At 34.3% G+C, this 57,671-nt stretch carries 54 protein-coding genes, 2 pseudogenes and 1 other annotated feature (1 of these 57 running past the window's edge); of the genes and pseudogenes, 28 read left to right on the top strand and 28 right to left on the bottom strand.

Annotated elements, in window-relative coordinates; translation table 11 throughout:
• The 11 genes from murQ to phnD form a co-directional block, all read right to left on the bottom strand.
• Positions 1-409, bottom strand: the beginning of a protein-coding gene (murQ, locus tag AB5359_RS08630; RefSeq protein WP_048685361.1) for an N-acetylmuramic acid 6-phosphate etherase. The gene continues 485 nt to the left of window position 1, outside the view; only the first 409 of its 894 coding nucleotides appear in the window; its start codon is at positions 407-409; its stop codon lies beyond the left edge, outside the window.
• A gap of 15 nt (positions 410-424) precedes the next feature.
• Positions 425-1,156, bottom strand: coding sequence for a serine hydrolase (locus AB5359_RS08625; protein ID WP_048685362.1), 732 nt, complete (start codon positions 1,154-1,156; stop codon positions 425-427).
• A 4-nt stretch (positions 1,157-1,160) separates the two neighbouring features.
• A complete protein-coding gene (locus tag AB5359_RS08620; protein ID WP_048685364.1) occupies positions 1,161-2,216 on the bottom strand; it encodes a dipeptide epimerase in 1,056 nt (351 codons plus the stop codon).
• A complete protein-coding gene (locus AB5359_RS08615; RefSeq protein WP_003656949.1) occupies positions 2,213-3,244 on the bottom strand; it encodes a serine hydrolase in 1,032 nt (343 codons plus the stop codon). Before AB5359_RS08615 ends, AB5359_RS08620 begins: the two co-directional genes overlap by 4 nt.
• Positions 3,245-3,255: 11 nt before the next feature.
• Entirely contained in the window at positions 3,256-3,735 is a 480-nt protein-coding gene (locus AB5359_RS08610; RefSeq protein ID WP_003649786.1) for a PTS sugar transporter subunit IIB, read from the bottom strand.
• Positions 3,736-3,747: 12 nt separating this feature from the next.
• A complete protein-coding gene (locus AB5359_RS08605; RefSeq protein WP_003649787.1) occupies positions 3,748-4,596 on the bottom strand; it encodes a PTS system mannose/fructose/sorbose family transporter subunit IID in 849 nt (282 codons plus the stop codon).
• Entirely contained in the window at positions 4,589-5,461 is an 873-nt protein-coding gene (locus AB5359_RS08600) for a PTS mannose/fructose/sorbose/N-acetylgalactosamine transporter subunit IIC (protein ID WP_368279793.1), read from the bottom strand. The genes AB5359_RS08605 and AB5359_RS08600 overlap by 8 nt, the downstream gene beginning before the upstream one ends.
• Before the next feature lie 274 nt (positions 5,462-5,735).
• Positions 5,736-7,664: a glycoside hydrolase family 3 N-terminal domain-containing protein gene (locus tag AB5359_RS08595; protein ID WP_077410057.1), complete on the bottom strand. Its 1,929-nt coding sequence runs from the start codon at positions 7,662-7,664 to the stop codon at positions 5,736-5,738.
• 278 nt (positions 7,665-7,942) lie between these two features.
• Complete coding sequence (locus AB5359_RS08590) at positions 7,943-8,827, bottom strand: proline iminopeptidase-family hydrolase (RefSeq protein WP_048685374.1); 885 nt, start codon at positions 8,825-8,827, stop codon at positions 7,943-7,945.
• 161 nt (positions 8,828-8,988) lie between these two features.
• A complete protein-coding gene (locus AB5359_RS08585; RefSeq protein ID WP_048685377.1) occupies positions 8,989-10,062 on the bottom strand; it encodes a BMP family ABC transporter substrate-binding protein in 1,074 nt (357 codons plus the stop codon).
• A gap of 92 nt (positions 10,063-10,154) precedes the next feature.
• The gene (gene phnD / locus AB5359_RS08580) at positions 10,155-11,087 is read right to left on the bottom strand and encodes a phosphate/phosphite/phosphonate ABC transporter substrate-binding protein (RefSeq protein ID WP_003648175.1); all 933 of its coding nucleotides are present in this window, start codon (positions 11,085-11,087) and stop codon (positions 10,155-10,157) included.
• A 288-nt stretch (positions 11,088-11,375) separates the two neighbouring features.
• On the opposite strand from phnD, the gene AB5359_RS08575 reads away from it, so the two are divergent.
• On the top strand, positions 11,376-12,671 hold the full coding sequence (locus tag AB5359_RS08575) for an extracellular solute-binding protein (protein WP_048685381.1): 1,296 nt from the start codon (positions 11,376-11,378) through the stop codon (positions 12,669-12,671).
• A 491-nt stretch (positions 12,672-13,162) separates the two neighbouring features.
• Here the strand turns inward: AB5359_RS08575 and AB5359_RS08570 are convergent, their stop codons facing one another.
• The 7 genes and pseudogenes from AB5359_RS08570 to AB5359_RS08540 form a co-directional block, all read right to left on the bottom strand.
• A complete protein-coding gene (locus AB5359_RS08570; RefSeq protein ID WP_048685387.1) occupies positions 13,163-14,089 on the bottom strand; it encodes a prenyltransferase in 927 nt (308 codons plus the stop codon).
• 20 nt (positions 14,090-14,109) lie between these two features.
• Complete coding sequence (cydC, locus tag AB5359_RS08565) at positions 14,110-15,855, bottom strand: thiol reductant ABC exporter subunit CydC (protein WP_048685390.1); 1,746 nt, start codon at positions 15,853-15,855, stop codon at positions 14,110-14,112.
• Positions 15,852-17,669: a thiol reductant ABC exporter subunit CydD gene (gene cydD, locus AB5359_RS08560; protein WP_368279792.1), complete on the bottom strand. Its 1,818-nt coding sequence runs from the start codon at positions 17,667-17,669 to the stop codon at positions 15,852-15,854. Before cydD ends, cydC begins: the two co-directional genes overlap by 4 nt.
• 18 nt (positions 17,670-17,687) lie before the next feature.
• Positions 17,688-18,710: a cytochrome d ubiquinol oxidase subunit II gene (cydB, locus tag AB5359_RS08555; protein WP_048685395.1), complete on the bottom strand. Its 1,023-nt coding sequence runs from the start codon at positions 18,708-18,710 to the stop codon at positions 17,688-17,690.
• Positions 18,710-20,101, bottom strand: a complete 1,392-nt coding sequence (locus AB5359_RS08550) for a cytochrome ubiquinol oxidase subunit I (RefSeq protein ID WP_048685400.1) — start codon at positions 20,099-20,101, stop codon at positions 18,710-18,712. The genes cydB and AB5359_RS08550 overlap by 1 nt, the downstream gene beginning before the upstream one ends.
• 162 nt (positions 20,102-20,263) lie before the next feature.
• Positions 20,264-22,610 (bottom strand): annotated as a pseudogene (locus tag AB5359_RS08545) (ATP-binding cassette domain-containing protein).
• Between the two features lie 12 nt (positions 22,611-22,622).
• Positions 22,623-23,744, bottom strand: a complete 1,122-nt coding sequence (locus AB5359_RS08540; protein ID WP_003649801.1) for a YdcF family protein — start codon at positions 23,742-23,744, stop codon at positions 22,623-22,625.
• A gap of 80 nt (positions 23,745-23,824) precedes the next feature.
• Here AB5359_RS08540 and AB5359_RS08535 point away from each other — a divergent pair, with 80 nt between their 5' ends.
• Entirely contained in the window at positions 23,825-24,472 is a 648-nt protein-coding gene (locus AB5359_RS08535) for a CPBP family intramembrane glutamic endopeptidase (protein ID WP_003649802.1), read from the top strand.
• Positions 24,473-24,488: 16 nt separating this feature from the next.
• On the opposite strand, the gene AB5359_RS08530 is transcribed toward AB5359_RS08535, so the two are convergent.
• The 3 genes from AB5359_RS08530 to AB5359_RS08520 all read right to left on the bottom strand — a co-directional run bounded on the left by AB5359_RS08530 (position 24,489) and on the right by AB5359_RS08520 (position 28,066).
• Complete coding sequence (locus AB5359_RS08530) at positions 24,489-24,998, bottom strand: DUF1440 domain-containing protein (protein ID WP_048685403.1); 510 nt, start codon at positions 24,996-24,998, stop codon at positions 24,489-24,491.
• A 46-nt stretch (positions 24,999-25,044) separates the two neighbouring features.
• Positions 25,045-26,499, bottom strand: coding sequence for a PTS galactitol transporter subunit IIC (locus tag AB5359_RS08525; RefSeq protein ID WP_048685404.1), 1,455 nt, complete (start codon positions 26,497-26,499; stop codon positions 25,045-25,047).
• A gap of 115 nt (positions 26,500-26,614) precedes the next feature.
• Positions 26,615-28,066 (bottom strand): PTS transporter subunit IIC, encoded by a 1,452-nt coding sequence (locus AB5359_RS08520; protein WP_048685407.1) that lies wholly within the window; start codon positions 28,064-28,066, stop codon positions 26,615-26,617.
• Positions 28,067-28,229: 163 nt separating this feature from the next.
• Here AB5359_RS08520 and AB5359_RS08515 point away from each other — a divergent pair, with 163 nt between their 5' ends.
• The 8 genes and pseudogenes from AB5359_RS08515 (at position 28,230) to AB5359_RS08480 (ending at position 32,776) form a co-directional block, all read left to right on the top strand.
• Positions 28,230-28,904, top strand: coding sequence for a DUF969 domain-containing protein (locus tag AB5359_RS08515; RefSeq protein WP_003649806.1), 675 nt, complete (start codon positions 28,230-28,232; stop codon positions 28,902-28,904).
• A gap of 1 nt (position 28,905) precedes the next feature.
• Entirely contained in the window at positions 28,906-29,829 is a 924-nt protein-coding gene (locus tag AB5359_RS08510; protein WP_003649807.1) for a DUF979 domain-containing protein, read from the top strand.
• Positions 29,830-29,847: 18 nt separating this feature from the next.
• Positions 29,848-30,495 (top strand): pyroglutamyl-peptidase I, encoded by a 648-nt coding sequence (pcp, locus tag AB5359_RS08505; protein WP_077410051.1) that lies wholly within the window; start codon positions 29,848-29,850, stop codon positions 30,493-30,495.
• A gap of 19 nt (positions 30,496-30,514) precedes the next feature.
• The gene (locus AB5359_RS08500; RefSeq protein WP_003649809.1) at positions 30,515-30,757 is read left to right on the top strand and encodes a hypothetical protein; all 243 of its coding nucleotides are present in this window, start codon (positions 30,515-30,517) and stop codon (positions 30,755-30,757) included.
• A 64-nt stretch (positions 30,758-30,821) separates the two neighbouring features.
• A pseudogene (locus AB5359_RS08495) lies at positions 30,822-31,021 on the top strand (MFS transporter); the annotation flags it as partial.
• A gap of 72 nt (positions 31,022-31,093) precedes the next feature.
• Positions 31,094-31,942, top strand: a complete 849-nt coding sequence (locus AB5359_RS08490; protein WP_048685414.1) for a helix-turn-helix domain-containing protein — start codon at positions 31,094-31,096, stop codon at positions 31,940-31,942.
• A 95-nt stretch (positions 31,943-32,037) separates the two neighbouring features.
• Complete coding sequence (locus AB5359_RS08485; RefSeq protein ID WP_048685417.1) at positions 32,038-32,277, top strand: hypothetical protein; 240 nt, start codon at positions 32,038-32,040, stop codon at positions 32,275-32,277.
• Between the two features lie 238 nt (positions 32,278-32,515).
• Complete coding sequence (locus AB5359_RS08480; protein WP_048685421.1) at positions 32,516-32,776, top strand: hypothetical protein; 261 nt, start codon at positions 32,516-32,518, stop codon at positions 32,774-32,776.
• A 101-nt stretch (positions 32,777-32,877) separates the two neighbouring features.
• Here the strand turns inward: AB5359_RS08480 and AB5359_RS08475 are convergent, their stop codons facing one another.
• On the bottom strand, positions 32,878-33,738 hold the full coding sequence (locus tag AB5359_RS08475; RefSeq protein ID WP_077410049.1) for a helix-turn-helix transcriptional regulator: 861 nt from the start codon (positions 33,736-33,738) through the stop codon (positions 32,878-32,880).
• A gap of 101 nt (positions 33,739-33,839) precedes the next feature.
• On the opposite strand from AB5359_RS08475, the gene AB5359_RS08470 reads away from it, so the two are divergent.
• Both AB5359_RS08470 and AB5359_RS08465 read left to right on the top strand, forming a co-directional pair.
• Complete coding sequence (locus AB5359_RS08470; protein ID WP_048685428.1) at positions 33,840-35,417, top strand: ABC transporter ATP-binding protein; 1,578 nt, start codon at positions 33,840-33,842, stop codon at positions 35,415-35,417.
• Entirely contained in the window at positions 35,418-36,071 is a 654-nt protein-coding gene (locus AB5359_RS08465) for a DUF4097 family beta strand repeat-containing protein (RefSeq protein WP_048685431.1), read from the top strand.
• 59 nt (positions 36,072-36,130) lie between these two features.
• Here the strand turns inward: AB5359_RS08465 and AB5359_RS08460 are convergent, their stop codons facing one another.
• From AB5359_RS08460 to AB5359_RS08445, 4 genes are all read right to left on the bottom strand, one after another.
• Positions 36,131-37,291, bottom strand: coding sequence for a cation:proton antiporter (locus tag AB5359_RS08460; protein WP_039158111.1), 1,161 nt, complete (start codon positions 37,289-37,291; stop codon positions 36,131-36,133).
• Between the two features lie 48 nt (positions 37,292-37,339).
• Positions 37,340-37,390: a sequence feature (sodium ion sensor (DUF1646 type); this cis-regulatory element may regulate processes involved in with the transportation of sodium ions), on the bottom strand.
• Between the two features lie 67 nt (positions 37,391-37,457).
• On the bottom strand, positions 37,458-39,335 hold the full coding sequence (locus AB5359_RS08455) for a heavy metal translocating P-type ATPase (protein WP_368279788.1): 1,878 nt from the start codon (positions 39,333-39,335) through the stop codon (positions 37,458-37,460).
• A gap of 78 nt (positions 39,336-39,413) precedes the next feature.
• Positions 39,414-39,902, bottom strand: coding sequence for a cyclic-di-AMP-binding protein CbpB (gene cbpB / locus AB5359_RS08450; protein WP_003649819.1), 489 nt, complete (start codon positions 39,900-39,902; stop codon positions 39,414-39,416).
• A gap of 336 nt (positions 39,903-40,238) precedes the next feature.
• Positions 40,239-40,523 carry a hypothetical protein gene (locus AB5359_RS08445; protein ID WP_048685356.1) on the bottom strand — a complete coding sequence of 95 codons (285 nt, stop codon included), beginning with the start codon at positions 40,521-40,523 and terminating at the stop codon, positions 40,239-40,241.
• Positions 40,524-40,821: 298 nt separating this feature from the next.
• On the opposite strand from AB5359_RS08445, the gene AB5359_RS08440 reads away from it, so the two are divergent.
• From AB5359_RS08440 to AB5359_RS08385, 12 genes are all read left to right on the top strand, one after another.
• On the top strand, positions 40,822-41,082 hold the full coding sequence (locus tag AB5359_RS08440) for a hypothetical protein (protein ID WP_048685354.1): 261 nt from the start codon (positions 40,822-40,824) through the stop codon (positions 41,080-41,082).
• 1 nt (position 41,083) lies between these two features.
• Positions 41,084-41,407: a hypothetical protein gene (locus AB5359_RS08435; RefSeq protein WP_003650897.1), complete on the top strand. Its 324-nt coding sequence runs from the start codon at positions 41,084-41,086 to the stop codon at positions 41,405-41,407.
• 14 nt (positions 41,408-41,421) lie between these two features.
• A complete protein-coding gene (locus AB5359_RS08430; RefSeq protein WP_003650899.1) occupies positions 41,422-41,766 on the top strand; it encodes a hypothetical protein in 345 nt (114 codons plus the stop codon).
• Between the two features lie 3 nt (positions 41,767-41,769).
• Positions 41,770-42,081 carry a hypothetical protein gene (locus tag AB5359_RS08425; protein ID WP_048685350.1) on the top strand — a complete coding sequence of 104 codons (312 nt, stop codon included), beginning with the start codon at positions 41,770-41,772 and terminating at the stop codon, positions 42,079-42,081.
• 355 nt (positions 42,082-42,436) lie between these two features.
• Positions 42,437-43,588, top strand: coding sequence for a YncE family protein (locus AB5359_RS08420; RefSeq protein WP_368279785.1), 1,152 nt, complete (start codon positions 42,437-42,439; stop codon positions 43,586-43,588).
• Position 43,589: 1 nt separating this feature from the next.
• Entirely contained in the window at positions 43,590-43,877 is a 288-nt protein-coding gene (locus tag AB5359_RS08415) for a hypothetical protein (RefSeq protein WP_048685496.1), read from the top strand.
• 137 nt (positions 43,878-44,014) lie between these two features.
• Positions 44,015-44,173: a teichoic acid D-Ala incorporation-associated protein DltX gene (locus AB5359_RS08410; protein ID WP_003649824.1), complete on the top strand. Its 159-nt coding sequence runs from the start codon at positions 44,015-44,017 to the stop codon at positions 44,171-44,173.
• Positions 44,174-44,193: 20 nt separating this feature from the next.
• The gene (gene dltA / locus AB5359_RS08405; protein WP_003650904.1) at positions 44,194-45,702 is read left to right on the top strand and encodes a D-alanine--poly(phosphoribitol) ligase subunit DltA; all 1,509 of its coding nucleotides are present in this window, start codon (positions 44,194-44,196) and stop codon (positions 45,700-45,702) included.
• Positions 45,699-46,922 carry a D-alanyl-lipoteichoic acid biosynthesis protein DltB gene (gene dltB, locus AB5359_RS08400; protein ID WP_003649826.1) on the top strand — a complete coding sequence of 408 codons (1,224 nt, stop codon included), beginning with the start codon at positions 45,699-45,701 and terminating at the stop codon, positions 46,920-46,922. The genes dltA and dltB overlap by 4 nt, the downstream gene beginning before the upstream one ends.
• A gap of 30 nt (positions 46,923-46,952) precedes the next feature.
• Positions 46,953-47,192: a D-alanine--poly(phosphoribitol) ligase subunit DltC gene (gene dltC / locus AB5359_RS08395; protein WP_003648200.1), complete on the top strand. Its 240-nt coding sequence runs from the start codon at positions 46,953-46,955 to the stop codon at positions 47,190-47,192.
• Complete coding sequence (gene dltD, locus AB5359_RS08390) at positions 47,185-48,486, top strand: D-alanyl-lipoteichoic acid biosynthesis protein DltD (protein WP_003650905.1); 1,302 nt, start codon at positions 47,185-47,187, stop codon at positions 48,484-48,486. Before dltC ends, dltD begins: the two co-directional genes overlap by 8 nt.
• Positions 48,487-48,512: 26 nt before the next feature.
• Positions 48,513-49,439: a serine hydrolase gene (locus tag AB5359_RS08385; protein WP_048685503.1), complete on the top strand. Its 927-nt coding sequence runs from the start codon at positions 48,513-48,515 to the stop codon at positions 49,437-49,439.
• 238 nt (positions 49,440-49,677) lie between these two features.
• Here the strand turns inward: AB5359_RS08385 and AB5359_RS08380 are convergent, their stop codons facing one another.
• Both AB5359_RS08380 and AB5359_RS08375 read right to left on the bottom strand, forming a co-directional pair.
• A complete protein-coding gene (locus AB5359_RS08380; protein ID WP_048685504.1) occupies positions 49,678-50,877 on the bottom strand; it encodes an MFS transporter in 1,200 nt (399 codons plus the stop codon).
• A gap of 117 nt (positions 50,878-50,994) precedes the next feature.
• Positions 50,995-51,231 (bottom strand): hypothetical protein, encoded by a 237-nt coding sequence (locus AB5359_RS08375; RefSeq protein ID WP_003649831.1) that lies wholly within the window; start codon positions 51,229-51,231, stop codon positions 50,995-50,997.
• A 167-nt stretch (positions 51,232-51,398) separates the two neighbouring features.
• On the opposite strand from AB5359_RS08375, the gene AB5359_RS08370 reads away from it, so the two are divergent.
• From AB5359_RS08370 to AB5359_RS08355, 4 genes are all read left to right on the top strand, one after another.
• Positions 51,399-52,718, top strand: coding sequence for a PTS transporter subunit EIIC (locus AB5359_RS08370; protein WP_048685506.1), 1,320 nt, complete (start codon positions 51,399-51,401; stop codon positions 52,716-52,718).
• The gene (locus AB5359_RS08365; protein ID WP_048685509.1) at positions 52,708-53,622 is read left to right on the top strand and encodes an alpha/beta hydrolase; all 915 of its coding nucleotides are present in this window, start codon (positions 52,708-52,710) and stop codon (positions 53,620-53,622) included. The genes AB5359_RS08370 and AB5359_RS08365 overlap by 11 nt, the downstream gene beginning before the upstream one ends.
• Before the next feature lie 253 nt (positions 53,623-53,875).
• Entirely contained in the window at positions 53,876-55,993 is a 2,118-nt protein-coding gene (locus tag AB5359_RS08360; RefSeq protein ID WP_020807620.1) for an ATP-dependent Clp protease ATP-binding subunit, read from the top strand.
• A 132-nt stretch (positions 55,994-56,125) separates the two neighbouring features.
• Positions 56,126-57,526 carry an APC family permease gene (locus tag AB5359_RS08355; protein WP_368279784.1) on the top strand — a complete coding sequence of 467 codons (1,401 nt, stop codon included), beginning with the start codon at positions 56,126-56,128 and terminating at the stop codon, positions 57,524-57,526.
• Positions 57,527-57,671: the final 145 nt, after the last annotated feature.

Below are 57,671 nucleotides of genomic sequence, written 5' to 3'. Positions count from 1 at the left end.
CTAAAACGATATCGTTTTTATTTAGTTTAAGATCTTTTAAATCTTTCTTTGCTAGATCTTGTGAATCTTCAGCACCTTCGACAGCAACATACATCGCACCTTTACCGCCGGCAATTAATCCGATTGCGCGTTCTGGTTTAATACCGTAGGTAGGAACTAATTCAGCAGCATCTAAAACGCCAAGACGGCCGCTTGTTCCAGCACCGATATAGATTAAACGTCCACCTTTGCTATAGCGCTTAGCTGCTTCATCTATTGCCCGGGCAATTTTATCATCTTGAGTTCCCACTGCTACAGCGACTTTTTGGTCTTCTTGATTAATAGTTTTGACCATGTCGATAGTTGACATGGAATCAATGTGCATAGTCGCGGGGTTTCGTTGCTCCGTAGTTAAGTTTTTAATTTCCATTGTAAATACTTCTTTCTAGTGTGTAAGTATTTTTCCGATCTTTTGCATCATACTTAAAATATTCTCATAATCTTTTTGACTTTGATAATTGGTTAATACGCAGCAGTCAATCACATCAGTGTTTGCTCTAAATCGTGCTATATCATGCTGTTCATGCAATAGTTCGCCAGTTTTATTAAAGACTTCATACTTAGGATTGTTATAAGCTACTAATTTATTTCTTACTTCTTGGTGCTTTAAGGCATCGAGAACCACATGGTTAACTTCGTTATTACCTGCAAGTAGTTTTTCAAAAACGTCCATCATAGAATTTGATGTACAAGTATTTTCTTTATCACTTTTTTTCATTAAAAATCGACCTAAAGAAATATTTTGAAAATTTCGCTGTAAATAATCATTAATTGTATTGATGTTGTAATAATTCAATAAAGCGTTAGTAGCTGTATTATCAGAAACAGATAACATTAGGTCTAATAAATCGCTAATCTTCCATGACTTAATGCTTAGTCTATTTATAATGCCGGCTCCTCCAACAATATCATTACTAGATAGGGTAAGAGTATTGGCGATTGTGCCAGGCTTTTTTTCCTGAATATAAAGAGCAATCCCTAATTTTATTAATGAGGCTGACTTAAAAATCACATTAGCGTTTGAATTTTCAAAGATCGTATGATTATTTTTACGAATAGTAATTGCTGTTTTCCAAGGATTATTTTCTATTTGTTCTTGAATTTGGGTCAGTTGCATTGTCTTAGTCCTTTAGAATAATTTCATTATTTTTAATTTCTAAATACTTACTAAGATCGGGATCTTGTGTAGCCATAAAAATTGAATCGAGATCAATAAATTTAACATTTTTATTTGCAACAGCGAATGCAGCAGCTGCCGCAATACTTTCAACTGGCTCAATCATGCAACCAATCATAGTTTTAATACCACAAGCTTGGGCTAAATCATTAATTTTGATTGCCTCTGATAAGCCACCAGTTTTCATTAACTTAATGTTGATGTAGTCACAAGCGTGATGCTGGATTAAGTTAATGGCATCCTGATATGAAGCGACACTTTCGTCAGCCATAATTGGATAAGGCGAATTTTCACTTAATAAAGTTAAATCTGAGATTGCATCTTTTAGAACAGGCTGTTCGATAAAATCAATGTTTAAATTATCCTGTGCCCAAGTTCGACTAGCTTTTAAAGTGTCTTTGTAATTCCAGGCTTGATTGCAATCAATACGTAAGGAAATGTCAGGACCAACAGCTTTACTAATTTTTTGAATGGTTTTAATATCATGACTTACAGAATTGTTGCCTAACTTGATTTTGATTGCAGTAAAGCCATCTTTAACTAAGGCTTTGGCTTCAGAAACCATATGGTCATCTGAACCAATACTAATTGTATAGTCGGTTGTTAATTTGCCTTTTTCACTACCAAGCAGGTTAACTAGAGATTCATTGTTTTCTTTAGCCTTTAATTGATGTAAGGCAATATCCATTGCCGCCTTTGCGGCAGTATTATGAACGATACAGGTTTGAAGTGTGGTTAAAATTTTGTTCCAATTTTTGAAGTCTTGGCTTATTAATGCAGGTTTAATAACTTGATTAACAATGTCTAGCGAGCTTTGTAGTGTGTCACCGGTAACTTTCTCATTAGGAGTAGCTGTTCCAGTACCTGTTTGACCATCACTTAATTCAACAACGATCTTCAGTCCTTCAATTTCGGTGACTTTATGTAAGGCAGTAATAAACGGTCTCTTTAATGGGACCGTTTTTTTACTACACGTAATTTTTTTAATATATATACTCATTTTTTGATTTCTTCTTTCTGATTAAAGAAATAAGATAACGACTCTCGTCTTTCTTGAATCCAGCCCGTTTTTTTACGTGTTGGGTAAATTCTGTTAGTAAGACATATAAAAGCTTCATGGCTATCTAGATTAAGAGCAATTGAAGTTCCTGTAAAACCAGAATGCCATAGCATATTTTTATTTGAATCCCAAAGTTCCCAGCCTAATGTACGATCATTATGTCTATATTTTTTATTTTTCAGTAGGGTATACATTATTTTAGGAAATACTTGTATTCCTTTGTATTTCCCACCATTGAGAAAGACTTGGGCAAATTGCGATAGATCATTTAAAGTTGAGAATAATCCGGCATGTCCACTTATACCGTCTAACAAATAAGCTTTATAGTCATGCACTTTTCCACGAATTATGCCACCACGATCTTTTTGGTATTCAGTAGGTATAAATTGAGACGAAGGAATACTGTTAGGTGAGTAAGTGGTATTATTCATATCTAACGGTTGAAAGATATGTGATTTTAGGTCTTCATTTAGAGGGATTTGGTCAATATTCTCAATAATCCATCCAAGTAAGATGTAATTTAAATCAGAGTATACAGTTTTACTCTCGGGAGTGTATATAAGTGGGGCGGACTTAACTTTTTTTATTAATTCTTCTTTTGCCATGCTATGAACATTATCAAAATCTGATTGCAAACCACTTTCATGTAACAATAAACTTTTTATTTTTATTTTGGGATAAGAAATATCGGATAAATATTCTCCAACTTCACTATCAAGAGATAGTTGCCTATTGGCTAGTAGTTGAAAAATTCTAGTGGTAGTTCCGATAACTTTGCTAACAGACGCCAAATCGTACATCATTCCAGAAGATATCGGAATATGGTCATTGTCTTCTCCCTGGTATCCAACATAGGTTCTAAGATTTTCATTTTTTCCAATTAAACTGTAGGAAGCACCATATATATCATTATTTTGTATAGACTGATTTATGACTTTTACAATTTTATCAACTGTATTTTGCTGCATAATTTAGTCCTCTATTTTTCAATATAAGTCATGATGGAAGAATCGGGTTCATTTGGTACCATTTGAGCAGTGATTTTTACGCCTTTGTTAATTAAATTCTTAATGATATCTACATCTTTAGGGGTAACATTAACTGACTTTTTTATTTGTCGAGAACCATCTTTAGAAGAAATATTACCTACGTTAAACTCTTTTAGATCAACACCACCATTAATGATATCGGCCATATCGGGAATATTACGCGTAATCAAAAAGACATTATCTTCACCATATTTATTATTTTTTAGATTTTCTATAGCACGTTGTATAGAGCAAATGCTGAGTTTGATGCCAGCTGGTTTTGCTAATTTTAATCCCTCAATCTTTAAATCATCTTTTACGACTTCATCATTGGCTACTAGTATACGGTTAGCACCGACCACATTTGTCCATACCATTGCTACTTGTCCGTGTATCATTCTTTCATCAACACGTGCTGCACAAATACTCATTTATTTCACCTTCTAAAAAATGCTACCAATCCAGTTACAAATAGGTTGTAAGTTTCCTAAAATCATACCTAGTCCAATTAATACGAAGATTAATCTGGTTGAATTCATATGCTTTTTACCAAGAATCCAGTATGAGAATAGGGCAATAGCTAACGGTAATAATGCTGGCATAATCTTATCCAGCATACTTTGAACCGACATGGTCACTTTTCCGACTTTATATGTTAGATCAACTTTATAATTAATAAGAGCTGGGATCATACCACCTACAACTGTTAATCCTAAAACTGAAGCTCCTTCAGTAAGCATGTTCATTTTGTCTGAAAATGCAAAAGCAAGTTTTTGACCTTGTGATAATCCGATGTTAAAGAATTTCCATCTAATCCAAGTAATAGCTAAACATCCAACTACGGGAATTAAAAGTCCTAATGGTTGGCCAGATAGTGCTAAGTAGGCAGTGATTGAATAGATAATAGCGTTATAGATTGCTACAAAGACGGTATCACCAACACCTGCGAAGGGTCCCATTAAACCGGTCTTTAAACCCGCTATAGCTTTTTCATTATTATCATCCATACCCAATTCATCTTGTAAGGCGACATCGGCACCTACTATTAAATGAGACATTTGGGGCGTGGTATTGAAGAATTCCATCTCTAGCTTTAGAGCTTGCTTCATTTTATCTTTTTTATTTTTATATAATCTCTTTAAAGCTGGCATCACTGTGTATGCGTAGCCTAAGCCTTGCATTCTTGGATAGTTCCATCCAAGTTGTAAGCCTAAAGTATTGCGCCAAAATATGTTTACTAAATCACCTTTAGTTAAATTTTTCATTTTAACTTGAATATTCTTTTTAGGCATCGAACTCAACCTCCTCAGCATCTACGCGACTTGCTTCAATCGCATCATTAGGATTTTGTATTCCTTCAATTTCCTTCTTAGAGTTAGCATCTTTTTTCTCTACGTTTTGAGATTTTTCAGATTTATTACTATTTTGTTTTTGCATTACATAAATTGCTACGAGAGAAAAGCCAACTAAGGCAAGACCAAGTAATGAGAATTGTTTTGCAAAGTATGCCATTAAAGCAAAGCCAAGAATAAAGTATGGGTAGTATCTCTTTAATGGCAGATATCTCATCAATATTGCAATACCCATAGCTGGTAGAATAATACCTGCTGTCTTTAAGCCATTCATTAACCAAGTCGGGATCCAGTTGTTTATGGCTTTAACAACTGTAGCACCAAAGGTTAAACCAATAAATACAGGAATTGCCCGTGATAATACCCAAGAGATAATGCCATAAAGATTATCACGTTCTACAGCAGTATAATTTACTTTCTCTGCTTCTTTGGTGGCGTGATTTTGAAAATAAGTATTTGCTAAACGTGCTAGAATATCCATTTGAGTTAGGAGTAAGCCAATAGGAATTGCCAAACCTATACCGTATGCAGCGCCACGACCAGAAATTATTGCGTATGCTGTTCCCATAACGGAACCAGATAGAAAGTCAGGAACTGTAGCACCGCCATAAGTTGCTACACCTAAAGTTGCCAATTGTAATGTAGCACCAACGATTAATCCAGTTTTTAAGTCACCTAGTACTAAGCCTGTAACTGCACCTCCGAATACTGGTGAGTAGAGACCTGTTTTTAATGATAGAGCATCTAATTGACCTAAGCCTACATAAAGACTTAGAAAAATTATTGCTATAACAGAAATTTTCATTATATTTCCCTCTCTTTCTGATATCGCTTTCAAGTACATTATAGCACTTTTGAAATAATATTTCGTAAAAACACTAAAAATAGGCATAAAATAAAATAATATTTCATAAATAGCTATAAAGTTTATATATAAGTTATGAATATATAAAAAACTAAGCCTATATAGTATTAGTATTCTAACTTTTTCATATATTTGTGCCCTTAAGAGTGTAAAAAAAGAGTTGAATCATTTTTTGACTCAACTCTTTTAAGTTTAATTAATATATTTTGTATTATTAGTTCTTTTTTCTAAGTGCTAATCCAAATAATGCAGTAGTAGAAGTTATTGCTAATCCAAATAATGCTACAATATTTTCTTTAGTACCAGTTTTTGGTAAAACTTTAGCGTTGTTATTTGACTTTTGTGCAACAGCATGGGCTGCTGAATCGTGGCTAGTAGTAATAACATTTTTACCTTGGTAATTAGTTTTTATAGCTGATTTATAAACCGGATTGGTTACAGTAGTCTTTTCGGAATTAATGTTCTTAGATACTACTTGAGTATTCTTTTTAGCGCTGTTTGCTTGTTTCTCTGTATTTAAAGTGATATTAACTTCATCTTTAACTGAATTGTTTTGCTTATTTGTTTGTTTTTCTGTAGAGCTATTTTGCTTATTATTTTGGTCAGTATTAACTACAGGCTTGTCAGCTTTGATAGCTTCTACCTTAGTAGTAACTGCAGCATATGAATCATCATCTGAAGTTATTTTTACATTTTGAACTTCATTAGTCATAGGAAGTTCAATAGCAAATACGCCTTTTCCACCAACAACTGCAGTAGTAATCTTTTTTCCAGTATTAGCACTTGTAGCAGTCATAATCATAGAACCTTCTGCTGCAGGATCTGATACTTTACCATTAATAAAGGCAACTTTTTTATCATTGTTATAAGTAATACCACTAATAGTAATAGAATTATTTCCTGAAATAACGCTAGGGTTCTTATGGTCAGTATTTCCAGGGTTAATAATGGTACTTGTATTATTATTATTATTTGTAGGTTTCCTGAACATTAAGTTTTCAGGCTTTAAAAGACCTAGTTTATTCTTTAATTGTAAAATTCTTGTGACAGATGCATTAATCTGTGATTCAGGAATTTCGCCAGCTTTAACAGCAGATACAATCTCCTTGATACCAGTAGCATAATCTGTGGTCATGATCATATCATTTCCAGCTTTAACTGCAAGGACGTCTACTGAAGCATTACCGTGTTCTTTAGCGAAGTCTGTAATAGCTCCCATCTCTAGGGCATCGGTAACTATAACACCGTTATAGTTACAATTATTGCGAATTAAAGAATTAATTTTAGGTGAAAGGGAAGCTGGATATTCAGGATCAATCTTGTTATATATGACGTGAGTAACCATGACGGAATCTGCGCCAGCTTTCATACCAGCTTTAAATGGGACCATGTCTTGATTTTCAAGTTCTGTTAATGATTTGCTGTTTTCTGCAAATCCAGTATGGGTGTCGGCAGCATCACCATATCCAGGGAAGTGCTTTAATGTTGATGCGACGAGATTATCATGTTGCCATGCAGGAACAACTTTAGATAGGTAGTCAGCAGTTTGTTGATATCCTTGTCCAAAAGTTCTGTCCCACATAAATGTTCCTGGCTTAGTACTATAGTCAGCGTCCGGCGCATAATTCCAATTAATACCTAAGCTTCGTAAAAGAGTGGCATTCTTTTCGGCATCATCAACTACTTCTTTCATGCCACCTTCTTCGTATTGTTTTCTTGGAAAGGCAAATTGATTACCATTTTGTTGGACTAATCCGCTGTGAGTAAGTCTTGAAACTAGTCCACCTTCTTGATCAACACCAACTAGTAAAGGTGTTTGAGCAGAGTCTTGGAAACTCTTCATTTTATCTTTAAATTGTTGTTGAGTAAGTCCCTTCATATCAGCATCATAAACAATTAATCCACCAAGGTTATATTTAGAAACATCATTTTTAACTTGGTTTGGATCTTGTGGGGTTCTTGATACATACATTTGTCCCACTTTTTGTTCTAGAGTAGCGTTGTTTACATACTGATTTATTTGATCATTAGTAACACCGTTTTGAGTAGTTGCAGCATTAGCAGATAAATTGTTTATCGCCAAACACCCAACAGCTATTGAAAATCCGGCTATTACTGATGTAAAAGCACGTTTAATTTTCATTATTTTATCCTCTCATTATTTTACACTAAATACATATAAGCGCTTACACGTTTAGTATAGTTAGTGGGCTAGACCATGTCAATCACTTCCTATATATAAATGTATAAAATGTAATGGTGCTGGGTATATGTTTATAAAAATAAAAAAGCCATATTGCATGTATTTATGCAATATGGCTTTTTTATTAATGTAGAAAGTGTTTGACTTTATATCAAGTCTTACGCTCTCAGTATAGAATGTGGTATAGATCATATCAATGATAAAAATATATGTATTTCTTATTTATTTTCAACTGTTCTGATAAAACTACTTATGGCATTAAAGTAATCTTTTTGGTCATCAAAAATTGAAAAGTGACTTCCATTAGGACATATATGAGCTGTACCATTAGGTAATCTATCGGCTAAAGCTTTAATATCAGCTGGATTCATGCTGTCATACTTTCCTCCTAATACAAGAGTAGGCATCGTAATTTTGGATAAACGATCCCGAATTGTCCAATTTTTACATGAACCAGTAATGTTAAATTCCGTTGGTCCTTGTAGGGTGACATAAACTTGCTCATTCATATGATCAAAAGTTCTTTGCACGGCATCGGGCCATGGAGATATTCTGCAAATGCAGCGGTGATATAATTTCATCAATAGTTCTTGATAATGTGGATCATCATAGTTGTGTCGTTCTTCTTGTTTCTTCATATATGAAACATCAGCAGGATCCATCGATTCACGGTACTTGTTAATATATTTTGCGTAATCTTGATATGAATCAACCATGTTTGAATCAATTAGGGCTTTCACATGTTTGCCGTATTTAGAAGCGGCATATTCTAAAGCAAATAAACCACCAAATGATTGACCGTATAAATAAAACTGATCTAAATCCCATGCTTTACGGACTTCTTCTATTTCTTCTATAAAACGCGGAATTGTCCATAACTTTGGATCATTAGGTTGATCTGAGAAATATGATCCCAATTGATCATAGTAGATAATCTCTATATTGGGATGCATTTTAATGTAATTAGAAAAAGGCTCAAGATATTCATGATCCATGCCAGGACCGCCGTGCAGAAGCAAAATCTTAATAGGACCTTGTCCTTCTTTACGAGTCCATACATGATAACCATTTTTAAGAGTCACTATTTTACTTTCATTAGCCATCTTAAACACACTTTCTTTGTATCTATACAACTATATTATAGTGTGTTTTGTAATGTAGATAGTAATGTAGAAAATAAAGCAAAGAAAAAAGCCACAAGTAACTTTTTGGCATAAGTTAATGTGACTTTTTAGTTTGTATTAATTTTGATGCTACCGATCTTTTAACGATTAGCCATGATCTTGATTTTACCATCAATAATTTTCTGCTTGGCTTTCTGAACTTTGATCCAGGTATGATAAGATAAATTACCTTGTACTAGAGAAATACCCTTGTTTTTAAGACCATAGTTTAAGTTCTTTCCACCAGGGAAATTACCCTTAGCAGTTTGATTAGCAAGATCTTCAACAGCTACATCTGCGCTTTTGATTACAGAGGTAAGGGTAAAGTTAGAAGGTTGACCGCCTTTTGCTTGGTAATTTCCAAGTTTGGTTTGATCTTCATCTGAACCAATAACCCAGACTTTTTGTCCTACGGGATTGGTTTGATTGACTTCTTTGGCAGCTTTAAAGACGCCTTGACCACTTTTACCCGCAGCTTGGAAGATTATATCAGCTTTCTGATTGTACATTTCCTGGGCAATATCATGCGCTTTATTAATATCTGAAAAATTACCGACAGTTTTGCTCATCACTTTAATATGCTTATGAAGCTTACGACTGCTGGCTGTAACTCCTTGAATAAAACCGGCTTTAAAGGAATCCATCTCTTTACTGTTTTGCCCTAAAATAAGTCCCACTGTGTGGCTTTTAGTGGTGTAGGCAGCTGCAACGCCTGCTAAATAAGCTCCTTCTTGATTTTTAAAGGAGATGCTAGCTAGGTTTTGAATCTTATCAGTATGAGTATCAATAAGAACGAAGTTCTTTTTAGGATTATTCTTCGCGGCTTTAACAATATTAGGCTTAAGTGTATAACCAACGCCAATGATTGTTGAAAAATCATTATCTAGAACTTTGTTGATAGTTGCTTGATAATCTTGGGGATCTTTAGGAACGAAATAATTGTAGCCTTTATTTCCTTCAACAAGGTTATTCTTAGTACCGTAATTCTTAACGCCTTGCCAGGCAGATTGATTTAAAGAATTATCTTTAATTCCATTGGTATCTGAGATTAAAGCAATGTGATTGGCTAGCTTTTTATTTGTTTGCTCTTCATGAGTTGGTTTGCTGCAAGCACTTAGGCTCAAAAAAACAGTACTTGCTATTAGTAGTAGAGAAAATTTTTTATTTAGTTTCATTTAAAAACCTCAATTAAAAATCTATTCTAATTTTAAACGAGAAAAAGGCCATCCTACAAGTCAAAGTAGGGTGGCCTTTAAAAATATTAAACTTATTTTTGAGCTTTTTTAGCTTCAGCTTCGTATTCACGAACAATGTTGAAGTTAGAATCTTTAGAATCTACATAACCATAGTGTTGGTAGATGTTTTCAAGGATCTTCTTGCCTTTCTTAGTCTTGGCAATATCTTTGAATGCTTTAGCAAGTTTCTTCTTAAATGACTTGGACATACCACTTCTAACTGAAACAGTATCGTTTGGAATGTACTTGGTAAAGTAGATTGGAACAACATCTTTCATTACGGCTGGTGCATCTTTTGCAGCAAGTGGGCGAGCATCTGAGAAGACAAAGGCAGCATCAGCGTCTCCGTTATAAACTGATAAAACAGCTTGATCGTGTCCCTTAACTTGAACTAACTTACAATCCTTTGGTACGTTTAAGCCCTTCTTGTGAAGTTCGGCGATTGGAAGAACGTAACCAGAAGTAGAGGTTGGGTCTTGAACGGCAATCGTCTTACCTTTAAGATCTTTCCAAGATTTAATCTTAGAACCTTTTTTAACAACGATCATTGAACGGTAGCTGTCCATTAATTTATGATTTTGCTTACCACTTGGTTCATCGTAGCCATAGCGTTGTGCTTGAAGTAAAACGTCAGCTACACCACGCTTGTGAGCTAAAACATAAGCATCAGGTGGTAAGAAACCAACATCAACTTTCTTAGATGCCATTGCTTCAACCAAAGCGGAATTATCAGTTGAAACAGTTACGTGAACGGGCATGTGTAATTGCTTTTCAAGTAAACCTTGTAATGGTTTAGCCTTAGCTTCAAGTTTAGAAGCTTGGACACTAGGAACGAATTGAACGTTTAACTCCTTAGGAGTATAACCATCGCTTGATTTAGAAGCAGATTTACTGTTTGAGCAAGCTGCACTTGTTGCAGCAAGTAAAACCATAGCGGCGCCAATCAAAAATTTCTTTATCTTCATTTTTTCCTCCAGAACTATTTAATGAAGTTGACGATTTAAAGATAGCAGACTATTAATCGTAATTCAAGGCAAAATATGAATAATTATAAACATTATTCTTTATAATGTACGGATATATACGTATTTTATATATGCAAAAGCTATATATAATGCGCGTTTGACGCAGAATTTAAAATATGAAAAATTTTAAAATAAAAAATCTTATTTTTATACTACAACATCTTGTATATGATTTTTGCTTTGGTACAATAAATAGTGCTTTAATTTTGAAATTACTGGAGGATTTTGATGAATTTATATAAAAAGATTGCTTTAGGTTTAGTTGCAGGGTTGGCATTAATTGCTACTGGATGTTCAAAAGGAAATAAAGAAGATAGTTCAGCAGCAAATATTCCAACTAAAATTACCAAGAAAACTACGGTAACCTTTTGGCATGGAATGAATGGTGGTCAGCGTGCAGAATTAGAAAAATTAACTGCAGAATTTGAAAAGAAAAATCCTAATATTAAAATCAAACTTGAAAATCAAGGTTCTTATATTGATTTACAAGCTAAGGTAAATTCAACATTACAATCACCAAATAATTTACCAACAATTACGCAAGCATATCCTGGTTGGCTCTATAATGCTGTTAAGAGTAATATGTTGGTTGATCTTTTCCCATACATTAATAACAGTAAGCTCGGTTGGGGAAGTGCTGCTAAGTCAAATATTAGAACTGAATTATTGGATGGAGCTAAAATTCAAGGAAAACAATACGGTATTCCATTTAATAAATCTATTGAAGTTTTAACCTATAACAAGTCCATGTTTGAAAAATATGGTATTAAAAAAGTTCCTACAACTATGAAGGAATTAGCACAAGTTTCAGAAACCATTTATAAGAAGAGTAACCATCAAGTTGTTGGTGCAGGCTTTGATTCTTTAGCTAATTACTATACCTTGGGTATGAAAAATGAAGGAATTAATTTAACTGATAAAGTTAACTTTACTGGCAAAGATTCCAAGAAAGTTATTGATTACTATGCTCAAGGTATGAAGAAGTGCTACTTTACAACTGCTGGTTCAGCACACTATTTATCAGGTCCATTTGCTAATGAAAAGGTAGCAATGTATATTGGAACATCAGCAGGTGAAGGCTACGTTAAAAAGGCAGTTGGTGATAAGTTTACTTATGATGTAGCTGCACGCCCTGGTAAATATACTATGCAGCAAGGTACTGATATTTACATGTTTAAAAAAGCAACAGCAATGCAAAGAACTGCCGCATTTAAATATATGCAATTTTTAACTTCTAAATCTACTCAACTTAAATGGGCAAATGCAACTGGCTATATTCCAGTTAATAATTCTGTTGTGAAATCTAAAGAATACAAAGAAAACACCAAGACTAAGCTTCCAGCTAAGTTAGAAGGGGCTATGAAACACTTGTACAGTATTCCAGTAGCTAAGAACTCAAACGCTGCCTACAGTCAATTAGATCCAATTATGGCTAAGATTTTGTATGCAGCTAAGAATGGTCAAAATGTTGATAATCAAATTAAAGCAGGTAAAGCAAAATTTGATGCAGCGTGGAAGCAATAAAAATAATTTGAAATAAAATAAGGTCGAAACTTCGTACTAAGATGAAGTTTCGACCTTTTTGGTTATATTTTGAGCTAAATTAGTCACTTTTCCTAGTAGGACTTATTTTTTTAGTAAACTATAAAAAAGTCAGACAGTATAAAAGTGGTTAAAAAAGGATAGTATATGATGGAAATATTGATAGTAATCATTAGTATTATTGTGCTTTCACTAATTATCACCACTGTGGTAGCCCTAATACAAACACTGTCGCATAAGCAAAATAAAAAATATTATTTTGCTAAATCTTTTGGAAACTATGGCAATAAAAATAATCCAAAATACTTGTTTAATAATGCTGAGCACCATGACTTTTTCCATGTTTTTTTCCAGTATTTTGTTTGCTCGTATATTCCATTTATAGATGTCATTTTTGAGTTCTTAGGTTCAATTTGGTAATAACTAAATAAGGTCGAAACTTCATACTAAGATGAAGTTTCGACCTTTTTTAATTATCTAATTCTAAGATTTAAAATCAAACCGATAAAGAAACCAACCGCTTCAGTAATAAACAATACTTGCGTATTTTGAACAACTTTAGGAAATGATTTTGGCTTCGTCTGAATTTTCCAAAGAAAGCGCATGTTCTTATAGATAGTTGGAATACAAATTAAAATTAAAGCTACACTCCAAGGAAGGACACCAATCCAAATTGCCCAACCTGTTAAAAAGAAACCAAGTAAATAATTGAATACAAATAAGTATAATCCGCCTTTGATTCCAATGTATGAAACTAGTGTGTGGCGACCATTTGCAATATCGGCGTCATGATCACATAAATTGTTACCTAGCATTAAAGTAAAGTTACAAATTTCAGGTATTCCAGCAGCCAGAATAATTGGATAAATAAAGTTCCAATTAAAGGAGACCTTAGAACAAACATTGATGTAAACCATTACCAAGAAAATACCAAAGCCCATTGCAAAACAAGCTGCAATCTCTCCAAACGGTCCAGCAGAAATTGTGTGTGAACCCGTTGAATAAGAAATAGCAATAGCATAACAAATAATTCCAATAATCCAAATATAGATATTAGTTTGAAATCCAATCAGAATAGCGCAAACAGCTGAAACGATGAATAATACCCAAACAAAAGCTAAAACGTGTTTAGGATTAAGGTGATACTTACCAATGGGATTCTTCTTATGATCGCCAGTTTTGGCAGCTTTTTCACGTTTATAATCCCAATAGCCATCATTCACGTTCATAAAAATTTGTAGAACAATCGTGGCAATACACATTTCAATTGTAGGAAAAATTCTGAAAAACTGAAAATTATATTCTGTATACATCATCCCTAATAATACGGGAATAATTGAATTAAATAGGGTACGTGGTTCAATTAATTCATAGTAGCCTTGCTTAGCTTCAGCAGACATAGTAAACTTCTTTCTATTTTTTAGATTAGTCCTTGATCCATTAAATAAAGTTGGTGGAAATGTTCATTATGTTTAAAGAGATCATGTGGATTTCCTTGCATTGTAATTTTTCCATCTTTAAAGAAGAGAACTTCGTTCATATATTTTACACCTTGTAGATGGTGCGTTACCCAAACTACTGTCTTATTTTTTAAAACTTCAAACACTAAATTTAAAAGTTTTTGTTCTGTAAGAGGATCTAAACCAACAGTGGGCTCGTCTAAGAGGACGATTGGTGTGTCTTGTAAAAGTACACGTGCTAGTGCTAAACGTTCTTTCTGACCGCCTGAAAATCGTGCTCCAGCTTCAGCTACTTCTGTGTCTAACTTTTTAGGAAGTGAATTAACAAAATCAGCTAGCTGGACTTTTTCTAAAATTTCCATCATTTGATCTGTAGTGGCATCTGGGTTAGCCATTTTGAGATTTTCATAAATAGTTGTATTAAACAAAAATGGTTCTTGATTTAGAACAGAGAATAACTTTGAGCGTTCCCTTTGAAGTTTAAGAACGTTTAAATGATCGAGTGTCACAGTCCCTTGATTAGGTTTTAAATCACCTAAGATTAATTGCAAAATAGTACTTTTACCAGCACCTGATGGGCCGATTAAAGCAGCTTTTTGTCCTCTTTTTAGAGTAAGAGAGAAATTTTGAATAATTGGATAGTCTTCTTTAGGATAAGTGAATGAAATATCCGATACTCTTAAAGTACCTGCAAAAGCAGGATCGAGATATTGCTGAGCAGGCAAACGATTCTCTGGTACCTTTAATTCATTTAAGTGTTTTACAGAATCGCTATATGTATGCCATTCTTCAATTCCTTGACCAACTGGAATAAAGGCATCTGATAAAGGAAAGAGAGCTAAGACAACTGCTCCAACATAGTTTGCTGCTTCTTGATTATTGGTAAGAGTTTGGTTCGTGAAATAAAGAAGCGCAACTGCCATCAAGCCAAAGATGAACTCAAGACCGAAGTCTCTAGCCCAATCAAACTTTCCAGACTTCTTTTCATGTTGGCCTAAAGATTTTAAAGTCTCTTTAGTTTGATTAAAAAAGGCATCCCGTCTACCAGAAATTTTCCAGTCTCCAGCTCCTAAAACTTGGTCAGTAAATTCAGTGTAAAGTTGTGCTTTTTCTTCTTTCTCTTTAGTGCGAACAGCAGCTTGTTTTAAGAGGGAGAAGAAGGGAACCAATACTAATTCCGCAACTAATAAAATTGCGATTGCTCCAGCTAAAGGCCAGGAGAAGAGCCCCAGCAAAATTACTACAAAGAAACCAACTAAGTAACTCAAGATTGCAGGGAAAATAGTTCTTAGATAAAGATTTTGCAAGTGACCAATGTCATCAGTTAAAAGCGATAAAATACTTCCTGTTTGAAAGCTTGAACCAACAGCTGAAGTATTTCTTTCGGCAATGTAAAACAGTCTTCGTCTTAAAGAACTAGTAACGCGCAAAATCCAGTTATGAGATACTAAACGTTCTAAATATCTAAATAAAGGACGACCAATACCAACAGCCCGCATTAAAACTATTGGTACATAAATCATTAGAATGTTTTCTGGACGTGTAGCGGCTTTATCGATGGTGTAGCCAGCATAAAACATAAGGGCACCACCGCAAAAGAACATGATTACGCCTAGAAAAATTGCTAAGAGAAAGTTCCATTTATATTGGGCTAGGTATGGTTTAATCCAGTGATCATTTTTCCAAGAAAATTTTTTATTCATCATAGTAGGTCTTCTTTCAGTGGCTTAGTGAGTTTCTTAAAGGCAGTTCCATTTTTTGCTAAATCTGCAGGAGTACCTTGTTCAACAATTTCTCCATTTTCAATAACTAAGCACCAATCCATGTCATTTAACCAATGCAGACGGTGAGTTGTAAAGAAAACTAGGTGATTTTCCATTAGTTTTTTCATTGGCTGCTTTAATTCGTATTCAGTTTCAATATCAAGGTGAGCAGTTGGTTCATCGAAGAATAAAATCTTGCGGTCTTTTGCTAAAAATGCGCGTGCCAAGGCAATTCGCTGTTTTTGACCACCAGAAATGCCACGTCCATTTTCGCCAATTTTAGTATTCAAACCATCTTTTAAGCTGGCCACGAAGTTGTCTAAGTCAGTTGCCTTTAAAGCTACATCAATCTCTTCCTGGCTGGCATTTGGGTTATAGAAAGTTAGATTGTCTTTGATACTAGCAGCGAACATGTAAGGATCTTGGGGAATGTAAGTAATTTGATTTTGCCAATTCTTTTGATTAAGTTGAGCAAGAGGTTGTCCATTGATAGTGAAGTTATCGTCTTTAAGGTGCGGAGTAAGAAAACCAGCTAAGATTCGCATTAAAGTTGTCTTACCAGCTCCAGTTGGCCCAATAATGCCAACTTTTTGAAAACCAGTAAGGTTCAAATTGATATTACGTAATTCATCAGCGGTATGTTGGCTTGTTTTATGCATCGTTTTCTTTTTTACGACGCCGCTCATTTTAGCATTTTTATTAACAGTGAACTTACTTTGATCAACATGACTGTAGTTAAAAGAAAGATTCTTAGCTACTAAAGTGCTATCGTTGTTCCACGTGAAACTGGATAACTGATCCTCTTGCGGTGTAGTAGGAAAAGCTAAAATATCGAAAATTTGTCCAAGCGCGTTTTTACCGTTCAATGTTGCATGAAAGTCATTACCAAAATCACGAATAGGTAAAAAATATTCGGGTGATAAGATCAAAATAACTAGCGAAGGATAGAGAACTAAATTGCCATTGATTAAGCCAATTCCAAGAAACATGGCAATCATCGCAATTGATAAAGTTGTAAAAAAATCAAGTGTAAAAGTAGACAAGATAGCCACTCTTAAAACGCCCATTGTTTTTTTACGATAGTTTTCGCTGTTCTTGTAAACAATATTGCCATATTTTCTAGCAAGTCCTAAAACTTTTAAAGTACTTAAGCCACGCAAGGCATCGACAAAATGATTTTGCAACTTAACATAGCCTGCGTATTGCTTACTAGCTTTACTTTGTGCTGCTGTCCCTAAAATAAACATAAATGAGATTAATAGAGGAAAGACCAGCAATAAAATCCAGCCAGATAGGGCATTTAAGGTAAAGATATAGATCAAAATAACCCAAGGAACAATTGCAAGTGCAATTAATTTTGGAAAAATCAAAGATAGATAGTTAGAAATCTCATCCATTCCATCTAGTAAAGTAGAAACTAAGTTACCAGTTCCAATTCTTGATACTAGTGCAATTCCGCCATCATAGGTTTTATTAAGTAGTTGCTGGCGCAAAAGTGTAATTGTTTGATTTGCATAACGGTTCATGTACCATTTTTGAAACCAGTTGATACCTTGCCGTAATAAATAGAAGATCAAAAAAAGTAACACATCTTGTGCTATTTCAGTAAAAGGTTGCCGTTTCCAAGAGCCAACAATTGCTCGGGCAAGAAAAATACCTTGTCCTAAAATAGCAAATGCTTGCAAGAACATTAGTCCTGCAAGCATTGCGAGCATGATTTTGGCTTTTGGTAATTTGAAAAGTCGTTTATCAATCATTTTTATTCCTGTTCTAGATTAGGCGTTTTGATTTACCTTAATCCGCCGTCTAAAGACTACATATGACCAGATGATGTAAACCAAGGCAATTGGCAAGAGAATAAGAGCAACAATTGTCATTACTTCAAGTGTCAATTTAGAATTAGCAGCAGTCTTAATCAAGAGTGAGTGTGCTGAATCAGTTGCGATTAAAACGCGTGGGAAAAGTCCATTGAACAAGAGTCCAACAACAGCCACTAAAGTTAAACCACTTGTTACAAAAGCTGCTACCTGTTTGTTCTTAATCAAAGAAATATCTGACCAAGCAGTTAGGGCAACAATAATTAAAGTAATGATTGTTGAAGAAACTGGTCTTAGCTTAAAGAAATCAGTTTGGAAGAAGACTAGCAAGGCAAAGACAACTTCACCTAAGTAGGCTATAAGGTAAAGCTTTTCATTTAAACTAGCAGCGCGCTCGCTCAATTCTGGATCATCAATTCTTAATCTTAAGAAGTTAATTCCATGAATTAAGCAAAGAAGTACACCAGCGACACCAGCAACAATTGATAGTGGGTTAACAATATTCCAGAAACTTAAGCTCATATTTCCTTGAGCATCAATTGGCACACCTTGAATTAGGCTTCCGAACATCATTGTTAGGAAAAATGGTGCTAATAAGCTGCCCCAAAATAGAGCGCCAGTCCAAATTCTAAAACCATGTTCAGTTTCTGCATGAGCAGAGAATTCAAATGACACACCTCTGATGATTAGAGCAAATAAAGTAAAGAATAGCAAAATGTAATAGCCACTAAATAGACTTGCGTACCAGTCAGAAAATGAAGCAAACATAGCACCACCAGCAGTGATTAACCATACTTCATTTCCATCCCAGTGAGGTCCGATGGTTTCCATCATGAGATGCTTTTCTTGATCATTTCTTGCTAAAAACTTAGTTGCCATTCCTACACCATAATCAAAACCTTCAGTGAAGTAGAAGATCATGAATAAGAGGCCGATTAATAAGAACCAAAGCAACTGTAAAAAATCAATTCCGTCGATCATTAGTATGCACCCCTTTCAAGTGCACCAGCTACACCCATGTCAAGTTGACGTTTGCAGTAATAGATCATTACTCCGCCAAGAGTTGAGAAGATTAGGAAGTACATAATATTCGTGAACCAAAGCTCGCCGGTTGTTGTACTTGCAGAAATTGAGTCTGCAATTGTGAAGAGTCCATAAACAGTCCATGGGAAACGACCAAGTTCTGTAATGAACCAACCACAAGTATTCGCAACAAATGGAAGGAAGGTAGAAATACCTAAAATCCATAAGAACCAACGCTTATTTTCAATTGTGTTCTTCTTTGGACGAGTCCAAATTAAACCTAGGATTGAAAGTAATGCGAATAGGGCACCAAAGCCTGCCATAATTCTGAAGCTGTAGAACAAGGTCTTAACAGGAACATAATAGCTCATGTCCTTGCCAAATTTCTTGTCATATTTAGCATGTAATTCCTTATTAATTTGGTTCATTCCTTTAATAGAACCGCTAGTCTTATGGTAAGTAAGAATAGTTAAAACATCAGGAATAGAAATTGCACCTTCATTTTTATGTTCTTTAGTATTTAAGTTAGCTACGATATCCCAAGGTGCATGATCACCAGTAGTATCGTAAACACCTTCAGTTGCAGCGAACTTCATTGGTTGTTCATGAATTTCAACTTGAGTTTGGTAGTCACCAGCACCAATTTCAGCAATTGAGGCAAATAAAGCAATCCACAAGGCAACGCGCATTGACTTCTTGTGGAAGTTGACATCGCGTTTTCTAAGTAAACCAAAGGCAGCCATACCAATTACTACAAATGAAGCTGTGACAACTGCACCGATTACAACGTGTGGGAAACTAGCCCAAAGTTGTTCATTTGCAATTAAAGCCCAGAAACTAGCCATTTGTGCTTTACCGTTTTTAATGACATAGCCAACAGGGTGCTGCATAAAGGCATTAGCCGTTAAAATCCAAATTGCACTTAACATAGAACCAATAAAGGAAATCCAAACTAAAGCACAGTGCAGACCTGGTTTAAACTTATCCCAAGTAAACATCCATAAGCCAATGAAAGTAGATTCCATAAAGAAAGCAAGTAAGGCTTCAATAGCTAATGGAGCACCAAAAATATCTCCCATAAAACGAGAGTAGTCAGACCAGTTCATTCCAAACTGGAATTCCTGAATAATACCTGTAACTACCCCGACAGCAAAGCTCAAGAGATAAATTTTTCCCCAGAACTGAGCCATCTTTTTATATACTTCGTCCTTTTTAACGACATAGAGTGTTTCCATGATTGATACAATGAATCCCATCCCGATAGAGAAGGGAACAAAGAAGAAGTGGAATACTGTAGTCATTGCGAATTGGAAGCGGGCAAGATCTAACATTGTTACACCCGATAACATTTTCATTCACCTATTTCTATATCCACATATATAACATCTGTTACCTTAAGCATATACTTTCTTGATGACGTTTTCAATAATATATAAGAATAAGTTTATAAATTTTAGCTAGCTTAAAAATAGAATAAAAAAACAGGGCTTCAAAGTTGAAGTCCTGTTTTTTTATTCACTTCTTAATGCAATTGCGGCATCTTTCTTAGCTGCCATTCTAGCAGGAATGTGTCCACCAAGCATAGTTAAAATAGTACTGATAATTACTAAGATTAAAGCTTGCGTTGGATCAAGCTGAGCCACGTTACTCATATTAGTAATTGCGTATAAAACAGCATTAATTGGGAAGGTACATAGGTAAGCAATGAAAATACCTAAAATACCAGAAAAGAGTCCTAAAATAAATGTTTCTGCATCAAAGACACGAGTAATGTCGCGCTTTCTAGCTCCAAGAGCCTTTAACACACCGATTTCCTTAGTTCGTTCTAAGACAGAAGTGTAGGTTAAAATACCGATCATAATCATAGAGGTTACTAATGAAATTCCAGCAAAGGCAACTAAAACATCGGTGATACCATCAAGCAAACCACCAGTTAATTTAGTTACTGTACCTGACATATCAGTATAAATAATCTGGTCTTTTTTCGACTTTCCCTTATTATACTTATCTAAGTAATCAAGTACTTTATCTTTTGACTTAAAGGAATTTGGATAAATAAGAATACCGCTAGGGATGCTAGAGCCACCTAGAGAAGCAATGAATTGCTCTTTTTGATTTTTATTCATTGGCTGATTAGTCATGACGTTAGTTGAACTATTCTTTTGGGCTTTAACAATGTTTGAATTTTCATTTTGTTTGATGATTTCTTGAGTCAAGCCATCGCTGTAGGCAATTCCATTATCTAGGAGAGCCATTTGGCTATTATTTTTACCACGAATGACTGCCGTTACCTTCAAAGTTAAGTTGCTTGAATCATACATAGACTTAGAAGCTTTTTGCGGAACAAAGTTGCCAGTAGGTAGTTCTTGGTAGTAATCGTTATTATTGATCACTTTAAAAGTTCGACCAACAATTTTATTAAGTTCTAACTTTTGACCATCTTTAATTGAAATACCTAAATTCTTAAGTGCGTTAATGTTGGCTTGATTTTTATTATTTAAAACGAGAACTACATCATACATCATTGTTTGACTTAGGCCATGATCCAGCAAGGATTTGGTAATTATCTTTTAAAAATGTTCCTTGCTTGGAATCAAGTGTCTTAGGAAAGACGCTGGTGTTAATCCCAACGCTATTCATTCCCTGAAGCTGCGCGCTAGCAATAGCTGAACCGGAATTGTTAACGTTAGAGAATTCTACATGCTTAATTTTTCCATTATCATTGGTTAAAAGATTAAGTTGAGTGCCACGAATGAAGGAAATGTTGTTAGCATAATCAGGATTAATCTTTTTAACATAGTTAATGTAAGACTGGGTAATTTTATTTTCGTGCGTATTCTTCTCATTGTCTGGCTTAGAAGCAACTAAATAGTCTTTATTTTTGACGTTTTTATCTGATTCGTTTCGACTTGTAGCAGCATTCATATCGGTTGCTGTTTGTGAAATAGAAATCGGAAACTTGGCTAACGTTTTGCTCTGTGTGTCGTTAATTTGCTTTTGAAAACCATGAGACAAGGCTAAGACAATTGCAATTCCGATGATTCCGATACTGGAAGCAAAGGCAGTTAAAAAGGTCCTGCCTTTTTTAGTCATAATGTTAGTAAAACTTAACTTTAGTGCATTCCAGTAAGACATCTTCGTTTTTTTGAGTTTAAAGGTGTCTGCTACTTTTTTCTTTGGTTCAAAAGGATTTGAATCGCTGAGAATTTTACCATCTTGAAAATGAACAATTCGACTAGCATATTCTTCAGCTAATTCTGGGTTGTGAGTTACCATGATGACTAGCTTATCATGACTTAATTCTTTGATTAGCTGCATGATACTTTCGCTAGTCTTGGTATCCAAAGCGCCGGTTGGCTCGTCACACAAAAGAATGTCAGGATCGTTAGCTATTGCCCGGGCAATAGCGACACGTTGCATCTGTCCACCGGATAATTGGTTAGGACGTTTCTTTAAATGCTTGCCAAGACCAACACGCTTTAAAGCAGCAACCGCTTTTTCATGGCGTTCATTGCTACTTACGCCAGAAAGCGTCATCCCAAGTTCAACATTTTCAATGATTGAAAGATGAGAAATTAAATTGTAGCTTTGAAAGATAAAGCCAACAGAATTGTTACGGTAAGCATCCCAGTCAGTTTGAGAAAAGTTCTTGGTAGACTTACCGTTAATGATGATGTCACCAGAATCGTAATGGTCTAAGCCACCGATTACGTTTAAAAGTGTTGTTTTTCCAGAGCCACTTGGACCTAGAATGGCTACAAATTCGCTGTTACGAAAGTTGATTGTAACGTCATTAAGAGCATGTGTAACAGTGTCTCCGACATGATATGTCTTTTTTAAATGTAAAAGCTGTAGCATGTTTCTTCCCCTCTAAGCAATTATGTATTTGCTCCAACCTAATAGAGCGAATATTGCTTGAATTATAAATAGAATTGCAATTAACCCAATAATAACAAAGTGGCGCTTCTTATGCATGATAAAGACACCAGCGAATTCACGGATAGTAGCATTAGGCAAGAAATAAAATCTAGTTGTTGCGCCGATACCGTTAGCCTTTAAATGCGCCATTTTCGCATACAATCCGGCTCTAAAAAGATGATAGTTATTAGTGAAAAATTTTACCTTGAACTTTTCATTGCCATAATCTTTGATAGCAACAGCTTTAGAGTAGACCATATTTTGATAAGTATTGGTTGATTTGTCTTCAAGTAAGATTAAATCAGGGTCATAACCGCGTTTAACTGCATAATCTTTCATTGCTTCTGCTTCTGACAAATCTTCGTCTTTACCTTGTCCACCAGACATGATCAATTTAGGGCGCTTGTGGCCTTTATCATATTGTTTATTAGAAAAGGCAATTGCACGGTCAATTCTTGAGCCAAGAAGTCGTGAAACTTTTTTACCATCAATAAGACCTGCGCCTAAAACGATTAAGTAGTCTTGTTTGTAGCGTCGCGGAACAATCTGATATAAGACTAGGTTGAGTAAGAAATTGTACATTACAAACAATAAATAAAAAGCAATTAAAGCTGCGCCGGCAACTAAAGAATGAAGCCAACCCGGTAGCTTATGGAAGACGCCTAAACGATATAGAGTCCATAATGCTACTAGAAATAACCCAATAATTAATGTTAGAAGATTAGGAAGAGAGTGACTTTCATATTTCCAAACAAAATAAGCATTCCATAGAAAGAAAATCCATGAGAATGTAACTAGGAAAAAAATCCCAAACAAGAAAGCCAAGGCTATAAATGAAAATGAAGAGGTTAAGATAACATTATGCTGTGAAAAGATCAATATTGCTGCCCAAGTCAAAAATGTAAGCCCAAATGCTGTAAAGATTAATCCATTAATTAAGCGACGCGGCTCAATTAGCCAGGAAAATAAAAATAGTAATAAAAACATAAACATCAATAAAGTAGTAATTGTTACTCTATGATGCATGGTAAAATTAAGAAATTGATGTAAAGATTGCATGAGTTGTGATTGCATGATTAAATGTCCTTATGTCTTTTTGATAAATAATTATAAAGAAAAAAAAGTAGGTAATTTCAATTAGGGGAAGTGTTCGAATGAAGACTTTTTTACGCTTTTTAGGTAATTTAGCAGTAATTATTATTGCCTTTGTGTTTTATACAGTTTTGCAATTAGGATACGCACAAAAAAAGGTGAACTTATTATTTGCAATTATTCTAGCCGTTTTAACGGTAGCGGTGATTTACTGGATGTATTGGATTTATAAAAGAGAGCTTAAGCAGGAAAATGATTGGTTCTTTAATGCTAAACCGCACTGGGATGTGAAGAGAATTATTATCGCAGTAGCTGCCTTTTTTGCTCTGGTAATTTTTCAAGTAGCTTATATTAGATTGATTGGCGGAAATACTGTTTCTCAGAACCAAGCAGAACTTGACGAGGTTAGGAAAGTAGCATCGCCGATGTTTAATATTTTGCTTGTTGTAGTAGCTCCAATTTGTGAAGAATTCATTTTTAGAGCGCTATTCTTTAATACTTTCTTCCCAGCAGATAACAACCTTAATAAGTGGGTTGGCATTGTAGCAAGTGGTTTTGTTTTTGCTTATGGTCATGATCCAATGTTTAGTAAATTTATTTATCTCTACTGGGTAATGGGAATGATCCTTGCATGGACATATGTGGAAACAAAGGATATTAGATATTCGATCTTAACGCATATGCTAAATAATATCCTCTCAATTTTATAGTAAAAGAAAAGGAGCACTAGTACTCCTTTTTATTATGTCTTAATTGTTCTAAGACAACTTCTGCAATTTCATTATTAGTCCACATCCAAGCAATATGGCCTAGTGCTTCTGAGACATGTTCTTCTAGTGGCTGGTCTTTAGGAGAAGGAACAGTCTTCATTAATGGCATGATTACTAAGTGAAAAGCAATCCAAACTGCTAAACCAAATGGAACTCCTTGATCAACAGTTAGCCACTTAACCTTCTTTTCGAGCAAGGCAGCATAGGTTGTTGCAAAGGAAATAGAAAATCCAAAGTGAACTAGATAGCTTACCCATGGTAATTTTTCACCAGAATAAGTGTAAGTTGCGTGAGTTAATTTAGCGGGTACACCCATTTGTTCAAGTAATTTTTGTGGTGGATTGGTTTTATTTCTCTCTGGTGTTCTTGGAGGGAGAATATTTTCCCAGCCTAACTTAACTAATCCAGAAATAACACCAGCAGCAGTACCTGCAATTAATACATTTTTCCAACTAAATTTTGACATTATCTTCACGTCCTTTTGTAGGTTCTTTGTTCTTATTGTAACAAATTCAGTCCTTAGGGGATGATTTAAGGTCTTCCTTTGCATGAACATTTTTAGCAGCCATATTGTTTAAGTAGATCCAAATTTGTGAACGATATTTTCTTAAAATATATAACAGGACTAAATAAACAATGATGCATAAACTGATCCAGAGCGGATTTTGTGAAATAAAGGCGGCAAAGACTAAAGCGTTAATAGGCCGAGCCATCAAATTAAAACTAGTTACTAAGACAATTCCGGCTGGGATAGCAGCGCCATACTGAGAAATAGCACCCGTATAAATTGAACCAAGCCAACTAGCAGCATATAAACCTAGGCTAAACCAGATAACGCCGTTTGCAATAACTTTTAAGATATTGCCGTCAGTAATAGCAACAATTGATTCAACCATAAACGGTAGTGAGATTAAATCAACTACAGGAAGCGTTTTGTTTCCAGGTAAAAGAAAAGCAATAACAACCATGATTGGGATTAAGATTATGCCAGAAATAATCGTAGCTGATTCACCATATCCTACACCGTCATCAACTGCTAAGAACCAACGCTTTTTATCATGAACTGGATCTACTTCTGGCTGCTGATTAGCATTTTGCTTTCTTGTTTGATCAATCTGCTTGGCCAGCGGAGTAAAAGCTTTACTGAAGACATTAGTAACTAAAGGAAAGATGGTCATCACAGCTGATAATTGAATGGCAAATTGGAAAATTTGCCCCCAAGCTTTGATGGTAGCTAAATCTTTAAGATTGCCTAAGATACCAATTACTATTCCTAGGATAGCTCCTAATGTGGTTGGCTCACCGAAGACGCCAAATTTGTTTTTAAAGGCTGCTGGGGTTAGATTTGCCTTATTGAAGCCAAGCATATTCCAAAGCGGGTCAAGCAGAATAGCTGGAACTGTTTGGACGATATTTTGAGCAGCACAAACAGTAGTATTTTCAATCTTGTAGTATCTTGACCAACGGTCCGCTTGGATTTCAGCTAACAATAAGGTATAAAGCAGCATGAAAAAGGATAATCCAAGGGAGATCCACCAATTATGAGTTACATAAAAAGCTAATGTACCCCAAATCATGAAACCAAAATTGTTCCAAAGATTTGAGGGCATAAAAACTTTAGTAACGCCAACAGCAAACAAAATAAATTCTGCAATTAGTCCAAAGACAAAAAAGGTTAAACCAACTGGAGATCCAAAACTTGCAAGAGAACCAGCCTGCCAGCCAATATCGACAATAGGCAATTTAATTCCAGTATTATCAACCATTTGCCGGACAATCTTTGTCACTACAGGAGTAAACTCATTAATGATCCAAGAAAATCCAGTTAAGCCAACTCCTGCATAGAGTGCGCACATCATTGCTTTTTTAGGTTTTACTTTTAAAAATAAGGCAATGATAAAGATCATAACAGGAACAATCACTGTGGCACCGAAGGCATTAAAAAAAGTATGAATATTGTTTAGCATTAGTTTGCCTCTTTTCTTTCCATCTCAAGCATCCAGTCTTAGTATAGAAAAGAAGAAAAAAGAAGGCTAATAATTAGAATTATGTATATCAGTGTGCTAGTAAGTTTAAATTATTTTATTTTTGAAAAGATGACTTATGCTTTATCTGGATATTTTTAGCAGCCATCTTGTTTAAGTAAGTCCAAATTTGTGGACGGTATCGTCTAAGAATTAATAATGAAATTAAGTAAATGATAATACATAAGCTAATCCAAAAAGGATTGCGAGAAATAAAGGCCGCAAAAATTAACGCATTAAAAGGTTGAGCCATCAAGCTAAAGCTAGTAACTAAAATGATGCCAGCAGGAATTGTTACACCATAATGGGCAATAGCATTAGTATAAATTGGTCCTAACCAGCTAGCTGTATAAAGTCCTAAACTAAACCAGACAATACTAGTTGCGATAACTTTTAGAATATTACCATTTGTTATTGCCACGATTGATTCCACCATAAATGGAAGTAAAACCAAATCAACAATTGGCAAAGTTTTGTTGCCAGGCAAAAGGAAAGCTAAGATAAGCATAATTGGAATTAAAACTATTCCTGAAATTATAGTAGCCGATTCACCATATCCTACGCTATCGTCAACTGCCAGAAACCATCTTTTTTTATCATGAATTGGATTTATTTCAATGCCAGAATTGGATTTTTGCTTTTGCTTACGACTTTTATCTATTTGTTCAGCCAAAGGAGTAAAGGCCATATTAAAGACTGTTGCAATCAGAGGAAAAATGGTAATTACAGCTGATAATTGAATAGTAAATTGAAAGATTTGCTCCCAAGCACTGACTTGGTTGAGCTCTTTGATATTTGCAATTAGGCTGATAAATAGTCCTAAAGCAGCTCCTAGAATTGGAGATTCACCAAATATTCCTAGCTTATGCTTTAAGGTGGTTGGTGTGAGAGTAGTTCGATTAAAACCTAGTCGATTCCAAAGCGGATCAAGTAAAATAGCGGGAATTGTTTGAACTATATTTTGTGCGGAGCAAACAGTAATGTTTTTGCTTTTATAGTAAGTTGACCAACGGTCTGCTTGAATTTCCGCAAAAAGTAGCGTGTAGAGAAGCATGAAGAATGAAAGCCCTAAGGAAAGCCACCAATCATGAGTAACGTAGAATGCCAGACTTCCCCAGAGCATAAAAACAAAGTTATTCCATAAGTTGGATGGCATGAAGACTTTTGTAATTCTTGTAGCAAATAAGATTATTTCTACCAATAGTCCAAATATAAAAAATGTTAAACCAATAGCTGATCCAAAACTGGCAACTGCTCCAGCCTCCCAGCCTATGTCAACGATGGGGCTTTTAATTCCAGTGTTGTTGACCATTTTATAAACAATTTTGATAACTATTGGAGTAAATTGATTGATAATCCATGAAAAACCAGTCAAACCAATTCCTGCATAAAGACCATAGAGCAAGCTTTTCTTAGGATCATACCCTACGAATAAAGCGATGATAAAAATTGTTGTTGGTATAACTATCGTTGTACCAAAAGAATTAAAGAAAAAATTAATAGTATTCATCAATGGTGATCATCCCTTGTAACTAATAACATAAGTATATCCAGATGGGGGGGTCAAGCAAGTTACTTAATGCTAAGAGCAGGTTAATCTTCGTATTTTTTTATTATATTTTGTATAATACTTTTATAGTATTTTTCTATTTTTTATTTAAGGAAGGGGTAGTATGGAATATTTAAAACTGTTAGGAATATTAATAATTGTGGTCGGCTTTGTCCTAAAGTGGGACACAACCGCAGTTGTAGTTATCGCAGCAATTGTAACGGGACTATTCTCAGGAATGGATTTTGTTAAGTTGCTGGAAGTAATTGGAAAGAGTTTTGTAGACAACCGAATGGTAAGTTTGTTCTTCTTAACTTTACCAATGATTGGACTAGTTGAATCTCATGGGTTAAGAGATTATGCAGTTAATGCGATTAAAAAGTTGAAGAAATTAACTGCTGGAAAGATTTTAAATATCTATCTTTTAATTCGTGAATTAGCTGGTGTCTTTGGAATTTCTCTTCAAGGACAAGTTCAATTCGTTCGTCCATTAATTGCGCCAATGGTAATTGCTGCTGCTGAAGACCAAGATAAGAAGAAATTAACTGAGTCAGAGATTGACTTAATTAAGGGTCGTAGTGCAGCAGTTGATAACTTTGGTAACTTCTTTGCTCAAAACTTGTTTGTGGCTTCAGGTGGTGTACTTTTAATTTCTTCAACAATGAAGTCGCTTGGCTATAAGGTTGATCCGGTTGGGATTGTGCTTAATACGATTCCAATTGCGATTATTACTTTTGTTTTAGTCTTTGCTTATAATCTTTACTTTGACCGTCAGATGAAGAAATGGGAGGGTCAATAAAATGCAAAATACGATTAACTTTTTACTCGCCATCCTTTATGCCCTGATTGGTTTATGTATGGCGGTTGCTGGAATTGAAACTTTAAGAGATAAGGCAAATAAGGCGAGAATTGGAACTGCCGTTTTTTGGTTCTTCTTGGCAATTATTTTTGCCTTTGGAGATTGGATTCCAGCTGTTGTATCGGGTGCGATGGTTTTAGTAATTGGAATTTTAGCTTTGTTTAAGCAAATTCAAGTTGGTAACTTGCCTAAGTTAGATCCTAAAACCGCGCAAGAAGGTGCGAAGCGTTTAGGAGCTAAAGTATTTTTACCAAGTATAGTTTTAGCATTAACTTCTATTTTGATTGCGCAGTTTACACCGTTGGGCGGTCAAGTTGGAATCGGTATTGGTGCTGTTGTTTCACTCATTTTGGCTATTTTCTTAACTAAGGCTCCAGCTAAACAGGTCTTTAAAGATTCGCAAAGAATGGTGCGAAGCGTTGGTGCACCTGGCGTTTTGCCGCAACTATTAGCTATGCTTGGAGTAGTCTTTACCACTTGCGGTGTTGGTAAGCTAACTGCTAATATGATTAGTCATGTTTTTCCAGCTGGAAATCATTTCTTAGGAGTGGCGTTATACTGTATTGCGATGGCGCTGTTTACTTATATCATGGGTAATGCCTTTGCTGCCTTTGCCGTAATTACAGCAGCAATTGGTATTCCATTTGTAATTGCTCAAGGAGCCAATCCAGTAGTTGTTGCGGCAATTGGAATGACATCAGGATACTGCGGAACGTTGGTAACGCCAATGGCTGCTAACTTTAACACCTTGCCAGTAGCTCTTTTAGAAATGAAAGATCAGATGGGCGTTATTAAGCAGCAGGCACCAGTTGCAGTTATTTTGTTGATTATTCAAATTGGTTTAATGTACTTTTTAGCATTTTAATCTTGAAAGGATAATATTATGAAAATTTTAGTAACAGGATTTGATCCATTTGGCGGAGATAAAATTAATCCCGCAATTGAAGCAGTTAAAAGACTGCCTGATGAAATTAAAGGTGCAGAAGTTGTTAAGTTAGAAATTCCAACTGTCTTTAATAAGTCAGCTGAAGTTGTCAAAGAAGCAATTGAAAAAGAAAATCCTGATTATGTCTTAAATGTTGGTCAGGCTGGTGGTCGTTTTGGCTTAACTCCAGAGCGAGTAGCAATTAATATCAATGATGGACGTATTCCAGATAATGAAGGCTACCAACCACTTGGTGAACCAATTCATGAAGATGGTGAAACTGCCTACTTTACACAATTGCCAATTAAGGCAGAAGCAAAGGCAATTAGGGATGCAGGCCTACCAGCTAGCATTTCAAATACTGCTGGTACTTATGTATGTAATCATATTATGTATCAAGTTCAATATATGAGAGATAAAGAATTTCCTAACATTAAGGCAGGATTTATTCATATTCCATTCTTACCTGAGCAAGTTGTAAACCGTCCTAATACTCCATCCATGGCGCTTGATGACATTGTTAAAGGATTAACTGCAGCTCTTAGCGCTATTGTTGAACGTGATGGTAAGGGCGATATTGAAGCAATTGAAGGCGCAAATCACTAAAGCGTAGGTGATTTATTGTATGTTTTGGGTGTTTCTAAGTTTAGCGATTATTGGATTCATTCTATGCTTACTAGTTAGGCAGCATATTATTAAATATGGTTTTCCATTTGCTTATTGCTTAATTGGAATTATTGTTTCTAGTTTTGTCTGTTTAACGCAATTTGGTAATCATGATACAAATTTTGATTGGTATGGTTATCTAGTAATTGTGTTTATAGTTGAAACTTGGTATTTGTACCATTACTTTTTATTAAGATCATAAAAAGAGGCTAATGTAGCCTCTTTTAAGTAAGGTCAAGCACGTAAGGTGTTTGGCCTTTTTCTTTGTTTTTATAATCTTATCGTTTTACTTTTTATTGGCTGCAGTTGTAAGTACTGTTTCACTTAAAATGCAGCAATGGTTAGTTAATGCAATTGCTCAGAAAATTTTAGCCTCAGGAATTGGCTTGATTAATACGATCCTTATGGTACTGCATCAGTGATGACTACGTTATTAACGACATACGTTTTAATCGGAATCCAAAATTTTGTACTTGTTTGGTTCTGTCCATCTCATTAAAATAGTGATAAAAATTTTTGATTAGGGGTGAAGGTAAAAATGACAATAGGAGATCTGCTTAGGCAATACCGTATTAACCAAAATAAAACTTTGCAAGAATTTGCGGGTAATATAATTGATCGATCTTACTACGGAAAAGTAGAAAGAAATATACATCAAATTTCAGCGGAAAACTTAATTAATCTGCTTAGATATAATCAAATTGATGCTATAGAATTTATTGAAACTTTAGACCCAAATTATGAAAACTATCAAAGTCAGATTCAAATTCAAAGAAAGATAATGGAAGAAGCATATTATCAAGTAGATAAAGATAAACTAAAAAAGGTTAAATTAATGATTACAGAAAGTAAATTATCTGAAAAAGATAAAGAAATTCAAAATTTGATTGCTGATGGACTTTTAGAATTACTAAATCCGGATAAACCTAATCAAAAAATTAGAGATGAGATTAAGAAGAAAATTTTTGAAATTCCAAATTTCAATAGTACTAAGTTTATGCTGTATTGCAATTCTATGCGTTTCTATAGTTTGGCTGATAACGAAGCAATTGTTAGAAAGATAATTGAAAAGTATCAAGTGCGTGAATCTATGCTTGTTAAAAAATCTCTACTTTCTTTAGCTATTAATGTTTTAGTCCTTTCTATCGAAGAAAATAAATTTGAGAATATTGATTTTTATATTGATTTTGCTAATAAGGTTCCAACTAATCCTGATCTTTTCTTTTATAAAAGTGCTATGACCTTTTTTACTTATTTCATTCAATATAAAAAGAATCAAGATAAGTCTGCGTTGCAATATTGCGATGCTATAATAAAAAGTTTTTGTCTTGTAGGTATGCCTGAGTATGGGGAAGAGCTACGAAAGTTTAAGGATAAATATAAATAATGTAATATTGGGGAAATATGCCCGTTTTAATTTCTTTCACTATTTTATAATTTACGCTTAATCTCAACAAAATAATTAACTGAAAGAAGTGCAGGGTGATTAGAATGAATTTCATTAAATGGATATTAGGCTTAATAGCTATCAATGTAGTTGGCTTAGTATTGATAACAATTTATTCGGCCTATTATAGTTTTGGAACCATGCTATTTGGTGTTCACACTGCAGCTGCAGTTAAAGACTTTTGGAATACTGAAATCTTAATGGGTACTATATTTATTGTCTGTGTTAACGCACTTGCGGTAATTACTGCAGTAGCTAGACAGTTCAAGAAATAAATTGTTTTGAAAGGGATAATATTATGAAAAAATTAGTATTATTTTTTAAGATATTACTAGGAGTAGTTCCTTTCTTACCTTTATTTGTAGATGCTATTTTCAAAACAAACATTCGTGTGTCAATTATGAATATGACAATGCAGTGGCCATTGTTGATTAAAGTTCCTATTTTAGTCATGTGTATTTCAGCATATCTATATTTCTGGTATGCAATTTTTAAAGAGATCCAAAATAGCCTATGAAAAATATAAAATTAATCAGTTATTCTTACAGTGTAACAATAACTTTTACGCTACTAGCAGTGCTAAATTTAACATCATGGTGGGGAAGTCTTCCTTATCGTATGGGAATGGTGCTAATGAATATAGTTGTTGGTACAAGTATGGAATATTTAGTTAATAGATATTCTGTTACAAAGAGAATAAATTTATTTAAAGGGCTAGTAGCTTTGGTATTACTAGTTACGAATATAGTCTGGATTGTTGCCGCTATGATTTGATCGTACAAAGAACGCAGTTTTAAACTGCGTTTTTTATTATGCCTGTTAAGTGATCGTGACTATATATTGGGATTGTTTAAAAAATGAATGTAGACGCTATGTTAAAAATTGTATTTTTTTCGCTGAGTTTTTAAATACTTAAACATATCTAGGTAGGTGGTGGCTTGCACACTGCACCCTAAATCTAAAACTTCTGAAATTAATGTAAGTATTGGTTTGTCATCACCATTTCTCATGTAATCAATTGCCTTTTGCAAATAAGTCAAGGTTAGAGTAAAAAACATTAAATATTGTGGTAATTCGATTTTTTTAAGTTCTTTGACTAATTTCTGAGCATAAGACAATTCATTAAGTGAAATCAGCCGTAAAATGCCATCTGATAAACTTCCCATAATGATTTCTAAGTTAAAACTAGTTTCAGCTTCTTTAAGACGGTTAATATTACGAATGATTTGCATTGAACTACCATAAATTTGCTTAGGATTGAATAGAAAAATTGATGCACCAAACGCTGAAATATAGTATTGACTCCATAAATTGACTTTTGAAAAAATTGCAAAAAGCTTTTTTTGGTCAATAGGAGGCAAGTAATTTTTATGTTCGATGATAAAAAGTTGATTACATAGATTAGCAGCCATAAATAAGTCAAACTTATTATGATTTTTATGATACTTAGTTAGTTGTTTTTGTGTAACTCGTTTGAGAAACGGAATATTTTCTTTTTCAGTAGCTTCAGAAAGCTCAGGATCTATTTCGGGTCGTGGTGAAAATTTGGACCAACCCATAAATTCATGACTAGTAATGTGAATTCTATTTAGTAATTTCATTGCCGTACTAAATTCAACCTCGACTTGATCATTTTCCCAGCGTGATAGTTTTGATTCAGAACAGATTCCGCTGCAAGCTTCTTTTTGCGTAATACCTTGTTCTAAGCGTAATTCTTTGAATTCATGACCATACATTTTTTCATTCTCCAAAAACTAACTTGCAGATCTGCAAGAGATTCATTTTTAAGTATAATCTCATCATATACTCTTATCAACAAGTTTAAATCGATGAGGGGATGAAGAAGATGCTGTTTAAGTATTCAAATAAATTTAGATTCATATTGATGATTATCTTTGGTTTAATTGCTAGTTTTCAAAATATTATTATGGCCAATGTTGTGCAAACACTAACTAATATTGCTACTAATAAGAACTGGGGCAAAATTACACAATTTTTGATTATTATCATTGTAGCATTAGTTGTTACCTTAATTGCAAGCCTAGTATTTAACAGATTGAAAACTAATACAATTAAGGAAACTAACACTTATTTAAGAACACATATTTTGAGTGGAATGCTAGAAGAGTCAAAAGACGAAAATAATGATAGTTTAGGATTTTTAACTAATGATTTTAAACTACTTGAAACTAATCGTTTTAATGCTCAAATTGAAATTATTATGCAGATTTTTTCGTTAGTATTAGCACTAGGCTATGCTTTAGCAGTTAATTGGCTACTTACATTACTATTCCTAGTTGGATCTTTTATTCCAATGGTTGTTTCTAATGTTTTTCAAAAGCCTATTCAAGAATCTTCTGAAAAGTGGACTAGTGCTAATAGTAAGTATGTTAATCAGACTAAAAACTTCTTAGCAGGTGTTGAAACGCTACATTTATATGATGGTCAAAATCAGGCGGTTGCTAAAAATAAACAAACAATTTCTAAGCTAGAACAAGCATTGAGTAATATGAATCTCTTAAACCTTGATACGAACTCATGGATTAATTTTGTTGGGAATATTGTTACATTTTTGATGCCATTTCTATTTGGAATTTATTTAGTTGTAAAAGGACAAACAAGTTTAGGAGCTTTATTTGCAATTGTGCAATTAGCCAATTCATTTATAAATCCAATTTTATTTATCTTAGATGATAGAAGTAAATTGTCTACTACTAAGAAGATTGTTGAGAAGGTTAATGACTTTTTAGATAAAGAAAAAGATGCAGAAAATAGAAAAGTTGTAAGTTTACAGGATTTACAAGTAGAAGATTTGATCTTAAAGAGAGATGGTAAGCAATTAGCTACTGGGATTGACTTAAACATCAAGTCAGGTAAGAAAATTGCTGTCATTGGACCATCTGGAGCAGGAAAGTCGACTTTATTGCAGTTCTTACTATATGGAAAATATGGAAAAGCAGAGGCGATTAGATTAAATGATAAGAGAGTAAAAGCTGGTACATTTCCAGACTTATTCTCATATGCAAGCCAAGCACCGGTTATTTTTGCGGATAGTCTATTGTTTAATTTGACTTTAGGAAAAAACATTTCCCCGAAAAAGGTAGAGGAAGTTTGCGATAACTTGGACTTGAGCGAATTAGTTAAAGAAAAAGGCTTTGACTATCAATTAGGAGAAGCAGCCGATAAATTATCAGGTGGACAACTAGCACGGATTGAGTTAGCAAGAGCAATTTTAATGAAGCGCCCAGTGTTATTACTTGATGAAATTAATGCTTCCCTTGATAAGAAAACTTCTGATATAATTCATAAATATTTATTAGCTTCAAAGTTAACTTTTATTGAAGTGATTCACCACTATGAGGAAGATGAATTGAAGCAATATGACGAAATACTTGACTTGAAGGAACATATTTAGATGAATTGGAAGAAAACATTATTTAGTATTGGCATTATTGTAATTATATTAGTTGGAGGATTGACAATGTTTAATGTAGCTAATCAAAAAGTTGTTAATCAGGATTATTCACTTTCTAAATTTACTAAAGTAGATATAGATATTCCAACAGGAGATGTAGTTTTAAAAGCAGGAAATAAATATCATGTTAGTTACTCTGGATTAGAAAAAAATGTCCCTAAAGTTGAGATTAAAGATAGTAAATTAAAAATTAGTTTTAAGAATCAAATTACCCACATTCGTTTATTTAACTTTAAGCAATTAAATTCTAAAATCGTCATTGAAATGCCGAAAGAACAATTAGAAAGCTTAAATGTTGATAATTCAAATGGTAATTTTAGTGCTGATTATTTAGCAGTGAAAATAGGCGATATTGATTTATCAAACGGCAATATCGATATTAAAGATTTGAAGACTAAAGATGGGATTAGTTTTGATACTTCAAGAGGAAATATTAGAGTTGAGAGCAGTAATGCGACTGGTTATGATCTAGATACTTCTCTTGGGAAAATTACAATTAGTGGTAAAAAACATGGTGATTCCTTTGAAAAGAATAGTGACTCTAGGAATGTTTTAGAAGCAGACACTTCTTTGGGTAGTATTTCAATAAATTAGAATATAAAAAAACGAATTAGCTATTTGTTGATTAAATCAACGGCTAATTCGTTTTTATTTTAGTGATTTTTTATGCCACGTTTAATGTAGTAGTTCAAGATAAATGGTGAGAGGACAGTGGTGATAATAATTACCAGGATTAAACTTGAGTAAATATCCTCTGGGAAGAGGTGGTGCGTAATTCCGATTTGAGCAACAATCAAGGCTACTTCACCACGTGATACCATCCCAGCACCAACGATGTTTCCCTCATTTTTGGTAAAGCCAAATAATTCACTTGAATATTTACCAGCCCAGAACTTAGATACGACAGCTAAAATTGTCATTACAATAATGAACCAAATATCTTTAATAAAACTAGCAAATGTCATTGAAAGACCAATATTTACAAAAAATACTGGAATAAAAATTGAATATCCAATTGCACTAACTGAAGATTGAACTTCTTTATATTGCGGAGTTTGTCTGATTGCAAGACCGCCAAAAAAGGCCCCTACAACCGCACTTAAACCTACAAAGTCAGCTGCCCAAGCCATTGATAAGGCAAGTACAAGTGATCCAATAACTACAGCATAATCGACTTCAATTTTTTCAGCTAATTTCATAAAATATGGTGCGATGAATTTGAAGATAATCCAGACTACAACAAAATAGATTACTTCAATTAATAAATTAAGAAAGAAATTATTAGTTAAACCACTTTTACCGCCTTCATGACTAAAGGTAGTAAATAAACTAAGCACAATTACTGCTAAGATATCATCAACCACAGCTGCTCCTAGAATAGCTGTACCAGCTCGGGTATGAATTTGATTAGCTTCTTGCAACACAACAACTGAAATTGAAACACTAGTAGCCGCAAATACAATTCCGATAAATAGGGCTTCAAGGAAGTTCATTCCAAATAAGTAGCTTGCAATTCCCATGAAGAAAACTGGTAGGATAACGCCAATTCCAGCAACAGTGAAACTTAGATTGAAATATTTCTTCAATAATTCTAAGTTACTTTCTAGCCCAGCTAAGAACATCAACAGAATTACACCAAACTCTGAAAAGAGCGAAATGATTTCGTTTGGCTTAACTAGACCTAAAATGGCTGGTCCTAATAAGATTCCTGATAATAATTGACCAATAACTGCTGGCATATTAAGACGAGAAAAAAGTTGTCCTAATAATGTAGTAGCCAGCAGAATTAAAATTAATTCTCCTAAAAAGTGCATTTCTTTCAACTTTCTATAACTTTGTGGCAAAATAAAAAACTTTCAAGCGCTTATTGACCCAAATAAGCAAATCTTGAAAGTTTTAAATAAAACCCAACCACTAATGAAAAATATTTAACTAAATTTTAGTTTAGCTAAAAACTTTCTTGGTTGCAAACTAGTTTTTTTATTTTTCTAATCCTGTTTGTTTAGGATTGGTTGGCTTAGTTTTAGCAAGAAGAGCAAGCAAGATAGTAATTAAGTCGACTACTTCTTGTAAAATTGCACCCCAGAATGCTGGAATGATACCGGTAAAGGCAATCAATTCAATTAAGATAACGATACAAATTGCGGTAATAATATCAACGTGGGCAACTTTCATCGTATGTTTAGAAATTGCGACAGCATCGTTAACTTTAGAAATATCATTAACCATAATAACTGCATCGGCACTTTCGCTAGCAGCGGTTGCACCTTTAGCACCCATAGCGATACTAACATCAGCAGCCATTAAACTAGGTGCGTCATTAACACCATCTCCAACCATGGCAACTGGTCTGAGATTAGGTTTAACATCTCTAATAGCCTGAATCTTTTGAGCAGGAAGCAAATCAGCGTGAACTTCGCTTTCTCTAATTCCGGCTTCTGTAGCAACTTTGTCGGCTACAGATCTACGGTCACCAGTCAGCATCATAATTTGCTTGATACCTTGACGGCGAAGACGAGCGATTGTTTCTGGGGTGTTTTTTCTGATTTGGTCTTGGAAAGTAATATATCCAGCAAATTTATTGTCAATTGAAACAAAGACAGCTGTTGATTGAACTGTGATTTTTTCTTGATCAGGATCAACGTAGGCAAGTTTACCAACTTTTACTAGTTTACCGTCTACTTCACCGCTAACACCCTTAGCAGTAGCCTCTTTTAAGTTGGTAACTGGCTTAATTAAGTTTTTATCTGTACTCTTTACTAGTGAGGTTGCGATAACGTGACTTGATTGTTGTTCAACGCTAGCTGCCAAACCTTGTAATTCTTCTTTTGAAATTGAGCTATCTTTTGCTAAAACGACTTGGTCAATAACTAGTTGGTTTTCGGTTAAAGTACCGGTTTTATCAAAAGCAAAAGTTAGGGTACGAGATAACTTTTCAAGCGTAGTACCAGACTTTACAATAATGTGGCTACGCGACATTGAACTCATGCCTGAAACCATTGCAACTGGCGCAGCAATTAACAATGGACAAGGCGAAGCAACAACCATAACTTGTGCAAAACGTAAGAAGTGACCTTGCCAACCTAGTGCTGGATTAGTTACAGCAGAAGTAATCATAGCTGCAATACCAATAATTAAAGAAATAATGGTAAATGGTACAGCGTAGCGGTCAGCCATTTTAACGAATTTAGCAGGTTTTGCTTCTGAAGACTTAACTAAGGCAACGATTGATTGATATTCAGAATCTTTAGCAGCTTTAGTAACTTTCATTTCTACTGCTGCATCCCCATTAATTGATCCTGACATTAAGTCATCGCCGACTTTTTTATCTACTGGAACTGATTCACCAGTTAATGAAGATTGGTCAAAACTAGAATTACCTTTAATGATTTCTCCATCAACAGGAACTTGACTACCTGGCTTAATTAAGACAATGTCGCCAATCTTTAAATCGTCAACTTTAACTTCTTCAATCTTGCCATTGACTAACTTATCAGCAATTCTTGGTGAGTTTTGTAATAAAGAACGTAGTTCCTTGTCTGCTTGACTGGTAGCGTAATCTTCAAGTGAGTCACCACCGGTAAGCATGATTAAAATCATCCAAGCTGCCCAATAGTCGCCAACAATCATTGTTGAAACCACGGCAATAATTGCTAAGATATCTACACCCCAGCGTCCTGATTCAAGCGTATGAATCATTTCACGGAGCATTGTAATTGCCATAAAAATTCCGAAGATATCAATTAAGATACCTGAGATTGGCCATGTACCAATTTTAGGAGCTCCACACAGAAAGTCTAAAATTGCTGCAATGACACCAATTCCGAGAATTGTGAAAAATTTCCATTGATGTCTCATTAGCTTTACCTCCAACTAAATTAACAATAATACTAAAACATTATTACTATACCACTTAATAGATTAAATTTAAGCAATTTAGCTTGTTTCGCTCGGATCGCTCTTTTTAGTAATGTCATATTTGTCATCAATTGAATGAGTTACGTAATTAAACGCCTTAATCCATTCTCTTCTTGTAAGTAATCCTTGAAAAATATTGTTGTCATTTACAACTGGAATAAAAGGATTATCAACTAAAAGATGCAGCTGCGTTTCAAGATTAGTATGGGCAAAATTGATCGTTTCGAAGTCTGTTTGCATTACGTCTTTGACTTTCAAGTCTGATAAAGGTTCGATAACGATATTATCAGGCGTTAGCATCTTATCTGTAATCATTGATAAGCTAATTAAACCAACTACTTTTTGATTCTTATCTAAAACTGGAATTTTTGAGTATTTCATTTTAGTAAGAATTAAAAATGCATGGTAGAGTGGATTTTCATCTTCTACGAATGCAATTCTGGAGGCAGGGATGATAAATGAGCCTGCTTTTTCTTCAATCAAGGATTGAATTGATGGTGAGAACATAATAATCCTTCCTATGCTTAAATAATTAATTTCTAAAATTTGTATTCCCTTTCACTTCTATTATAGGAAAGTCTTGGAAATAAGCCCATAAAAAAATCCGCGCTGGGAAAGACGCGGATTTCAGATATATAAGTATAGGATCAGTCAAAGACTGATAAATGTATTCAATCTACTTGGAGGAGTAAGAATGAAAATAAAAAGTTGGATGTTAATGCTAATAGCGATGGGGTTTTTGTTTTCCCCCGTTGCTATGGTTTATATATTAGAGGGAAAATGTGAACAAATTGTGACGTTTTTTATTAAAAAAGTTAAATTTGTTAAAAAAGCTGGGATAAATTATAAACTTGCACCCCAAAGGTTGTTTCCTAACTCATTTAGAGAGAGGAGTTTATGGTATAGCTTTTCTTCTTCAGGAGTAAAAGTGATATTATCAGAAAATTTTACAACTGGTGCGCGATTGAAGAAATATTGGAGCTGACCGGTGAAAGCAACGCCATTGCTTGATTTAATAGTTGTTAGACTATCTTTAAGAAAGTTAGTAAATTCTGAATTTGAATTTGTTTCATTAAGTAGGTCAGTTAACCTGGTCATTGTAATAATAATTTCATCTTTAGAAACCATCTTTTTCACCTTCTGCATATTTCGATAAATTTAGGAATTATTCTCTGTAAGATAATCGTATTATGAAAGCTGACTTTATACAATTGTTTTTTGATGAAAATATACAATTGGTATACTAATAATATTAAAGCGATCTCCTTAATGTATAAATCCTTTATATAAGTGTAAATAATATTGAAATATATATTTAAAAATTTCATTGATATTTATAATTGGTATGATAAAATTTAATTAGATGAAGGCGCTTTCTGAGAAATAAACTTTTAAAACTTTTTTTCTAAACTTGGAGGTAAATATCATGAAAAAGAGTAAATTATTCTTGGCGACTGCATTTATTCCTGTTATGACAGGAGCTGCATTATACTTTAACAGTAATACCGTTTCTGCTGCTACTCCCGGCTGGTATGATCCAATGCCTTGGAATTCAACAGTAGAGTGTAAAAAAGGTTATGCTTATGGTCCAAAGAATTTAAATAACGGTAAATGTAGAATTAATTGGCAAAGTGTTGCAGACAATATTGTTCAGACTGCAACTACTGGGTGGATTGGACGTCATTAAAATGGAATATCAAGAATATATCAGTTTGCTTGAAGCATTTCGATTAAGCTTGACGGCAGAAAATGATCCTGAAGTTAATAAAATAGTTGATCAAATAAATGAAACTGTTGCTAATTTAAAAACAGGGAAATATCATGCAATGGCTTTAACACAAGAAGTTTTTGAAGTAATAGATTTAGTAAATAAAGATATGGCATTCAATGGCTTAAAATTCAATTCATATCAGAGTAAGGTTTGGAATAGATTAAAGGAACAAGCATATCGAAGCTATGCAAAGGATAGGAATGCCTTGGGATTTTCTGGAGCATTTGGAGTAAGCTCTTAATTCTGGTAAAACGAATGGAAGCAGAAGTTAAAGAAGCAATTGTATTGCTTAAAAATTTAGAGTATCAATTAAAGCATGAGACATATGGAGATTTAAACAAATTTACTGATTTTGCTGAATTATATCAAGTTATTGATGAAACAATATTTGATTTACAGAATACGAAGTATGAGGGAATAACCTTATCTGTTCGAGTTGGAAAAACAATGAGCTACATCAATGATGCACTTGCTTTTAGGGGACTGCGTCTTTCTAAAAAACAATCAGAAGCATGGAATTTGTTTGTGCATCCAACAGATAAAAAATTGCAAAAGAATGAAATAATATTCAAATTAATCAATGAATTTGGTGTCTGGTGAGAAATGCAGTATCAAGAATATATCAGCTTACTCGAAGCATTTCGATTAAGTTTAACAGCTGAAAATGATCCTAACATTGTTCAAATAGTTGAACAAATAAATAAAACCGTTGCTAATCTAAAAACAGGCAAATATCACGCTGTCGCTTTAACATCACAATTATTTGATGTTGTTAGTTTAGTTGAAAATTTAATGGCGTTTAATGATTTAAAATTGAATACTTTTCAAAGCAAGGTTTGGAATAAGTTAAGAGATGCCACCTATCAAAGATATACTAAAGACGGTAACTTACTTAATTTCATTCCATTTCCTTAATAATCATCAGTACAAGAAAAGAGAATCCATAATCAGGATTCTCTTTTTTAATGCGCTAAAAAGAAAACGACCTATGCTGGGAAGTGCATAAGTCGTTTCAAGGATAGATAATCAGCCTTTAAGCTGATCTTGTTATTATTCAATCTACTTGGAGGAGTAAGAATGAAAATAAAAAGTTGGATGTTAATGCTAATAGCAGTGAATTATTATTAATCCACTACTACAATTAATATATTATAGTACAAACTAGAACCAAATATAATATACTTGCTTAATTTTTTATTTTCATATAGTAAATGGACTGTTCAGGTATAATATCGAATTAAGGAAGTTGTTTATTAGGTAGGGAAAGCTAATGAAAAGATTTTTAAAGATTCTGTTTAAACTAATCTTAATTTTGGCAATTATTGCTGGGGCTAGTTATGGCGGTTACTATGGCTATCAGCAATATCAAAAGCGAGAACAGGCAAAAGCAACGTTTACTTCTAGACCTGATGTAGAAAAGGCAAAGGATGGCACAAGCATTAGCCCAGGTCATCATAATTTGGCTTACTTTAAGAAGTTATTGAATGAAAAGTATCCTGATGTCTATAGTGCAGCATATGAAACGCCACGTGCTAGTAAAATTGGTAGCAGTGTCGTAATCCCAGGACAAGTTGTAACGCCAAGCTATGATTTCAATAAAAAGAAAATTACAGATACAGATTCGATGACTCCTCAAGGATTAACTGTAGCGGGGAAGTACTTATTAATTACAGCTTACGATTCAACACATAATCATCGCTCAGTTATTTACTGTTTAGATAAAAAAACTGGTAAATATTTGAAGACTATTCAGGTTTCTGGATCTCCGCATTTAGGTGGTATTGCTTATGATCCAACTGCTAAAAATATTTGGGTAACAGGTAGTCAAGATGATTCTTCGGCCCTAATGTCTTTTTCATTAAAGAAACTAGAGAAATACAGTTATAATAAGAAAAAGCAACCTATTCAATATGACAATGTCATTGCTTTGCCAACGATTGAAAGAGCATCTTGTGTAACTTATTATGATAATCAATTGTTTGTTGGCTTTTTTAATACAGATGGTCAAGGACAAATTGCTAGTTATCCGATTGCTCGTTCAGGGAACTTTAAGGGAACAATCACTAGTGACCAAATTAAGGCAGTAACTGGTCAAGTATCTTGGGCCTTAGGTTCTGGAAGTGCCTCAATGGATCGACAGATTCAAGGAATTGCCTTTTATCAAAATTGGATTATTTTGAGTCAGTCTTATGGAAGAAAGGATTCTAAGTTATACTTTTTCCCAATTTCAGCTTTAAACTATCTAGATGAAGGAAATGCAGAAAAAGTTGTAGTTATGCCGCCATATTTAGAACAAATTTATGTTCAAAATGGTCAGCTATTAATGTTATTTGAATCTGGTGCAAAGGCTTATGCACGTGATCAAATTATGATTGTCGATCGAATTTTATCAGCAAATATCAATGCCTTATTAGGGGGTTAAAATGGTTAAGAAGATAGCTTTTTGGGTACGATTAGCAGGCTGGAGTGGCTTGATATCAGGAAGTAGTGTTTTAATGCTGTATCAATATTCGCATAGCAGCTTGTTTTTAATAAACCTTATTACAATTGTTTTATTCTCGGCCTATGCTTTAGCAAATGCCAATGATAAAAAGTGGGAAAATCCTGATTGGCTTTTAAAGGTAATCTTAGTAGTGTTAGTGTTTGTTTCGATTTTACCGACTATTTTCTTAGGAATTGGTTATTTTATTGAAAGAAAACGTAATCAATAATAGTGAACTATCCATAACTAAGGCTATTTTTGGTATAATTACTTCTGTTCATGCTATTTTTCTAAGAAATAGTAAAAATGTTAACCTGTTTTATAACAATGTTGTAAAATTTAGAAAAAAGATTACGAGGTGTAAGCATGGCAGAAAATAAAGATAAGCAAAATAATACAAAGAAAAAAGAGATCGGCCTATTCATTGCCAAAACTCTCTTTTACTTTGCAGTGCTTGTAGTGCTAGTTTACTTGTACTCATATAGCGGCATTGGGGCTGCAAAATTTATTTATAAAGATTTCTAGAACTGAAAGGGTCGCATTAAATGATTAAAGATGTAATCAAGACAATCGATCAAATTGCTACTGAAGATCCAAAGCGGATCGCCTATGATTATCTTGGCGAAACTAATACTTATGGAGACTTGAAAGCTCGCTCAGATGCATATGCAGCTAAGATTAGCGAATTAGATCTTCCCGAAAACGCCCCAGTAATGATTTGGGGTGGTCAAACCTTTGAAATGATCGCCAGTTTTCTTGGTGCTGTAAAAGCGGGACATGCTTATATTCCAATTGCTAGTTATTCTAATAGTGAACGTTTATTAATGATTCAGGAAGTTTCTGAATCACCTTTGGTAATTGCAATTGATAAGCTTCCAATTGAAATGGATAATATCAAAGTTTTAACTCCTGAGGAAGTTTCTGACAATCACGCAGAGATTGAGCAAAGTAAATTTGTAAGTGGGGATGATAACTTCTATATTATCTTTACTTCAGGTACTACCGGTAAACCTAAGGGTGTGCAAATTAGCCATGATAACTTGCTGAGCTTTGTAAATTGGGAGTTAAATGACTTTTCACTTCCAGATCAACCTAGTTTCTTAGCACAAGCTCCATACTCTTTTGACTTATCTGTCATGAGCTTATATCCTGCTTTAACTGCAGGTGGCAAGTTAGTAGTGTTACCTCATAATGTAACTGAGAACTTAGGCCAGTTATTTAAGACTTTGCCACAATTAAAATTTAATGTCTGGGTTTCAACACCATCATTTGTAGAGATGAGCTTTTTAGATCCAACTTTTGACGCGAAGCACCACCCAGAATTAACTCATTTTTTATTCTGCGGTGAAGAATTAAGTCATAAAACAGCAAAAATGCTTAAGATGAAATTCCCAGATAGTCATATTTTCAACACTTACGGCCCTACAGAAACAACTGTTGCTGTTACTCAAGTAGAAATTACTGATGATATTTTGAGCAAGTATGATCGCTTACCAATTGGTGTTTCTAAAGAAGATACTAAAATCTCAATTGATACTTCAAAAGGTGAAGAAAAGGATCAAGGCGAAGTTATTATTGAGGGACCTAGTGTTTCAAAAGGCTATTTAAATAACCCAGAAAAGACTAAGGCTGCTTTCTTTAAAGACGGAGAGCATTCAAGCTACCGTACTGGAGATTTAGGATTTTTAGATGGCGATATGCTCTTTTATCGCGGAAGAATAGATTTCCAAGTTAAGTTCAATGGCTATCGTATTGAGCTAGAAGAAATTAACTTCTATCTCGCCAAGAACCCATTAGTGCGTTATGGCGTTGTTGCTCCTAAGTACAATAAAGACCACAAGGTTCAACAACTAGTTGCTGTAGTTGAATTAGCTGATGGAGTGCGAGAAAAGTACGATGATGCTGAATTGACTAAAAAGCTACGTGAGTCTTTAAGTCAAGATATTATGCCATATATGCTTCCTCAACGCTTTATCTATCGTGATGAAATGCCAATTTCTCAAAACGGTAAGGTAGATATTAAACAAGTAATTAAGGAGGTAAATAACGCGTGATCAACATTCAGCCATATAGTAATCCGCGTTACTTCGTCATTCTTTTTATTGCGCTTTTGCCATTAATTATTGGTTTATATCATGGTCGGCGCTTTAAGACTTATGAAGCTTTCGTTTCATTACTATTCTTGTTTTTGATGTTTAATGGTAAGGACTGGATACAGGGAGTCCAACTGATTGGATATATTATTTTCCAATTTTTAATTACTTTTGCTTATCAAAAGTATGTTAATTCTGGAAAGAATAAGACCTCTGTTTTTTGTTTAGCCGTTATCTTAGCAATTTTGCCTTTAGCAGCGGTAAAGATCGCACCATTAGCACACAATAAGACTGCTGATTTAATTGGATTCTTCGGAATTTCATATTTAACTTTTAAGACAGTGCAAGTTATTATGGAACTTCGCGATAAAACTATCAAAAAAGTTGATCCAATTACGTATGCAAGATTCCTCCTCTTCTTCCCAACTATTTCCTCAGGTCCTATTGATCGTTATCGGAGATTTAAGGAAGACTATGATAAGGCGCCAGAGAGAGACAAATATATTGAAAACCTAAAATTTGGGACAAGATATATTTTCCAAGGTTTCTTGTATAAATTTATTATTGGTTATGTCTTTGGTACTTTGTGGTTGCCGCAATTAGCTAGAGATGCACTATTTTATGGTCAAGCCAATGGTGGTCTACGTTTATCTTGGGCTCTTCTTGGTTATATGTACTGCTATAGTATGTATCTCTTCTTTGACTTTGCAGGATATTCTTTATTTGCTGTAGGTACTTCATATTTCATGGGAATTAGAACTCCGATGAACTTTAATAAACCATTTATTTCTCAAAATATTAAAGATTTCTGGAATAGATGGCATATGACTCTATCTTTCTGGTTCCGTGACTTTATCTTTATGCGTTTTACATTCTTTGCAATGAAGCATAAATTGGTAAAGAATAGAATTAGATTATCGCAACTCGCATATTTAGTAGATTTCTTAATTATGGGCTTTTGGCATGGCTTAACGTGGTACTATATCGTATATGGTATTTACCATGCTTTGGCAATTATCATCAACGATATTTGGCTAAGATTTAAGCGCAAGCACCGTAAGCAAATTCCACATAATAAGTTTACTAAGTGGTTTGCGATCTTCTTAACATTTAATGTTGTTTGTTTCAGTTTCCTAATTTTCTCAGGTTTCTTGAGTACATTATGGTTTGGCTGGAAGTAATTTATTATTTTTGAAAGGATTTTCTTAATTATGGATACAAAGCAAGCTGTTTTAGATATTTTAAATGAATTAACTGGTGAAGATTTAAGTGATCAAATGGATGAAAACATTTTTGAAAATGGTTTGTTAGATTCCATGGCAACTGTTCAAATGTTACTTGAATTACAAGATAAATGTGGTGTTACTGCACCAGTTTCAGAATTTCACCGTGAAGATTGGGACACTCCAAATAAAATCATTGCAAAGGTAGAAAGCTTAAGAAATGAGTAATAAACGCAAACTGTGGCAGATTTTTGGCCCAGTTCTTTGTGCTTTCATTTTGCTAGTGATCTTATTTTTGATTCCATGGCAAAATGGTGAAAAGTCAGATAATGCTTTATTTAAAGCTTCAGTTTCACAATCTCAGACTGTTTTTAAGGGACAATCAATTAAGCAAGCCGCTTTTGAAAAAAACTATGTTCCATTTTATGGCTCTAGTGAATTATCAAGAATGGATGCTTTGCACCCAAGTGTTTTAGCTTATAAATATAAGAGAAATTATCGACCTTTCTTATTGGGAGGACCGGGAAGTCAATCATTAACCCACTTTTTCACTATGCAAGAAACAGTAAATCAACTTTCTAATAAGAAGGCTGTATTTATTATTTCTCCGCAGTGGTTTACTAAACAGGGACAAAATCCAGCTGCTTTTGGCATGTACTTTTCTCAGCTTCAAGCTGTTGACTGGATTTTAGGTGCTAAAGATAGTGTTGCTACGCGCTATGCTGCAAGACGTTTATTAGATATGCCTGCTGGAACTGCTAGTGAAACTACGAAGTATGCTTTAATGACATTAGCTTCAGGACAAAAACTGTCTAAGTATCAAACCTTATACTTGAAGGCTAGACGTCGAATGCTAGCTAATGAGGATAACTTCTTTTCTTCTATAGGGATGACTAACAATATCCCTAAGATTCAAAAAGAAGCTGGTAAATTACCAGGTACTTACGCATATGATAATTTGCGTCAATTCGCTAATGAACAAGGTAAGCAAGGTACTACGAACAATAAATTCGGTATTTCTAATGGTTTCTTTGATAAGAAACTAAATAATAAGCACTTAAAGAAGTTAAAAGATTCCCAGCGAAGCTTTGACTACACTAAGTCGCCAGAATATGCTGACTTTGAATTAGTATTAAATGAGTTAGCTCATGAACATGTGAATGTCCTGTTTATTATTCCACCAGTTAATGAAAAATGGGCTAAGTACACCGGCTTATCTCAAACAATGTATCAAGAGTGCGTTGCTAAAATTACTAAACAACTTACTTCTCAGGGCTTTAACAATATCGCCGATTTATCAAAAGATGGTGGAAAGAAGTTCTTCATGGAAGATACGATTCACCTTGGCTGGAACGGTTGGTTAAAAGTAGATCAATATGTTAAGCCATTTATGGAAGAAAAGAACCATCCGGTTAATTACAAACTTGATAGTTACTACTTCACTAAAGCCTGGGGTAATAAATCTGACGTAAAAATGCCAAATACTAAAAGTAAGGTAGCGACAGATATAAAAAAAAACTAGCACAGGCAGGAATTATTGGTAACGTCTTGGCGATTAAGAATAATAAAGTAATTCTTAATGAGTCAACTGGCTATGCTAATATCAGTAAAAAAGTGCGTAATACGCCGAAGACTGCTTTTTTCATTAATTCAGTCAATAAAGTTTTTACTGGTACTTTAGTCATGAAACAGGTTGAGCGAAAGAAACTAAAGCTTAGTGACAAATTATCGAAATTTTATCCTCAAGTTCCGCATGCTAATCAAATAACGATTGAGCAGCTTCTAACTATGGAGGCTGGTTTACGAGGAAAAGATGAGTCAAATTATGGGACTCCTGTCTTCAAAAACAACCAAGCAGGGATTAAGTATGACATCAAGCACAATGTAATTTTTGATAAACGGCACTATAATCAACGTGTATATTCGTCAATTAATTACATTTTGTTATCAGGTATTTTGGAAAAAGTAACTCATCGTTCTTATGAAAACCTTGTGAAAGATACTTATATTAAAAAATTGGGTCTGTCTGAAACTGAGTTTTATTGGGATATTCCTAAGAATAAGCAAATTAAGGTTACAATCCCTTATACAAAGAGCTCTCAGGGATACTTAGTCCCGCACTTTATCTCAGCTGATAAGGTACATGGGGACTTAGGAGCAGGATGCTTGGTAATGTCCAATAAAGACCTGTATCGAGCTACTAGTGCTATTTTAAATGGAGAAATAATCAAACCTTCTTCGGTACAAAAAGTCTATACTCCTTCTGATCCTGCTAAGTATAATGCTGGTTTTTACAATTTCCCTGATTTTCATTCTTCAAATGGTTCTGGAGATGGTTACACAACATACTATCGAATTTCTAATGATACAAGGGATGTATTAGTGATTCAGTCTAATTATCCGGTTAAGGATTATTTTAAAGTAAGACAGATGTGTAATGATCTTATGGAAAATTTGATAAAGGCTGCTTCATAGAGATGGAAACATGTTTTCCATCTCTTTTTTGCCATTTAAGCATCGCTAAAACTGGTTGTGTAAGTAAGATTGCTGTGCTAAGATTTACCTGTACCGTTGTAACAAAGTGCGTTTTCTACGGTAGCGAAAACGTCGCTTTTTATTTGGTCAGAATAACGGTACCTAACACTGTGTGAGCCTGATTCCGATGTTGGTGGAATTAGGCTTTTCTTATGAAATTAGATAAAATAAAAGATCGCTATTTAGCGATCTTTTTCTTGTTATAGGCATTAATCATTGCAAATAGAAGGACGGAAATTAAAACTAGAATGGTACAAAAGATAAATAAAACTAAGTAAGAAAAATTATCAATTACTAAGGCACCAATTAGTGGTCCCAAAGCACGGCCAGCTGAAGTAACTGATTGGACAATACCTTGATATTTTCCCTTATCTTTATTACTTGCCCGATCATTAACAAAAGTGGAGACAGCAGGAAAGGCTAAAATTTCTCCGCAAGTAAGGACAGCCATAGCTAAGACAAAGCTGAAATAGTGATTTGCTCCGATTAGCAACAAGAAAGCTAGTCCAAATAGACTAAAGCCAATATATAAACGACCGTGTAAGTGCTGAGTTAGCCAATCGTCGAAGTAAGTTAAAAGAGGTTGAATGAGTACGATTAAAACAGCATTTAAAGTCCAAAGCAAACTGTATAAACGCACACTCATATGTAAGCCTAACATGTAGGAAGAAATGTTCGAGTTCCATTGCTCATATGCAATCCACGCTGCTAGAACACAAATTAAGATAGAGAAAATAGCTTTTTTTGCACCATAGGGAATTTTTTCTTGATATTCTGATTCAGCTACTTTTTTACCTTTTGCAGCATGAGCCTGATTTAAACCGCGATATTCAAGAAAAACCACGATACTTAAGAATGCAAACATAATAAAGGCAAGTAGAAAAATATAAGTAATACCAAAGGGTAAAATAAATCCAACCATTAACGAGCCAAATACTAGTCCTAGGTTTTGTGTAAAATATAAAACATTAAAAACATAAGAAGCATTTCGACTCCTAATTAGAGTAGCGATAGAATTTAGACCAGTAACTACGATCCCATTCCCTAAGCCTAGAGTAATTAACAAGATTGGATATGCTGGCCAGCCATGAAAGAGGACTAATAAAAAAGTGGATAGTGTAGAAATGCTTACACCAGTTAAAAGCGTTTGATATGGATGCCACTTATCAAATAAAAAGCCACCTAGTGCATTTCCTACCATTGTAAAAGCTGAGTTAATAAATAATACAATACCAGCTATAGTAAGAGACTCATGAAGATAATTGTGAATATAAATTGTAGTTAGTGGCCAAATAAAACTAACGCCAGTATTGATGATTAAAGAACCAGCAAATAGCCAAATTAACTTAATAGGGTCTAGCGCATGCTTTTTTAACATGGGTGTTCCTCCTTTTAAATTAAGATTTATCGTATAAAAAGAAGCTGACGTTTGTCAGCTTCTTTTTAATAATGCTACTTTCATTTTGACCTAAGATAGTCTTTTATGCAATCCATATTAAGCATCGCCGTTCATCCAGCTGCTATTAAAATTACGAAGAACTTCATCTGCTGGAAAAGCATCTTTTCCTGTATGCTTTATTGCTTCATGAACTTGCTTTTGTGTTAAATGATCGCAGATATAATATTTAATTGCTTCATTAATTACTGAGTCCCAATCCTTTTCGGAACGATTTAAGTAGTAATTGAGTAGACGGTCAGTTTCATCATTAATAGAAAAACTTCGTTTAGCCATAATTTTTCTCCCTTGTTATCTTCTTTATCATTATATCATGTTCTCTATCGAATCAATGATTCCCGAATTTTGTATTTTTTGCGATATTTTAATGAAAAATGATAGGTTTCTTTTTATATTTAATTTAAACTAAAGGTTAGACTTAAAGAACTAAGGATTAGAGAAATATGGAGAAAATAATTTTTAAAACTATCGTTCGACTTCGGAGACTAGCGTTTTTTAGAGTAGCAGATCGAACTTTGATGATGCTAATGCCTTTGGCCGTTGTCGGAAGTATTTTCCAATTTTTATGGCAGAGTGTTTTTTCACCTACAAGTTTGATATCAAATATTTTCTATTTTGATAAATGGTTGCCTGACCATTTGTTTAATGCGGCATGGTATTCCTGTCAAGGCGTTACCAGTGTAATATTTGGCACTTTTGGTTTGTTTACCGCCTATTTTTCAGCTCAGTATACTGCTCGTCTTTATCAAAAAGATGCTCAAATGGCTGGAGTTTCAGGAATGTTAGCCTTGCTTTTGTGTGCGTATCGTTTTAGGGACACGAGAGATTTTCAGCTTTCTTTTAATTGGCGTTTTTTAAATATTAATAGCTTTTTATTTGCCCTTTTAATAGGTTTTGGTACTGGGCTTATTTTTAGACTTTTAGGAGTTGAGTATCACCATCGGCATACAGAGAGCGCACAGCAAATTAAGCAAAGAGCCTTTGATTCTTTCCGTCCAATGCTTGCAACTTGGGTAATTGGCTTAATAGTTGGAATTTTAACTAGTTTGGTGCATGTGCGTGTAGTAGCAACTAATTTTTATCAATTTTTCCAAAATCAAGGTCAGAATAATTTAAACTTAGGAGTATTTATTCCTTTATTGCTCTTGGCACTTCTACTTAATTGGCTAGGAATTGGTCAACCTTTAGCATCTTTGACGGCAGGTAGCGATAGTGCGACTAATGTTGCCAATCTGAACTATGCTTTAACTCATGGTTCAAGCTGGAATGTACCTAATCCTTATATTGGTAATTCTTTATATCAATCTTATGGAAAATTTGGCGGTAGCGGTTTAACTTTAGTTTTATTAATTGGTATTTTAATTTTTATTAAAAAAAGCAGCATTGTTAGAGTGGCACGCTGGAGCTTTATACCGACATTATTCGGTTCTAATCAGGGTGCTTTTCTAGGTATACCTATTATGCTTAATCCACTATTTTTATTTCCATATGTAATTTTGCCAGTTATGAATATGCTTTTAGCTGCTAGCATGATTGCAGTCCATTTGGTTCCAGCTTCGGCTTATAATGTCTTATCTGGCACACCAGGCCCCTTAGTAGCATTTATTGCTACAAATGGAACGTGGCAAGCTTTAGTATTTTCGATGTTACTCTTTGCTTTGGATATTTTGTTATATTTACCGATCATTAAAATGTCTAAGGATGTCCAGGATGAAATTGATTTGTTAAATGATAAGGAGGCGGGGTATAAACATGTTAAATAAAAAAAGGGTGTCAAAAAACCGCCTACTTTTACTAGGAACATTTATTTTTTTAATAGTTTTGTCCATTCCTACTTTTTTCTGGATCAAAAGTGCCAATCATGATTTAGCTGAAAGAAAAAAATCACAAATGTCACCAGTCATTATGATTCCGGGCTCTAGTGCTACGACTGAACGATTTAATGAATTAGTTAATTTACTGAATAAAGATACTTTTAAAAAGCATAGTTTATTGAAAATTCAAGTAAAAAAGGATGGAACGCTGAAATATAGTGGAAAAATCAACCGTAATGATAATGAGCCTTTTATTGTTGTAGGTTTTGAAAACAATCATGATGGCTATGCTAATATCAAAAAACAAGCTGGTTGGTTTGATGAAGCATTTGCGCAACTTAGTCAGCAGTACAAATTTAATAATTTTAAGGCCTTTGGACATTCTAATGGGGGATTGATTTGGACTTATTGGCTAGAAAATTATTATGACGATTATAGTGATGAAATTCGGATCAAGAAATTAATGACCTTAGGTACTCCGTATAACTTTAATGAAAGTAATATTGATCATAAGACTGAAATGTTAAATGATTTTATTAAGAATCGAAAGAAAATACCACAGAACTTAGATGTATATTCTGTATCAGGCGGACAGAATTATGAATCTGATGGGTTGGTTCCAGAAAGTAGTGTAGCTGCAGGAAAATATATTTTCCAAAATCAAGTAAAACATTATACTACGATGACTGTTACTGGAGCTGATGCTCAGCACTCATCATTACCGCAGAATAAGCAAGTAGTTCAGCTAATTGAACAATACTTGCTTGAAAGCACTATTGGAGATAACACGCAAGGAAATGGTCAAAGACCAAGAGGAAGTCAAAAAAAGCAAGACCAAAAGTTAAATAATTAAAAGATTGGAAAAATAATAAAAACAAATAATTTAGAAACAAATCTGACATATTAATTCACAAATTATTTAAGCACAATGCACTTTGAATAGCGTATTGTGCTTATTTTGTTCACAAATTAAAATAATCTGTGGAAAAAACATGATATAATATTTGGCTTTCTGTGGATAACCTGTTATAATAAAAAACGTGAGTAGTTAGCACTCATTAGTTACAAGTGCTAAAATTTTTGAGAATATGAGGAGTGTGTAAAGCATGGCATACTTTGACAATGGAAACTACAATTTTGATGATTTGTTTAATGAATTAAACAGAGACTTTTTCAATGATGGAAGAATGACCAATGGTCAACAACCAATGAGATATAGTGCTGGTCAAGCACCTCAACAAGGAGCACAAAATGGCCAACAACAAAAGGAAAAGCCAATTGGTGTTGATTTAACTGAACAAGCTAAAAAGGGTAAATATGATCCTGTCATTGGACGTACAGCTGTTATTGACCAAGTTATTGAAATTTTAAGTAGACGTAAGAAGAACAATCCTGTTTTAACTGGACCTGCTGGTGTTGGTAAAACTTCAGTAGTTGAAGGCTTAGCTCAAAGAATCGTTGATGGAGACGTTCCTGAAAAACTTAAGAACGCCCACATTATTGAGTTGAACATTAATGAGTTAGTTGCAGGTACTTCTCTTCGTGGTAGTTTTGAAGAAAAATTAAAGAAGATTATTGATAAAGCTAAGGGTGACAAGAATGTTATTCTCTTTATCGATGAATTACATAATATTGTTGGGGCAGGTTCTACTGACTCAGAAAACAATTCTGGGGATGCTGCTAATATTTTGAAACCAGCATTAGCAAGTGGTGAAATTCGTCTGATTGGTGCAACTACTACTAGTGAGTACCAACAAATCGAAAAGGATCCAGCTTTAGCTAGAAGATTCCAACCAGTTCAAGTACCAGAGCCAACGATTGAAGATGCTGTTCAAATTTTGAAAGGCTTAGCTCCAAGATATGAGAAGTATCACAATGTAAAATACGATCCAGAAGCATTAAAGCTTGCTGCTGAACTTTCAAATCGTTACATCAATGATCGTCATTTACCAGATAAGGCCATTGATTTAATGGATGAAGCTGGTGCTAAGAAGTCCTTAGGGATGGATCAAAAGGATGAAACTTCAATCAAGAATAAGATTCATGCCTTAGAAGGTAAAAAGGCAGAAGCAGCTAAAAATGAAAAATATGATGAAGCTGCTAAGCTTAAGAAAGAAATTGAAGACCTCAAGAAAGATCTCAAGACTGCGGGTAAAGCTAGTGAACTTAAAGTTACACCAGAAGATATGTACTCTTTGATTCAAACTAAGACTGGTATTCCAATGAGTGAAATTAATGCAAATGAAGCTCAAAAGAACGCTAACTTAGCTGCTGACTTGAAGAAGGTTGTCATTGACCAAGATAAGGCCATTGATATCATCACTGATGCAATTGCTCGTAAGCAAGTATTTAAGGATTCTAACCGTCCAACTGGTTCATTCTTACTTACTGGTCCTACTGGTGTTGGTAAGACTGAATTGGCTAAGCAGTTAGCAATTAAGTTGTTCGGTAAGGCTGATGCCTTAGTACGTTTGGATATGTCAGAATACCAAGACCAAATGGCTGTTAACAAGTTAATTGGTTCAGCACCAGGTTATGTTGGTTATGGTGAAGGCGGACAATTGACTGAAAAGATTCGTCACCAACCATATTCTTTGATCTTGCTTGACGAAATTGAAAAGGCAAACCCACAAGTCTTCAATGCCTTACTTCAAATTATGGATGATGGTCGCTTGACTGACGCACAAGGTAGAACAATTTCCTTCAAGGATACTATCATCATCATGACTTCAAACGCTGGATACTCTGATAAGTTACTTAAGGGTGACGATCAAGATGCTTTACGTAAGGCACTTGAAGTTTACTTCAGACCAGAATTCTTGAACCGTCTTGATGCAATTGTGCCATTCAATTCATTGACTAGCGAAGATATGCTTAAGATCTTAGATCTTTACCTAGCTAAGATGGAGAAATCACTTGCTAAGAGAAACATCAAACTTCATGTTACTGCTGATGCTAAGAAGTACTTGGCTAAGAAGGGATATGATAAAGAATTCGGTGCTCGTCCATTGAGAAGAGTTGTTGAACAAGATCTTGAAACCCCAGCTGCTAAGTTAATTGTTTCTAAGCCTGATACTAAGGAAGTTAAGTTCACCATCGACGATAAGCACTTATACTTAAATGGTGAAGTACTTGAAGACGTATTGTTTGATAAAGAAACACGCGAACAAGAAAAGAAAGACGTTAAAGAAGCTGAAAAAGCTGATAAAAAAGAAAATAAATAGTTAATACTATTTTGCTTGAAAAGAGACGGTGGATTAATTCACCGTCTCTTTTTTTTAATTAATTTTAATTATAGGGTAGAATTCCCGACAAAATCAGGTATAATAATTAAAAATAAATTAAGGAGAATTGGAATGAAAAGTTTCTTTAAGAAAGTTCCAGTAAATACTTTTTTAAAAGCGGATTCTCGCTTAACTAGACATTTAAATGCACGTGATTTAGTTGCACTGGGAATTGGGGCAGTTATTGGAACAGGCATTTTTATTTTACCTGGTCATGAAGCCGCTCAACATGCTGGACCTGCTGTTGCGATTTCGTTTTTGCTAGCGGCAATTGTTTCTGGTATGGTTGGAATGGCATACGCTGAGTTCTCCTCTGCTATGCCAGTGGCTGGATCTGCTTATTCTTTTGGCTCAGTGATTTACGGAGAAATTGTGGGTTGGATAATCGGATGGGGACTACTATTAGAATATTTCTTGGCTGTTTCTGCCGAAGCAACAGGTTTTGCTTCTTATTTTAATAATAATATTTTGGCGCCAATTGGTATTCATTTGCCTAAGGCTCTTGAAGCGGGACCAATGGAGGGCGGAGTAATTAATCTTTCTGCAGTCTTGATTGTCTTGATTGTAGCTCTAATTTTATATCAAGGCGCTAATTTATCGAAACGGGTAGAAAACATAGCAGTAATTATTAAGGTTGCTATTATCATTTTGTTTATTGTGATTGGACTTTTCTATATTAAGGCAGAAAATTATGTTCCTTTTTATCCTAAAAAATTTCAAACTCCGCCATTAGGAATGGGTGGAATTTCTACAGCAGCAGCGACAGTATTCTTTGCTTTCATTGGCTTTGACGCTTTAGCAGCTAATAGTGCTGAAACTAAAGATCCTGCTAAAAATGTAGTTAAAGGAATTATGGGAACAGTAATTATTGCAGTATTACTTTATGTTAGTTTTTCTTTAGTTTTGACTGGGATGGTCAACTATAAGCGATTAAATGTTGACGATCCAGCGGCATATGCACTAAAAGTTGTCGGATTAACTGCTTGGAATAAGTTAATCACAGTTGGGGCGTTGGTAGGAATTTTTACGGCAATGATTACAATGCTACTAGGTGGATCAAGATTACTCTATGCTTTAGGAAGAGATGGATTATTACCTGACTCAATGGGGAGTGTACATGCTAAAAAGATGATTCCTGATCATGCTGTAATCGTTTCTACTATAGTAGCAGCTATTTTTGCTGGGTTAGTCCCATTGATGGAATTAGCGTCTTTAATAAATGCTGGCACTTTAATTGCTTTTGCTTTAATATCTTTTGGAATTATTCCGCTTCGTCATAGAAAAGATATTGTAAATAAGGGATTCAAAATGCCATTTTATCCGGTTTTACCAATAATATCTGGATTGCTGAGCGTATATTTCATCTGGATGCTGCCAAAAATGACAAAAATTATGGTAGGAATTTGGTTAATAGCTGGAATAGTTGTATATGTAACGTATGGTGTAAGACATTCTAAATTACAAAAACAATAAAAGGTCTCACAAAATGAGACCTTTTTTAGCACTCTAAAAAAATATTGCTAATTTTTAGAAAAAAGGGGTTGACGAAAAGGAGAAAAGTCTGTAAAGTAATACATGCTGTTTGAGGCAAGCAAGAAGCAGAGCGAGGAGGCAAAGC

Source organism: Lactobacillus sp. RTP31084st1_F9_RTP31084_210423 (assembly GCF_040919545.1).
Classification (GTDB): domain Bacteria; phylum Bacillota; class Bacilli; order Lactobacillales; family Lactobacillaceae; genus Lactobacillus; species Lactobacillus paragasseri.
This window is presented reverse-complemented; position numbering and strand designations above follow the sequence as displayed.

Coding starts and splice junctions, on each gene's coding strand:
- AB5359_RS08480 (WP_048685421.1), top strand. CDS start 32,516: ATGAAAAATATAAAATTAATCAGTTATTCTTACAGTGTAACAATAACT.
- AB5359_RS08355 (WP_368279784.1), top strand. CDS start 56,126: ATGAAAAGTTTCTTTAAGAAAGTTCCAGTAAATACTTTTTTAAAAGCG.
- cydC (WP_048685390.1), bottom strand. CDS start 15,855: ATGATGAATAAAAAATTTTCTTGGAAAAATGATCACTGGATTAAACCA.
- AB5359_RS08440 (WP_048685354.1), top strand. CDS start 40,822: ATGAAAAAGAGTAAATTATTCTTGGCGACTGCATTTATTCCTGTTATG.
- AB5359_RS08525 (WP_048685404.1), bottom strand. CDS start 26,499: ATGCTAAACAATATTCATACTTTTTTTAATGCCTTCGGTGCCACAGTG.
- AB5359_RS08620 (WP_048685364.1), bottom strand. CDS start 2,216: ATGAGTATATATATTAAAAAAATTACGTGTAGTAAAAAAACGGTCCCA.
- AB5359_RS08610 (WP_003649786.1), bottom strand. CDS start 3,735: ATGAGTATTTGTGCAGCACGTGTTGATGAAAGAATGATACACGGACAA.
- AB5359_RS08430 (WP_003650899.1), top strand. CDS start 41,422: ATGGAAGCAGAAGTTAAAGAAGCAATTGTATTGCTTAAAAATTTAGAG.
- AB5359_RS08415 (WP_048685496.1), top strand. CDS start 43,590: ATGGTTAAGAAGATAGCTTTTTGGGTACGATTAGCAGGCTGGAGTGGC.
- AB5359_RS08455 (WP_368279788.1), bottom strand. CDS start 39,335: ATGAGACATCAATGGAAATTTTTCACAATTCTCGGAATTGGTGTCATT.
- AB5359_RS08465 (WP_048685431.1), top strand. CDS start 35,418: ATGAATTGGAAGAAAACATTATTTAGTATTGGCATTATTGTAATTATA.
- AB5359_RS08575 (WP_048685381.1), top strand. CDS start 11,376: ATGAATTTATATAAAAAGATTGCTTTAGGTTTAGTTGCAGGGTTGGCA.
- AB5359_RS08490 (WP_048685414.1), top strand. CDS start 31,094: ATGACAATAGGAGATCTGCTTAGGCAATACCGTATTAACCAAAATAAA.
- AB5359_RS08475 (WP_077410049.1), bottom strand. CDS start 33,738: ATGTATGGTCATGAATTCAAAGAATTACGCTTAGAACAAGGTATTACG.
- AB5359_RS08380 (WP_048685504.1), bottom strand. CDS start 50,877: ATGTTAAAAAAGCATGCGCTAGACCCTATTAAGTTAATTTGGCTATTT.
- dltC (WP_003648200.1), top strand. CDS start 46,953: ATGGATACAAAGCAAGCTGTTTTAGATATTTTAAATGAATTAACTGGT.
- AB5359_RS08460 (WP_039158111.1), bottom strand. CDS start 37,291: ATGCACTTTTTAGGAGAATTAATTTTAATTCTGCTGGCTACTACATTA.
- AB5359_RS08535 (WP_003649802.1), top strand. CDS start 23,825: ATGAAGACTTTTTTACGCTTTTTAGGTAATTTAGCAGTAATTATTATT.
- AB5359_RS08410 (WP_003649824.1), top strand. CDS start 44,015: ATGGCAGAAAATAAAGATAAGCAAAATAATACAAAGAAAAAAGAGATC.
- AB5359_RS08540 (WP_003649801.1), bottom strand. CDS start 23,744: ATGCAATCACAACTCATGCAATCTTTACATCAATTTCTTAATTTTACC.
- AB5359_RS08615 (WP_003656949.1), bottom strand. CDS start 3,244: ATGCAGCAAAATACAGTTGATAAAATTGTAAAAGTCATAAATCAGTCT.
- AB5359_RS08590 (WP_048685374.1), bottom strand. CDS start 8,827: ATGGCTAATGAAAGTAAAATAGTGACTCTTAAAAATGGTTATCATGTA.
- AB5359_RS08370 (WP_048685506.1), top strand. CDS start 51,399: ATGGAGAAAATAATTTTTAAAACTATCGTTCGACTTCGGAGACTAGCG.
- cydD (WP_368279792.1), bottom strand. CDS start 17,669: ATGATTGATAAACGACTTTTCAAATTACCAAAAGCCAAAATCATGCTC.
- dltD (WP_003650905.1), top strand. CDS start 47,185: ATGAGTAATAAACGCAAACTGTGGCAGATTTTTGGCCCAGTTCTTTGT.
- AB5359_RS08600 (WP_368279793.1), bottom strand. CDS start 5,461: ATGAAAATTTCTGTTATAGCAATAATTTTTCTAAGTCTTTATGTAGGC.
- AB5359_RS08375 (WP_003649831.1), bottom strand. CDS start 51,231: ATGGCTAAACGAAGTTTTTCTATTAATGATGAAACTGACCGTCTACTC.
- phnD (WP_003648175.1), bottom strand. CDS start 11,087: ATGAAGATAAAGAAATTTTTGATTGGCGCCGCTATGGTTTTACTTGCT.
- cbpB (WP_003649819.1), bottom strand. CDS start 39,902: ATGTTCTCACCATCAATTCAATCCTTGATTGAAGAAAAAGCAGGCTCA.
- AB5359_RS08595 (WP_077410057.1), bottom strand. CDS start 7,664: ATGAAAATTAAACGTGCTTTTACATCAGTAATAGCCGGATTTTCAATA.
- AB5359_RS08470 (WP_048685428.1), top strand. CDS start 33,840: ATGAAGAAGATGCTGTTTAAGTATTCAAATAAATTTAGATTCATATTG.
- AB5359_RS08585 (WP_048685377.1), bottom strand. CDS start 10,062: ATGAAACTAAATAAAAAATTTTCTCTACTACTAATAGCAAGTACTGTT.
- pcp (WP_077410051.1), top strand. CDS start 29,848: ATGAAAATTTTAGTAACAGGATTTGATCCATTTGGCGGAGATAAAATT.
- AB5359_RS08420 (WP_368279785.1), top strand. CDS start 42,437: ATGAAAAGATTTTTAAAGATTCTGTTTAAACTAATCTTAATTTTGGCA.
- AB5359_RS08605 (WP_003649787.1), bottom strand. CDS start 4,596: ATGCCTAAAAAGAATATTCAAGTTAAAATGAAAAATTTAACTAAAGGT.
- AB5359_RS08425 (WP_048685350.1), top strand. CDS start 41,770: ATGCAGTATCAAGAATATATCAGCTTACTCGAAGCATTTCGATTAAGT.
- dltA (WP_003650904.1), top strand. CDS start 44,194: ATGATTAAAGATGTAATCAAGACAATCGATCAAATTGCTACTGAAGAT.
- AB5359_RS08520 (WP_048685407.1), bottom strand. CDS start 28,066: ATGAATACTATTAATTTTTTCTTTAATTCTTTTGGTACAACGATAGTT.
- AB5359_RS08550 (WP_048685400.1), bottom strand. CDS start 20,101: ATGTTATCGGGTGTAACAATGTTAGATCTTGCCCGCTTCCAATTCGCA.
- AB5359_RS08500 (WP_003649809.1), top strand. CDS start 30,515: ATGTTTTGGGTGTTTCTAAGTTTAGCGATTATTGGATTCATTCTATGC.
- AB5359_RS08445 (WP_048685356.1), bottom strand. CDS start 40,523: ATGGTTTCTAAAGATGAAATTATTATTACAATGACCAGGTTAACTGAC.
- AB5359_RS08530 (WP_048685403.1), bottom strand. CDS start 24,998: ATGTCAAAATTTAGTTGGAAAAATGTATTAATTGCAGGTACTGCTGCT.
- AB5359_RS08625 (WP_048685362.1), bottom strand. CDS start 1,156: ATGCAACTGACCCAAATTCAAGAACAAATAGAAAATAATCCTTGGAAA.
- AB5359_RS08365 (WP_048685509.1), top strand. CDS start 52,708: ATGTTAAATAAAAAAAGGGTGTCAAAAAACCGCCTACTTTTACTAGGA.
- AB5359_RS08515 (WP_003649806.1), top strand. CDS start 28,230: ATGGAATATTTAAAACTGTTAGGAATATTAATAATTGTGGTCGGCTTT.
- AB5359_RS08570 (WP_048685387.1), bottom strand. CDS start 14,089: ATGTCTGCTGAAGCTAAGCAAGGCTACTATGAATTAATTGAACCACGT.
- AB5359_RS08360 (WP_020807620.1), top strand. CDS start 53,876: ATGGCATACTTTGACAATGGAAACTACAATTTTGATGATTTGTTTAAT.
- AB5359_RS08435 (WP_003650897.1), top strand. CDS start 41,084: ATGGAATATCAAGAATATATCAGTTTGCTTGAAGCATTTCGATTAAGC.
- cydB (WP_048685395.1), bottom strand. CDS start 18,710: ATGATCGACGGAATTGATTTTTTACAGTTGCTTTGGTTCTTATTAATC.
- AB5359_RS08510 (WP_003649807.1), top strand. CDS start 28,906: ATGCAAAATACGATTAACTTTTTACTCGCCATCCTTTATGCCCTGATT.